At 58.4% G+C, this 57,124-nt stretch carries 52 protein-coding genes, 1 other RNA gene, 1 pseudogene and 1 riboswitch (2 of these 55 running past the window's edge); of the genes and pseudogenes, 34 read left to right on the forward strand and 20 right to left on the reverse strand.

All coding sequences use genetic code 11. The annotated features are described in order from the left end of the window. Positions 1-194, reverse strand: partial view of a hypothetical protein gene (locus OGM81_01480; GenBank protein ID UYJ43852.1) — the start only. It extends 739 nt beyond the left edge of the window; the window shows 194 of its 933 coding nt (coding positions 1-194); its start codon is at positions 192-194; its stop codon lies off the left edge, out of view. Between the two features lie 373 nt (positions 195-567). On the opposite strand from OGM81_01480, the gene OGM81_01485 reads away from it, so the two are divergent. Together OGM81_01485 and OGM81_01490 are read left to right on the forward strand one after the other, a co-directional pair. After that, the gene (locus OGM81_01485; protein ID UYJ43853.1) at positions 568-1,977 is read left to right on the forward strand and encodes an MBOAT family protein; all 1,410 of its coding nucleotides are present in this window, start codon (positions 568-570) and stop codon (positions 1,975-1,977) included. A 15-nt stretch (positions 1,978-1,992) separates the two neighbouring features. Then, positions 1,993-3,054 carry a hypothetical protein gene (locus tag OGM81_01490; protein UYJ43854.1) on the forward strand — a complete coding sequence of 354 codons (1,062 nt, stop codon included), beginning with the start codon at positions 1,993-1,995 and terminating at the stop codon, positions 3,052-3,054. A gap of 235 nt (positions 3,055-3,289) precedes the next feature. Here the strand turns inward: OGM81_01490 and OGM81_01495 are convergent, their stop codons facing one another. After that, on the reverse strand, positions 3,290-4,060 hold the full coding sequence (locus OGM81_01495; GenBank protein UYJ43855.1) for an IclR family transcriptional regulator: 771 nt from the start codon (positions 4,058-4,060) through the stop codon (positions 3,290-3,292). Positions 4,061-4,363: 303 nt separating this feature from the next. Between OGM81_01495 and eda the strand changes: the two genes are divergently transcribed. The 6 genes from eda (at position 4,364) to uppS (ending at position 9,487) form a co-directional block, all read left to right on the forward strand. After that, a complete protein-coding gene (gene eda, locus OGM81_01500) occupies positions 4,364-5,326 on the forward strand; it encodes a bifunctional 4-hydroxy-2-oxoglutarate aldolase/2-dehydro-3-deoxy-phosphogluconate aldolase (protein ID UYJ43856.1) in 963 nt (320 codons plus the stop codon). A 65-nt stretch (positions 5,327-5,391) separates the two neighbouring features. Beyond that, the gene (locus OGM81_01505; GenBank protein UYJ43857.1) at positions 5,392-6,417 is read left to right on the forward strand and encodes a sugar kinase; all 1,026 of its coding nucleotides are present in this window, start codon (positions 5,392-5,394) and stop codon (positions 6,415-6,417) included. A 151-nt stretch (positions 6,418-6,568) separates the two neighbouring features. Next, complete coding sequence (locus OGM81_01510; GenBank protein UYJ43858.1) at positions 6,569-7,552, forward strand: biotin--[acetyl-CoA-carboxylase] ligase; 984 nt, start codon at positions 6,569-6,571, stop codon at positions 7,550-7,552. A gap of 41 nt (positions 7,553-7,593) precedes the next feature. Then, positions 7,594-8,136, forward strand: coding sequence for a biotin transporter BioY (locus tag OGM81_01515; protein UYJ43859.1), 543 nt, complete (start codon positions 7,594-7,596; stop codon positions 8,134-8,136). A 124-nt stretch (positions 8,137-8,260) separates the two neighbouring features. After that, positions 8,261-8,728 carry a Holliday junction resolvase RuvX gene (ruvX, locus tag OGM81_01520; protein ID UYJ43860.1) on the forward strand — a complete coding sequence of 156 codons (468 nt, stop codon included), beginning with the start codon at positions 8,261-8,263 and terminating at the stop codon, positions 8,726-8,728. Positions 8,729-8,761: 33 nt separating this feature from the next. Next, positions 8,762-9,487, forward strand: a complete 726-nt coding sequence (uppS, locus tag OGM81_01525; GenBank protein UYJ43861.1) for a polyprenyl diphosphate synthase — start codon at positions 8,762-8,764, stop codon at positions 9,485-9,487. A 109-nt stretch (positions 9,488-9,596) separates the two neighbouring features. Here uppS and OGM81_01530 read toward each other — a convergent pair whose 3' ends face one another. Further along, complete coding sequence (locus tag OGM81_01530; protein UYJ43862.1) at positions 9,597-10,379, reverse strand: peptidylprolyl isomerase; 783 nt, start codon at positions 10,377-10,379, stop codon at positions 9,597-9,599. A gap of 136 nt (positions 10,380-10,515) precedes the next feature. Between OGM81_01530 and OGM81_01535 the strand changes: the two genes are divergently transcribed. The 3 genes from OGM81_01535 to OGM81_01545 all read left to right on the forward strand — a co-directional run bounded on the left by OGM81_01535 (position 10,516) and on the right by OGM81_01545 (position 11,755). Continuing rightward, positions 10,516-10,842 (forward strand): DUF1292 domain-containing protein, encoded by a 327-nt coding sequence (locus tag OGM81_01535; GenBank protein ID UYJ43863.1) that lies wholly within the window; start codon positions 10,516-10,518, stop codon positions 10,840-10,842. 3 nt (positions 10,843-10,845) lie between these two features. After that, positions 10,846-11,040, forward strand: a non-coding RNA gene (gene ssrS, locus OGM81_01540) — 6S RNA. A gap of 70 nt (positions 11,041-11,110) precedes the next feature. Beyond that, positions 11,111-11,755 carry a redoxin domain-containing protein gene (locus OGM81_01545; GenBank protein UYJ43864.1) on the forward strand — a complete coding sequence of 215 codons (645 nt, stop codon included), beginning with the start codon at positions 11,111-11,113 and terminating at the stop codon, positions 11,753-11,755. A gap of 58 nt (positions 11,756-11,813) precedes the next feature. Here OGM81_01545 and OGM81_01550 read toward each other — a convergent pair whose 3' ends face one another. Both OGM81_01550 and OGM81_01555 read right to left on the reverse strand, forming a co-directional pair. Continuing rightward, positions 11,814-12,563 (reverse strand): copper homeostasis protein CutC, encoded by a 750-nt coding sequence (locus OGM81_01550; protein UYJ43865.1) that lies wholly within the window; start codon positions 12,561-12,563, stop codon positions 11,814-11,816. Positions 12,564-12,684: 121 nt separating this feature from the next. Then, the gene (locus tag OGM81_01555; protein ID UYJ43866.1) at positions 12,685-12,957 is read right to left on the reverse strand and encodes a hypothetical protein; all 273 of its coding nucleotides are present in this window, start codon (positions 12,955-12,957) and stop codon (positions 12,685-12,687) included. A 251-nt stretch (positions 12,958-13,208) separates the two neighbouring features. On the opposite strand from OGM81_01555, the gene OGM81_01560 reads away from it, so the two are divergent. The 5 genes and pseudogenes from OGM81_01560 (at position 13,209) to OGM81_01580 (ending at position 18,414) form a co-directional block, all read left to right on the forward strand. Then, a complete protein-coding gene (locus OGM81_01560) occupies positions 13,209-13,838 on the forward strand; it encodes an XRE family transcriptional regulator (protein ID UYJ43867.1) in 630 nt (209 codons plus the stop codon). Between the two features lie 351 nt (positions 13,839-14,189). Then, positions 14,190-15,554 (forward strand): putative DNA modification/repair radical SAM protein, encoded by a 1,365-nt coding sequence (locus OGM81_01565; protein ID UYJ43868.1) that lies wholly within the window; start codon positions 14,190-14,192, stop codon positions 15,552-15,554. Further along, positions 15,533-16,294 carry a TIGR03915 family putative DNA repair protein gene (locus tag OGM81_01570; GenBank protein UYJ43869.1) on the forward strand — a complete coding sequence of 254 codons (762 nt, stop codon included), beginning with the start codon at positions 15,533-15,535 and terminating at the stop codon, positions 16,292-16,294. The genes OGM81_01565 and OGM81_01570 overlap by 22 nt, the downstream gene beginning before the upstream one ends. Positions 16,295-16,731: 437 nt before the next feature. Next, positions 16,732-17,925, forward strand: coding sequence for an MFS transporter (locus tag OGM81_01575; protein UYJ43870.1), 1,194 nt, complete (start codon positions 16,732-16,734; stop codon positions 17,923-17,925). A 57-nt stretch (positions 17,926-17,982) separates the two neighbouring features. Next, positions 17,983-18,414 (forward strand): annotated as a pseudogene (locus OGM81_01580) (DUF4368 domain-containing protein). A gap of 104 nt (positions 18,415-18,518) precedes the next feature. Here the strand turns inward: OGM81_01580 and OGM81_01585 are convergent. Next, complete coding sequence (locus OGM81_01585; GenBank protein UYJ43871.1) at positions 18,519-18,911, reverse strand: BlaI/MecI/CopY family transcriptional regulator; 393 nt, start codon at positions 18,909-18,911, stop codon at positions 18,519-18,521. Positions 18,912-19,250: 339 nt separating this feature from the next. Here OGM81_01585 and serC point away from each other — a divergent pair, with 339 nt between their 5' ends. Both serC and OGM81_01595 read left to right on the forward strand, forming a co-directional pair. Continuing rightward, positions 19,251-20,348: a 3-phosphoserine/phosphohydroxythreonine transaminase gene (gene serC, locus OGM81_01590; protein ID UYJ43872.1), complete on the forward strand. Its 1,098-nt coding sequence runs from the start codon at positions 19,251-19,253 to the stop codon at positions 20,346-20,348. 34 nt (positions 20,349-20,382) lie between these two features. Continuing rightward, positions 20,383-21,543, forward strand: coding sequence for a 3-phosphoglycerate dehydrogenase family protein (locus OGM81_01595; GenBank protein UYJ43873.1), 1,161 nt, complete (start codon positions 20,383-20,385; stop codon positions 21,541-21,543). A 48-nt stretch (positions 21,544-21,591) separates the two neighbouring features. Here the strand turns inward: OGM81_01595 and OGM81_01600 are convergent, their stop codons facing one another. Next, the gene (locus OGM81_01600) at positions 21,592-21,765 is read right to left on the reverse strand and encodes a hypothetical protein (GenBank protein ID UYJ43874.1); all 174 of its coding nucleotides are present in this window, start codon (positions 21,763-21,765) and stop codon (positions 21,592-21,594) included. Positions 21,766-21,955: 190 nt separating this feature from the next. On the opposite strand from OGM81_01600, the gene OGM81_01605 reads away from it, so the two are divergent. The 10 genes from OGM81_01605 to OGM81_01650 all read left to right on the forward strand — a co-directional run bounded on the left by OGM81_01605 (position 21,956) and on the right by OGM81_01650 (position 32,915). Next, the gene (locus OGM81_01605; GenBank protein UYJ43875.1) at positions 21,956-22,786 is read left to right on the forward strand and encodes a pyridoxamine kinase; all 831 of its coding nucleotides are present in this window, start codon (positions 21,956-21,958) and stop codon (positions 22,784-22,786) included. Positions 22,787-22,812: 26 nt separating this feature from the next. Then, entirely contained in the window at positions 22,813-23,322 is a 510-nt protein-coding gene (locus OGM81_01610; protein UYJ43876.1) for a tRNA (cytidine(34)-2'-O)-methyltransferase, read from the forward strand. After that, positions 23,319-24,221 (forward strand): DegV family protein, encoded by a 903-nt coding sequence (locus OGM81_01615; protein ID UYJ43877.1) that lies wholly within the window; start codon positions 23,319-23,321, stop codon positions 24,219-24,221. Before OGM81_01610 ends, OGM81_01615 begins: the two co-directional genes overlap by 4 nt. 205 nt (positions 24,222-24,426) lie before the next feature. Next, positions 24,427-24,521, forward strand: a riboswitch (PreQ1-III riboswitch). Positions 24,522-24,527: 6 nt separating this feature from the next. Continuing rightward, positions 24,528-25,052, forward strand: a complete 525-nt coding sequence (locus OGM81_01620) for a QueT transporter family protein (GenBank protein ID UYJ43878.1) — start codon at positions 24,528-24,530, stop codon at positions 25,050-25,052. A gap of 11 nt (positions 25,053-25,063) precedes the next feature. Then, positions 25,064-25,708 (forward strand): HAD family hydrolase, encoded by a 645-nt coding sequence (locus OGM81_01625; GenBank protein UYJ43879.1) that lies wholly within the window; start codon positions 25,064-25,066, stop codon positions 25,706-25,708. Between the two features lie 25 nt (positions 25,709-25,733). Further along, positions 25,734-26,639: a DMT family transporter gene (locus OGM81_01630; protein UYJ43880.1), complete on the forward strand. Its 906-nt coding sequence runs from the start codon at positions 25,734-25,736 to the stop codon at positions 26,637-26,639. A gap of 121 nt (positions 26,640-26,760) precedes the next feature. Next, entirely contained in the window at positions 26,761-29,634 is a 2,874-nt protein-coding gene (gene secA, locus OGM81_01635; GenBank protein UYJ44948.1) for a preprotein translocase subunit SecA, read from the forward strand. Between the two features lie 101 nt (positions 29,635-29,735). Continuing rightward, positions 29,736-31,475: a hypothetical protein gene (locus OGM81_01640; GenBank protein UYJ43881.1), complete on the forward strand. Its 1,740-nt coding sequence runs from the start codon at positions 29,736-29,738 to the stop codon at positions 31,473-31,475. 4 nt (positions 31,476-31,479) lie between these two features. Next, positions 31,480-31,884 (forward strand): DUF3783 domain-containing protein, encoded by a 405-nt coding sequence (locus tag OGM81_01645; GenBank protein ID UYJ43882.1) that lies wholly within the window; start codon positions 31,480-31,482, stop codon positions 31,882-31,884. Beyond that, positions 31,881-32,915: an FAD:protein FMN transferase gene (locus tag OGM81_01650; protein ID UYJ43883.1), complete on the forward strand. Its 1,035-nt coding sequence runs from the start codon at positions 31,881-31,883 to the stop codon at positions 32,913-32,915. The genes OGM81_01645 and OGM81_01650 overlap by 4 nt, the downstream gene beginning before the upstream one ends. A 197-nt stretch (positions 32,916-33,112) precedes the next feature. Here the strand turns inward: OGM81_01650 and OGM81_01655 are convergent, their stop codons facing one another. From OGM81_01655 to OGM81_01710, 12 genes are all read right to left on the reverse strand, one after another. Then, entirely contained in the window at positions 33,113-33,919 is an 807-nt protein-coding gene (locus OGM81_01655) for an ATP-binding cassette domain-containing protein (GenBank protein ID UYJ43884.1), read from the reverse strand. Beyond that, a complete protein-coding gene (locus tag OGM81_01660; protein ID UYJ43885.1) occupies positions 33,912-34,829 on the reverse strand; it encodes an ABC transporter permease in 918 nt (305 codons plus the stop codon). Before OGM81_01660 ends, OGM81_01655 begins: the two co-directional genes overlap by 8 nt. A gap of 98 nt (positions 34,830-34,927) precedes the next feature. Further along, positions 34,928-35,971, reverse strand: coding sequence for an ABC transporter substrate-binding protein (locus OGM81_01665; GenBank protein UYJ43886.1), 1,044 nt, complete (start codon positions 35,969-35,971; stop codon positions 34,928-34,930). 461 nt (positions 35,972-36,432) lie between these two features. Further along, positions 36,433-38,736 (reverse strand): LCP family protein, encoded by a 2,304-nt coding sequence (locus OGM81_01670; protein UYJ43887.1) that lies wholly within the window; start codon positions 38,734-38,736, stop codon positions 36,433-36,435. Further along, positions 38,733-40,052, reverse strand: a complete 1,320-nt coding sequence (locus OGM81_01675) for a hypothetical protein (GenBank protein UYJ43888.1) — start codon at positions 40,050-40,052, stop codon at positions 38,733-38,735. Before OGM81_01675 ends, OGM81_01670 begins: the two co-directional genes overlap by 4 nt. Positions 40,053-40,148: 96 nt before the next feature. Beyond that, a complete protein-coding gene (locus tag OGM81_01680) occupies positions 40,149-41,297 on the reverse strand; it encodes an FtsW/RodA/SpoVE family cell cycle protein (protein UYJ43889.1) in 1,149 nt (382 codons plus the stop codon). Between the two features lie 58 nt (positions 41,298-41,355). Then, entirely contained in the window at positions 41,356-42,141 is a 786-nt protein-coding gene (locus tag OGM81_01685; GenBank protein UYJ43890.1) for a Cof-type HAD-IIB family hydrolase, read from the reverse strand. Beyond that, positions 42,134-43,132: an NAD(P)-dependent glycerol-3-phosphate dehydrogenase gene (locus OGM81_01690; GenBank protein ID UYJ43891.1), complete on the reverse strand. Its 999-nt coding sequence runs from the start codon at positions 43,130-43,132 to the stop codon at positions 42,134-42,136. Before OGM81_01690 ends, OGM81_01685 begins: the two co-directional genes overlap by 8 nt. A 24-nt stretch (positions 43,133-43,156) precedes the next feature. After that, the gene (locus OGM81_01695; GenBank protein ID UYJ43892.1) at positions 43,157-43,807 is read right to left on the reverse strand and encodes a metallophosphoesterase family protein; all 651 of its coding nucleotides are present in this window, start codon (positions 43,805-43,807) and stop codon (positions 43,157-43,159) included. After that, on the reverse strand, positions 43,804-45,771 hold the full coding sequence (locus OGM81_01700; protein ID UYJ43893.1) for a BMP family ABC transporter substrate-binding protein: 1,968 nt from the start codon (positions 45,769-45,771) through the stop codon (positions 43,804-43,806). The genes OGM81_01695 and OGM81_01700 overlap by 4 nt, the downstream gene beginning before the upstream one ends. Before the next feature lie 99 nt (positions 45,772-45,870). After that, entirely contained in the window at positions 45,871-47,190 is a 1,320-nt protein-coding gene (locus OGM81_01705; GenBank protein UYJ43894.1) for a putative ABC transporter permease, read from the reverse strand. Positions 47,191-47,330: 140 nt separating this feature from the next. After that, positions 47,331-47,942, reverse strand: coding sequence for an epoxyqueuosine reductase QueH (locus OGM81_01710; protein ID UYJ43895.1), 612 nt, complete (start codon positions 47,940-47,942; stop codon positions 47,331-47,333). 545 nt (positions 47,943-48,487) lie between these two features. Between OGM81_01710 and OGM81_01715 the strand changes: the two genes are divergently transcribed. Together OGM81_01715 and OGM81_01720 are read left to right on the forward strand one after the other, a co-directional pair. Then, a complete protein-coding gene (locus OGM81_01715; protein ID UYJ43896.1) occupies positions 48,488-51,418 on the forward strand; it encodes an acyl-CoA dehydratase activase in 2,931 nt (976 codons plus the stop codon). A 7-nt stretch (positions 51,419-51,425) separates the two neighbouring features. Beyond that, positions 51,426-52,748, forward strand: a complete 1,323-nt coding sequence (locus OGM81_01720) for a 2-hydroxyacyl-CoA dehydratase (protein UYJ43897.1) — start codon at positions 51,426-51,428, stop codon at positions 52,746-52,748. A gap of 755 nt (positions 52,749-53,503) precedes the next feature. Here the strand turns inward: OGM81_01720 and OGM81_01725 are convergent. Continuing rightward, positions 53,504-54,166 (reverse strand): Crp/Fnr family transcriptional regulator, encoded by a 663-nt coding sequence (locus OGM81_01725; GenBank protein ID UYJ43898.1) that lies wholly within the window; start codon positions 54,164-54,166, stop codon positions 53,504-53,506. Between the two features lie 202 nt (positions 54,167-54,368). Between OGM81_01725 and OGM81_01730 the strand changes: the two genes are divergently transcribed. The 4 genes from OGM81_01730 to OGM81_01745 all read left to right on the forward strand — a co-directional run. Further along, the gene (locus tag OGM81_01730; GenBank protein UYJ44949.1) at positions 54,369-55,088 is read left to right on the forward strand and encodes a 4Fe-4S binding protein; all 720 of its coding nucleotides are present in this window, start codon (positions 54,369-54,371) and stop codon (positions 55,086-55,088) included. Positions 55,089-55,373: 285 nt separating this feature from the next. Continuing rightward, complete coding sequence (locus OGM81_01735; protein ID UYJ43899.1) at positions 55,374-55,604, forward strand: DUF6514 family protein; 231 nt, start codon at positions 55,374-55,376, stop codon at positions 55,602-55,604. Between the two features lie 444 nt (positions 55,605-56,048). Then, positions 56,049-56,501, forward strand: a complete 453-nt coding sequence (locus tag OGM81_01740) for a MarR family transcriptional regulator (protein UYJ43900.1) — start codon at positions 56,049-56,051, stop codon at positions 56,499-56,501. Continuing rightward, a protein-coding gene (locus OGM81_01745) for an MATE family efflux transporter (protein UYJ43901.1) crosses the window boundary here: on the forward strand, positions 56,491-57,124 show its beginning. 722 nt of this gene lie beyond the right edge of the window; 634 of the gene's 1,356 nt are visible here — the first part of the coding sequence; it begins with the start codon at positions 56,491-56,493; its stop codon lies beyond the right edge, outside the window. Before OGM81_01740 ends, OGM81_01745 begins: the two co-directional genes overlap by 11 nt.

The raw sequence follows: 57,124 nt of genomic DNA on the forward strand, positions 1-57,124 counted from the left end.
GTAAGCTGACTGCGGTACGGCTCCTGCGGCGGGGCGTTGGTGACCAGCGCTACCGTGCAGGCGGGGTTGGCCAGCTTGGCACTGCAAAGGGCCACCACGGTGCAACGGTCATACACAGCACGGCCCAGGTTAGCGGCATCGCCCTCGCGGTAGCCCTCCAGCGCCGCAAACGCGCCAAAGATCAGGTTTTGCATGGTGGCCCCTCCCGTTTTGTTAAGGCAACACCGCACAATTCCCGCCTGACGGCTTAAGCACCGCTCCGGCGGCTGCGGCACGGCATCTGCGTTGCCAAAATGCTCGATAATACACAAAGTATTATCTGCGCTTTTGGCTTAGCAGCTGCCGCACCTCGCTCGCCGTATCGGCACTTAAAATTATGCGGTATTGCCTTACATCACTATTTTATTTATTATAATCATTTCTGCCCCTTTTGTCTATGCTGTGGGCCGGGCGGCAAAAAACTTCTCCGCAAATCTTGCCGAAACTGTGCGAAACATTTATAATGAGTTGTAACACATGTAAACTTTTTGTGAATCCCCGAAAAATCCCTGAAACGGAGCAGTTTGTATGGCGTTTTCCTCGGTGCAATTTCTGTTTATCTTTCTGCCGCTGTCTCTGGCGGTATACTGGCTGCTGCCCAAGGCCCTGCGCAACGGGGCATTGGGGGCGTTCAGCCTGCTGTTCTTTGCCTGGGCAGGGCTGAAAGGCGCGGCCATCCTGCTGGCGCTGGCGGCTATCACCTGGCTGGGCGGCCTGCTGCTGGAAAAACTACCCCGCAAAAAGCCGCTGCTTATCCTTTTAATAGCAGCTCACCTGGCGGTGCTGGCGGCGTTCAAGTACGCAGGCTTTGCGGCCCGCAGCATCAATGCGCTGGTGCCGGATCTGCTGCCGGTGTTCGCCCCGGCCCTGCCGCTGGGCGTCAGCTTTTACGTTTTTACGGCCATCGGGTATCTGGCGGATGTGTCCTGCGGCAAGGTCGCCGCTGCCCGCAGTCCCTTCCGTTTTTTTGTGTTCCTCGCCTTCTTCGGCCACGGCCCCTCCGGCCCCATTGTGCGGTATGACCAGCAGCTCCCCTGCCTCGACGCTAAAGCGGCCGAACGTCAGGTCAGTCTGGACCGTTTCTGTTATGGCATCAAGCGGTTTGTGCTGGGTTTGGCCAAAAAAGCGATCATCGCCGATCAGCTGGCGCTGATCTACAGCCGGGTCACTTCGGTGCCTGCAGCCACGGTGCCTGCCCCGGCGCTGGTGCTGGGGTATCTGGCTTACATGATGCAGCTCTACTTCGACTTCTCCGGTTACAGCGATATGGCCATCGGCATCGGCAGCTTTTTCGGGCTGGAACTGCCGGAAAACTTCAACTACCCGTATCTGTCCTGCTCGGTGGGCGAATACTGGCGGCGCTGGCATATGAGCCTGTCGGGCTGGTTCCGGGACTATGTGTACATCCCGCTGGGGGGCAGCCGCTGCTCGCTGGCGAAAAACTGTCGCAACCTGCTGATCGTCTTTCTGCTCACCGGCCTGTGGCACGGCGCGGCGTGGCAGTATGTGGCTTTCGGTCTGCTCCACGGCGTGCTGCTGTGTTTGGAACGCCTGGGCCTGCGCAAATTCCTGCAGTGCATCCCGCCGTTCTTTGCCCACGCTTACACGCTGGTGGTGCTGTGGTTCACCCTCATCATTTTTGGCGCCCACGGCCTGGCCGAGGGCCTTGCCGCGTGGAAGGGCATCCTGTCCTGGCAGAGCGGTGCGCAGGGCTACACGGCCGCCGCCTTTGCCGATACCAAGCTGATAGTGCTGCTGGCGGCTTCGCTGCTGCTGTGCGGCCCCCTGCAGGCCTGCTTCCCCCGCCTGAAAAAGGCTCTGTACGCCAAAGAAGCCCCCGGCCTGCCGGGTATGGTGGGGCTGCTGGTACTGCTTTTTCTCTCGCTGATGCGGGTGACGGCGGGCACTTACAGCGCGTTTATCTATTTCCAGTTTTAAAAGGAGGTGCGGACCATGAGAAAAGCAACCAAAATCGGCTTCATCGCCGTGTTCTGCGCCGCCGTCGGGCTGACCTTTCCGGTGTTCAACATCTTTTCCAAGCAGCTCTCGATGGACAGCCACGAGAACCGTCTGATGACAGGCCTGCCCCAGGTGCTGCAAAGCCCGCTCTCCCAGCTGCCGCGTAGTTTGGACAACTTTTTTGTCGATAACTCGCCGTTCCGCTACCAGTTTGTGCTGCTGAACGCAGGCATTGACTACGCCGTTTTTGGCACGAGCCAAAGCGATCAGGTATTGCCCGGCAAGGATGGCTGGCTGTTTTACAAGGACGGCCCCACCGCTGCCCAGCCTGTGGCCAACTACCAGGGTTTGGCCGACATCAACGACAGCCCCGAGGTGCTGGCCCAGGCCAGCGCCAAGCTGCAGATTTTAAACGACCGCCTGGCCGAAAACGGCTGCACGCTGGTGCTGGACCTGACCCCCAGCAAGGACCGCATCTACCGCGAGTATATGCCCGACGGTTACCCCATCGTCAACGAGGAAAACCGCACCGACCTGCTGGTCGACTACCTGCAAAGCCACACCACCGTGCCGGTGAATTGGCCCTATCAAGAGCTGCGTCGCCAGGCCCGGCTGAACCCCGACCGGCTGTTGTACTACAAGACCGATACACACTGGAATTCCATCGGTGCGCTGTATGGGCTGGACGGCATTTTTGATGCCCTGGGCCTGCCCATTTTACAACCCGGGGATTATCCCGTGGAGCCTGCCGGGACCACCACCGGCGATATGGCCAACGTGGCCGCGCTGTACGCCAGCCTGCCGCCGGAGCAGACCTACACGGTGCCCGGCTACGCTGACCTGTTTGCCAAAGATGACCGCGTGGTGCGGGTCATCGGCGATTCCTTCAGCGAGTATTACATGCCGTATCTGGAGGCCCGCTTCGCCACCACTTGGCGAGAGCACATCGACAGCTTTGATCCGGTCGTCGTAGAACAGCCGGGGTGCGATATTTTGATTTTGGAGTTCAACGAGCGCAGCCTGGATAAGCTGCTGGCGATTTTGGACAGCATTTGAAGTAATAGAGTATAGGCAACACCGCACAATTCCCGCCTAACGGCTTAAGCACCGCTCCGGCGGCTGCGGCACGGCATCTGCGTTGCCAAAATGCTCGATAATACACAAAGTATTATCTGCGCTTTTGGCTTAGCATCTGCCGCACCTCGCTCGCCGTATCGGCACTTAGAATTATGCGGTGTTGCCTATAGGAAAGGCTCCCTCACAGAGGGAGCCTTTCCTATTACCGATAGGTTTACCCTTTCCGCCCCACGCCCAGATCAGCCAAAATATCCGTCCGGGTATCCAGTGCCAGGGCGGCTACGCGGCGGATACGCTCGGGGGTCATGTAGGGGGCCAGGCCGCTGATGGAAAACGCGCTTTCCGCACGCCCGTCCGGCCCGGGGATGGCCACGGCCACGCACCGCACACCCATCTCGTTCTCCTCATCGTCGATGGCGTAGCCGTTGGCGCGCACCTCGGCCAACTGGTCCTGCATTTCGGTCAGGTCCACCACGGTGCGGCTGGTCAGCTTCTTTAAGCTGCTGTGGTTCCACACGTCTTCCACTTCCTCGGGGGGCAGGGTGGCCAGGATAGCCTTGCCCACACCGGTGCAGTACAGCGGGCTGCGCAGGCCCACCCGGCTGGACATCCGCATAGGACCGCTTTCCGTTTTATAAATGTACACAATGTCCCGTGCATCGCGGATGACCAGATGCACGGCCTCGCCGGTGCGCTGGCTCAGCCGCTCCAGATGCGCCTTGGCCACGTCCATGATCTCCATGCTGTTGACGATACCGCTGGACAGCTCAAACATTTTTAAGGTCAGCCGGTAGCGGCCGGTCTCCGGCTCCTGCGCGGCATAGCCCAGGCTGACCAGGCTTGCCAGCAGCCGGTGCACGGTGCTTTTGGCAAGGCCGGTCTCCTGCGCCAGCCGCTGCAGGCTGGCCCCGGCCGGGTGGGATGCCAGCTGTTCGATCAGCTGGAAGATGCGCTCAACGCTTTGCACGCCGCCTTTTTCGGTCAAAGTAGGGTTCCTCCCTTGAATATTTACAATTTGTTAATAATTTGTAACCGTACAACGGAAGCACTGTTGCGTTCCGCAATATGGAACGATTATAGCAAAGTTCGGCCGGTTTTGCAAGCGCTATGCCGAATCGCGGAATTCTGGGCGAATACGACAAAAAATGTGTGCTGTAACCTGTTCATTTTGACCGATTGACGGCGCAACCGCAGCCGATTATAATTATAGTAACCGAGTGAGGTCAGGCAACTGTCTAAGGTGGTCTGCCCCGCCCCAAACTGCAACATATAGTAAAGGAGAATTGCTATGAATTCTGTTTTGCAGCGTGTTTACGAGATTGGTATTATCCCTGTTATCGCCTTCAACAGCGTGGATGAGGCCCTGCCCCTGTGCAAGGCCCTGATGGCTGGCGGCCTGCCCGCTGCGGAGGTCACCTTCCGCACCGCCTGCGCCGAAGCGTGCATCAAGAAGATCCACGAGGAACTGCCCGATATGCTGCTGGGCGCCGGCACTGTCCTGACCGTTGATCAGGCTGACCGCGCCATGGCTGCCGGTGCTTCCTTCATCGTTGCTCCCGGCTTCGACCCTGAAGTCTGCAAGCATGTCATTGATAAGGGCGGCATCATGATGCCCGGCACCGCCACCTCCGGCGAGATGCAGCAGGCCATGAACATGGGCTGCGAGGTCGTCAAGTTCTTCCCTGCCGAAGCAAACGGTGGTGTGGACAAGCTGAAGAATATCGGCGCTGCCCTGAAGACCTGCAAGTGGATGTGCACCGGCGGCGTCAACGCCAAGAACGTGAACAACTACCTGGGCTATAACCAGATCATTGCTGTCGGCGGCACCTGGATGTGCAAGAGCGACAAGATCAAGGCCGGCGCCTGGGACGAGATCACTGCCATGAGCCGCGAGGCTGTTGACGTGATGCTGGGCCTGCAGTTGGGCCACATCGGCATCAACTGCGCTGATGAGGCCGAGGCTGCCAAGACCGCTGAGACCATCGGCAGCCTGCTGAGCATGGCTGTCAAGCCCGGCAACAGCAGCATCTTTGTCGGCAAGAAGGAATTCGAGATCATGAAGAAGCCGGGCCGCGGCACCCATGGTCACATCGCTATCCTGACCAACAACGTCGATCGCGCTATCTATCACCTGGGCCAGCGCGGCGTCAAGTTTGATATGGACAGCAAGAACGTCAAGGACGGCAAGACTGTTGCCATCTACTTCGCTGACGAAGTCGCCGGCTTTGCTATCCACCTCGTTCAGAAATAATCAGTTCGGCTGATTATCTGTTATAAACCGTTCTTTATTAAAAATAACAATAAAGGAGTTCCACCATGAAAATCGTTACTCTCGGTGAAATTATGATCCGTCTGCAGCCCTACGATCATCTGCGCTTTGTGCAGACCGATACCCTGCAGTACACCTACGGCGGCGGCGAGGCCAACGTGGCTGTTTCTCTGGCCAACTACGGCGCTGACGTTGCTTTCGTCACCAAGCTGCCCGCTCATGCTATCGGCCAGGCCGGCGTGAACGCTCTGCGCCGCTACGGCGTTGACACCAGCAAGATCACCCGCGGCGGTGACCGTGTTGGCATCTACTTCAACGAGAAGGGCGCTTCTCAGCGTGGTTCCGTCTGCATCTACGACCGTGCACATTCTGCTATGGCCGATGCTACCGTCGCTGACTTCGACTTCGACAAGATCTTCGAGGGCGTTGACTGGTTCCACTTCACCGGCATCACCCCGGCCCTGGGCCCCAATGTTGTCGAGATCTGCCTGGCTGCCTGCAAGGCTGCTAAGGCTCACGGTGCCAAGATCAGCTGCGACCTGAACTACCGCGGCAAGCTGTGGACCCGTGCAGAGGCTCGTGAGGCCATGAGCAAGCTGTGCGAGTACGTTGATGTCTGCATCTCCAACGAGGAGGATGCTAAGGACGTTTTCGGCATCGAGGCCGAGGCTACCGACATCTACGCTGGCGAGATCAACCGCGAGGGCTACAAGAGCGTTGCCAAGCAGCTGGCTGACAAGTTCCACTTCGAGAAGGTTGCTATCACCCTGCGTGAGAGCCATTCCGCTTCCGACAACGGCTGGAGCGCTATGCTGTACGACGTTGCTTCCAACGAGTATGCCTTCAGCAAGAAGTACGAACTGCGCATCGTTGACCGCGTTGGCGGCGGCGACAGCTTCGGCGGCGGCCTGATCTACGCCCTGCTGAGCGGCAAGTCCACCCAGGAGGCTGTTGAGTTCGCTGTTGCTGCTTCTGCCCTGAAGCACTCCATCGAAGGCGACTTCAACATGGTCACCGTTTCTGAGGTCGAGAAGCTGGCTGGCGGCGACGGTTCCGGCCGTATCCAGCGCTGATTTTTCCCCAATATGCACTTTTGCCCTGCGGGTTTCGGCCCGCAGGGCTTTTGTTTTGTTGATTGTTAACCTGTTTTCGCATGCTGCGTTGACATTTGATCATCAACCGCGCTATACTGGGTGACAGTTGGGCTGAAAGGAGAGCTGCGCCATGGTAAAAGCGGACGTGCTGGCCGCGCTGGACGCTGCCCGGGGTAAATACATTTCCGGGCAGGAGCTGGCACAGCAGCTGGGCGTGAGCCGCACAGCTATCTGGAAAGCCGTCGCTGCCCTGCGGGCCGACGGCATCCCGGTGGCGGCGGTGACCAACCGCGGCTACATCCTCTCCCCTGCTGCCGACGTGCTCAATGCCGCCGCCGTCACGGCGCTGCTGGCCCCAGAAGCGGCCAGAGCCTTGCAGGTCGAGGTCGTCGACCGTTTGCCCGGCACGAATGCTGCTCTGCGGGCCCGCGCTGAGAATGGTGCCCCCGAAGGGCTGGTGCTGATCGCCCAGGCACAATCGGCCGGGCGCGGCCGGGGTGGGCACAGCTTCTTCTCGCCCCAGGGCGGGCTGTACCTCAGCATCCTGCTGCGGCCGGAGATCGGCCTGCGCCAGGCCGTGCGGCTGACTGCTATGGCCGCCGTGGCCGCCTGCCGCGCCGCTGAGAAGGTTTCCGGTGCGGAACTGCGCATCAAGTGGGTCAACGACCTCTGGCGGGATGGCCGCAAGGTCTGCGGCATCCTGACCGAAGCCGCGCTGGACATGGAAAGCGGCATGTTGGACTATGAGGTGCTGGGCCTGGGCTTCAACATCACGGCCCCGCCCGATGGCTGGCCTGCCGAGCTGCAGGATGTAGCCGGGGCGCTGTTCGATGATGCCCCGCCGCCGGGTGCCCGTGCGGCGCTGGCAGCCGCCTTCCTCAACGAGTTTTGGGCGCTGTACCACGGCGTGCCCAAGCCGGAGTACCTGCCGGAATACCGTGCCCGCCAGGCGCTGCTGGGCCAGACCGTGACGGTAACGCCCCGGAACGGCACCCCGCGCAAGGCTGAGGCGCTGGACATCGACGAGGACTGCCGCCTGGTCGTCCGCTTTGCGGGAGAGCACGATTTAGTGCCCCTGCGCGGCGAGGAAGTTCATTTGGGAAAGTACCTGTAAAGGTCTTTGTATAGTATCAACAAAAGAAAAGAGGAACAATTATGAAAACTGCTGAAAACCTGCGGGTGCGTCGGATGGTCCTGTGCGCCCTGTTTGCCGCCCTGACCGCCGTGTGCAGCCAGATCGCCATCCCCATGCCCTGGGGCGTGCCCATCAACCTGGCACTGTTTGCCGTGTACATGGCAGGCACCATGCTGGGGGCCTTCTGGGGCACCGTCAGCCAGCTGGTGTTTGTGGCGCTGGCTGCCATCGGTGTGCCGGTGCTGGCTGGTTTCCAGGGCGGCCCCTCTGCCATCTTTGGCAAGACCGGCGGCTATGTGCTGGGTTACATTCTGGCTGCACTCATCACCGCGTTGATCTCCAAGGCTTTGGGCCGCAAGTTCTGGTCGCTCTGCGTGGCCATGGTCGTGGGCTGTGCCGTCTGCTATGTGCTGGGCACCATCTGGTTCATGACCCTGACCGGTGCCGACCTTGCCAGCGCCCTGGGCTGGTGCGTCCTGCCCTACCTGCCCGGCGACGTCATTAAAATTGCCCTGGCTGCGATCCTGACCATCCAGCTGGACAAGCGCATGCCCAACCTGTAAGTTTCAACTTTTCGCAGCCCGTGCGGGGGGAGCTTTCATGCTCTCGGTACGGGCTGCTTTTTATTGCGTCGGCGCCCGCAATGTGGTATACTGATACCATCAACCATGAAAGGACCCAACCTGTATGAAATGGCTTGCTGTTGACTACGGCGACTCCCGCACGGGGCTGGCCGGCTGCGATGCCGGCGAGACAATCACCAGTCCCATCACCCCCCAGATCGAAGAAAAAAGCATGAATAAAGTGGCCGCCGCCGTCACCGCTGTGGCCCAGGCCCGCGGGGCCGAGGCCCTGGTCTGCGGCCTGCCCAAAAACATGGATGGTACCGAGGGCAGCCGCGCCAATAAGAGCCGCCGCTTTGCCCAGCGCCTGGCAAATACCGCGAACCTGTCGGTGGTGCTTTGGGATGAGCGCCGCACCACGGTTTCCGCCGCCGCCATCCTGGCCGATAACGATACTTTCGGTGCCAAGCGCAAGGAACGGCTGGATTCCGTTTCCGCCGCCGTCATTCTGGAAAGCTTTTTAAACTGGCGTGCCCACCACCCGGATGAGGAGCCGCCCGAGATGCTGCGTCCGCAGCCTGCCGAAGTCTGATACAAAACACACGATAGAAGGAGAAAATCCACCATGCCGCAAGATACTGCTGCCCGCTTCCCCACCCATGTCGCCATCATCGTGGACGGTAACCGCCGCTGGGCCAAACAGCGCCTGATGCCTGTCAGCCTGGGCCACAAGGCCGGGTTTGACCGCCTGCGCGAGATCACCCGCTACGCCGTGGGCGACCGAGGCGTCTTTGTGCTGTCGCTGTACGTCTTTTCCACAGAGAACTTCTCCCGCGATGCCAAAGAGGTCGGCTATCTGATGGACCTGTTTGCCAACAACTTCCGCACCATCGCCGACGAAATGAACGAGCGCGGCTGCAAGGTGCTGTTCAGCGGCCGCCGCGAGGGCCTGCAGCAGCGCGTGCTGGACGCTATGGACTACATGATGGATCTGACTAAAGACAACGACAAGGGCATCGTCAACTTCTGCCTGAACTACGGCAGCCACGCCGAGCTGACCGACGCCATGCGCGCCATTGCGGGCGAGGTTAAGGCCGGGACCCTGCAGCCCGAGGACATTAACGAAAAGACCATCGAGAGCCACCTCTACCGCGACCTGCCCCCGGTGGACCTGATGATCCGCACCAGCGGTGAGGAGCGGCTGTCCAACTTCCTGCTGTGGCAGTGCGCCTATTCCGAGTTCTACTTCACGCCGGTCCTCTTCCCTGATTTCACCAAGGAGTGCTTTGACAAAGCGCTGGAAGAGTACGCCCGCCGTGACCGCCGCATGGGCGGCAACACCAAAAAGTAAAATTCTGTATTCTGCATAAAAAATCCCCGCAAAGTCTGGCGATTCTGCTAAGGCTCTGCGGGGATTATTTGATTGCACGTTACATATAGTAGGGGTAGGCAACCGCCCATCACCCGACGCTGCTGTCGCTGGTGGCTTCGTCCCCGGCCGCGGGGCCGGGATAGGTGGTGATGGTCACCTTTTCAATGGTGATGGCCGCGTCCTCGGTGGGTTTCCAGGTATCGTTGCCGTCCTCGTCCTTGGTGGTCTCCACGCAGGCCATGGCGTCCACTACGTCCATGCCCTGGTAGACCTGGCCAAAGACCGTGTCGGTGTTATCGAGGTACGGCAGCCCGCCCACAGCCGCGTAGGCAGCCACCTGGCTGTCCGTGTAGCCGTTCTGGGCCAGCTCGGCCTGTTGGTCGCTGCTTACACTGTCCGGAAGGGCCGCGACGAAGTAAAATTGGCTGTTGCCGCCGGTGACATCACCGCCCTGGGCAAAGGCCGCGCACAGCGCCCCGGCGTAGTGCTTCAGCGAGGCGTCGGCCTCCAGCGGGTAGGGGGTGTTGCTCCAGATCGTGGAGCCGCCGGTGCCTGTGCCGGTGGCGTCGCCGCCCTGCACCGCAAAGCCGTACTGGCTGCGCCAGATGATGGTGCCGTCGTAGTAGCCGCTGCGGGCCAGCCCCACAAAATTATACACCGCCATGGGGGCTGCGTCCGGGTACAATACGGCGCGCACCTCACCCAAACTGGTGGAGAAGATGGCGATGGTGTCGCCGTCGCTGGGCGCGGCAAACTGGCGCTCCTCGCTGATGAACTGGTCGGGGCGCGTGGGGGCCTTTTTGGCGTTGCTGCCGCAGCTGCACAGCAGCACGGCGGTCAGCAGCAGGGGCAGGCAGGCGGAACGTTTCATGGCAGATCCTCCGGGGCGTTCACAAATCTAGATAAGGATATTATACCACATATTTTTTGCGCTGAACACCCTTGACGTTTGGTGAAAAAAAAGGTACACTATATACAAGAAATTTCAAGACCACAGGAGGTCACCTATGTCTGACGAACTGAGCCCCGAAATGCTCGAGGAAGCCACGCCCGACCTGCTGACGCTGGAGGATGAGGACGGCAAGGAGGTCACTTTTGAAGTGATCGACGCCACCGAAGTGAACGGCACCCGTTACCTGGCAGTGATCCCGTATCAGGAAGATCCGGAGAGCCTGCAGGAGGATGCCGAGCTGATCCTGATGCGCATTGGCACCGACGAGGAAGGCGAATATATGGACATCGTAGATGACGATGAAGAACTGCTGACTGTCGGCAAAGTCTTTGAAGAGCGCCTGAGCGCGATGTACGACATCGACGATTCCGAGTTGGAGTAAAAAACATCCCTGCACGGTTTGATTTGTTGCGGTCATTTTATGAATCCTACTAATCAAATTTAGGGAGCCCGCTGTCCCTGGCTGGATCGCAGACCTCCCGCCCTAGGCGGAAGAAGGGAGCGTGAACGTCCGGGTAGGGCACCCACCTGCCTGTACCGGTAGGTTTTGATTGGCTGCAGACGGCCGCGTGGGGTTTTGTGTTTTTCAGTCGGACAGTCCTGCTGTCCGGCTTTTTGTTTTAGATTTTTGGGGAAAGGGGGCCATCGCCGTGGGCGAGCGTATTGCGGTTGGGGACAAGCTCCCTTTCTTTGTGTACGATACCCCCTACAGTGCCCAAAACCGCTTCCGGGACCTGCTGCAGCGCAAAAGCCCGCTGGTGCTGGTGTTTATGGCCAACTTCGGCCACCCCATCACCCGCACCTTTGCCAGCCGCTACGCCAATACATACGGTTCCCTGCGGGACGGCGGATTCGCGCTGGTGGTGCGCTCCCGCGCAGACAAGCTCTCACGCAGCATTGGTCCCAATACCCTGCCCTACCCCCTGCTGTGTGATGCCGAGGGGGTGCTGTATGAGCACCTGGACATCCCCCAAAGCAGCAGTGCCCTGATGACCTACTCGCTGGAGGGCTGGCGCATCCTGCGGGAAGCCAAGCGCCAGGGCTACCAGGCCGCGAAAGGCCAGATGCAGCAGCTGCCGCTGACCCTGATTCTGGACAAGGACGGTACGGTGCTGTTCTGCCACTACGGTGCCAGCCTGACAGACGTTCCCACCGATTGTGAGGCCATGCAAAGCCTACTGGAAGAGCTGGAACTGGTGCCCGACATGCCAGAATTAGAGGATCTGGATTACGAAAATTTCCCAGAGTTGGAGGATGCCGACGAACTCGACGAGGAGTTTGACACGTTCCACTGAGTTGATAGCGCAAAACAGCAAAGAGCCGCAGCGGTGCGGCTCTTTTTTGTATATGCTTTTATTGCAGCAGCGCGGCTTTGGCGGCGCGCACAGCGTCGGCGTCCGTCTGCTGGATGTGCCACTCGTCCAGCCCTGGCAGACCCATGGGGACGCCCTCGCGGCGGAAGCGCATGCCGCTTTCCACCAGTTTTTTGCCGCTTAGATGGAAAGCCCGTGCCCCGGGCAGGGCAGCGCGCAGCTCGGTGATAACGGCGGCGCTGACGCCTGCGCCGATGAGCACCTCCGGCCCTTGCAGCTCGTTCCGCAGGGCAAGCATCTTGGCCAAGGCGGCTGTCCCCTGCCGGCAGCTGGCGGCACCGCCGCTGGTCAGGACCGTATCAATACCCAGTGTGGCGGCGTCACGATAGGTTTCCACCAAATCACAGGAAACATCAATGCAGCGGTGCAGTGTGACGGGCTTATCCCCGCAGGCATCCAGCAATTGGGCCATGGCGGGCTTGTCCAGCGCGCCATCGGGGGTCAGCGCACCGATGACGAAGCCGTCTGCCCCTGTATCCCGCAAGGTGTGGATCTGGGCGCACAGCAGGTCGATCTCGTCCTTTGTATAAAGGAAGTCACCCGCCCGGGGGCGCATCAGGCAGCGCACCGGCAGGCTGCACTCGGCCTTTATCTGACGCAGCAGTTCTGGGTAAGGGCTTAGGCCGCCCACGGCTAAGGCGCTGCAGAATTCCAGCCGGTCGGCTCCGCCGGCCTGCGCGGCGCGCGCCGAGGCCAGGCTGTCCACACAGACTTCCAGAAGTTTTTTCATGGTATCTCCTCCCTGTCTGCTGCTATTGTAACATAGGTTGTGGAAAACAACAATCCCCGCGCGCCGGGGCACACGGGGACTGCCGGTTATATGCACCCGGGTACACCGAGGGTACGCGAGATCAGGCGGCGCGGCCGCCCCGCACAACGCGGAAAACGAGCTGCTGGCGCTGGGGCGCAGGGGTGGGGGCTGCCTTGGGTCGGGCGTTGGACTGATTTTCCAGCAAGACACCGCAGGCAGCATTGAGGCCCACAAGGCCCGCAGCGGCCACGATGACCGCCGCCCAGAACGGCACCGCGCCAGACGCCACGGCGGGCACCAGAATGATAAAGAGCATGAGCACCAGGTTGGAGATGAGCTTGCTGAGCCATACTTTTACAGTGTGGAAGTTCATGATAAAGTTCCTCCTTCAGAAAAGCCGTACCGCAAATCCGGCTGTTGTGCGGTTGTAAAGGACACCGCGTTGTTCTGTGTCTCTACTATAATACTACTGACGGTTGTTGTCAAGACGCTTCAACAACTTTATTTAGAATTATTTTTCAAAAAACTCTTTACAAACACGCCTTGCAGTTGTATAATGAGGACAAATAGTAAAGGCCTGACCACAAGATAGAGGAAAATGTCGCCCGGCAAAAGGAGTACGTTATGTTTGCAGACCGCCTGAGAGATGCCCGAAAAGCTAAACGGTACAGCCAGACCGAGGTTTCGCGTATGCTTGGCGTTACCCAGCAGGCTGTTGGCAAGTGGGAGACCGGCCGTTCCACCCCGGACCCACAGACCGTGGCCCGCCTGGCTGAAATTCTGGATACAACGGCCGATGCCCTGCTGGGCCTGCAGCAGGCCCCCACGGCTGCCCCGGCTGTGGGCCGCAACGCCTTCAGCCGCTATACGGAGAGCCTTGTCCCCGTTGTGGGTACGGTGCGCGCCGGTTACGGCGCCCTTGCCTTTGAGGAGGACTACGGCAAAGAGTATGCCAGCGTTAAAGATCCCCAGAACTATTTCTACCTGGTTGTAAAGGGCGACAGCATGGAGCCGCGCATCTCGGACGGCGACCTGGCCCTTGTCCACCGCCAGAGCACGCTGGAAAACGGCGACCTGGGCGTGTTGGTCTACGGATCGGACGGCGAGGGCACGCTGAAAAAGTACATCCAGCGCGGCAACTCGGTCATCTTGCACCCCTTCAACCCTGCCTACGAGGAATTGGTCATCAAGGGCGAGGAACTTGACCACCTTTATATTGCCGGTAAAGTGGTGGAGACCAAGGCTAAGTGGTGATTCCTGCCCTCTGATTTTATTGTAGCATAGTGTGCGTCCTATAATTCGGACATCAAGGGCAAAAGTACAATTTTATAATCTATGGCAACACCGCACAATTCCCGCCTAACGGCTTAAGCACCGCTCCGGCGGCTGCGGCACGGCATCTGCGTTGCCAAAATGCTCGATAATACACAAAGTATTATCTGCGCTTTTGTCTTAGCATCTGCCGCACCTCGCTCGCCGTATCGGCACTTAGAATTATGCGGTATTGCCCTATAAAAATGCTGCCCGCGGCATCGCTGGCTGTTGTAAACAGTCAGGTTATGCGGCGGGCTGTATTTTTTATACCCTTTTTTAGGAGAAACAGCGATGGATCTTGCGGAAAAGCTGGAAATTTTGGCCGACAGCGCCAAATATGATGTGGCCTGCACCTCCAGCGGCGTGGAGCGTGCCGGAAAGCACGGCAGCCTGGGCAGCTGCGCACAGGCGGGCATCTGCCATGCCTTTACCCCGGACGGCCGCTGTGTTTCGCTGCTGAAAGTGCTGTATTCCAACGCCTGCTCCTACGATTGCAGCTACTGCGTCAACCGCCGCTCCAACGACCGCCCGCGGGCCACTTTTACCCCGCGGGAACTGGCGGAGCTGACTATTGGCTTCTACCGCCGCAACTACATCGAGGGGCTGTTCCTGTCCAGCGCGGTGCTGGGCACGCCGGACCGCACGATGGAGCTGATGATCGAAGCACTGCGCATTTTGCGGGAAGAGTTCCGCTTCAACGGCTACATCCACGCCAAGACCATCCCCGGTGCGGACCCGCTGCTGGTGCAGCGCATCGGGCTGCTGGCGGACCGCCTCTCGGTTAATATCGAGCTGCCCAGCGAGGTCAGCCTGAACCAGCTGGCCCCGGATAAAAAGAAAACGGCGATCCTGCGCCCCATGGGGCAGATCGCTGTGCAGAGCGCCCAAAGCAAGCGGGAGCTGGCGGTATACAGGAACGCGCCTGCTTTTGCACCGGCAGGGCAAAGCACCCAGATGATTATTGGTGCGACGCCGGAGACGGATCGCCACATTATGGACCTGACGGAAGGCCTATACAAAAAGTATGCGCTGAAACGTGTGTTTTACTCGGCCTACCTGCCGGTGGTGGAGGACCACCGCCTGCCCGCACTGAACTTTCAGCCGCCGCTGCTGCGGGAACACCGCCTCTACCAGGCAGATTGGCTGCTGCGGTATTATAACTTCCACGCCTCGGAACTGCTGACCGAGGAGGAACCTAACTTTGACCCCTACCTGGATCCCAAGTGCACCTGGGCGGTGCGGCACCCGGCGTTTTTTCCGGTGGAGGTCAACACCGCCAGCAAGGAGGAACTGCTGCGGGTACCGGGCATCGGCCCCAAAAGCGTACTGCGCATTTTGGCGGCACGCCGTGTGCAGAAATTGGGTATGCCGGAGCTGAAGCGCATCGGCGTGGTGCTGAAACGCGCCCAATATTTTATCACCTGCAATGGCCGCGCCCCGGCCCACGCCAACCGGGCGGAGATTGCAAACGCGCTGCTGGACCCCAAGGCGTTCAGTGTGGGGGTGCAGCAGTTGAGTCTGGATGAATTTGTGCCCAAGGCCCTGCCGGACGCGGCACCTGCCGTCCACCAGCTGACGGCCCATGGCGTGGCGGCTCCGGCTGCGGCCCGCATGGTGCGAGAGGAGGCCTTGACATGCCTTACCCGGCGCATGTGAGCGACGCCGCCTACTGCTACGACGGCAGCTATGCGGGGTTTCTCTGCTGCATTTTTGAAAGCTACACCCGGCGCGAGATACCCTCGGCGGTGCTGGGACCAGCCGAAGGGCAAATTACGCTGTTTGGAACGGAGGCCATCGCCACCGACCCGACCCACGCCAGGCGCGTGGCCAACGGCTTGACGCGGCTGGGGCCGATGGTGAGAGAGCGCGTGATGACTGGTTTCCTCTCCACCGAAGAAGAAAAGGATCTGATCTTGCTGCGGTTCGCCCGCCGTTGCTTTGACGAAGGCCCCCGCGCCGTGCAGATGTTGGGCGACCCGGATGTCCACGCGGCGTTTGTGTTGGAGCGCAATGTCAATAACGAGGTCTGCCGTTTTATCGAGTTTATCCGCTTTGAGGAAAAGGATGGCATGCTCGGTTCGGTCATCCACCCCAAAAACAACGTACTGCCGCTGCTGCGCGGGCATTTTTGCAGCCGCCTGCCGGATGAGGACTTTTTGATCTTCGACGCTGCCCACGGCACGGCGCTGCTGCGGCAAAGCGGCCATGTGCAGTACCTGGCTATGGAGCATTACGAACCCGCCCGCGATGCCGACGAGTTGAACTGGCAGGCGCTGTGGAAACGGTTCTTCCACGCCCTGACGATTGAGGAACGCCGCAACGCCAAAGCGCAGATGAACCACGCGCCCAAGCGCTTCTGGGGCGGCATGGTGGAGATGCGTGAACCCTATATATAATGCTCATGTGCTATAAAGTAGCACACAAGAATTTGACAGACAGCAGCCCAACTATTTCTAAACTCTTGCTTTTAGAAGATACCTTTGCTATAATTAGAAACAGGAGTGAACTACATGAAAAATAGAATTGTAATTGACGAATTAAAAAGACGAATCAGCTCTGTGCAAATGTATCCGATGAAGCATTGTACGGAGCTTAAACTAAAAGCATGATTGCTTTCTTTTTCATCGGGAAATAGGGAAACAAGCAAGAATAAGGGTATTGAAATTTTAATACCCTCTGTTTTGTGTACCTATTTCCTCGATGATAGAAACGAGCAGACTTTAGTTAGAGACTGTGGACAATGTTTCGCCATAGTCTCTATTTTTATATTTACTTTTAGGGGCTATGGTAGATTATCGCCATAGTCTCTATTTTTTTGAAAGGAACAATCTTTATGAATGAATACAAATGGAAAAGCCATATTGCTCGGTTTTTATCTGCGCAAACAATATCCCTGTTGGGTTCATCTATTGTTCAATATGCAATAATTTGGTATATCACATTAACAACTTCTTCCGGGAAAATGATAACCCTCTCCACTTTATGCGGATTCTTACCGCAAATATTGATTTCCCTCTTTGCAGGAGTATGGATTGATCGTTATAGCCGAAAAGGGGTTGTGATGATAACGGATTGCTTTATTGCAAGTGCTACTCTGATATTAGCTGTATTTTTTCTTACTGGACACAAGAATATCGAATTGCTTTTAGTTGTTTTAGCAATCCGGTCTGCCGGGACGGGAATACAAACTCCAGCAGTAAATGCAATTATCCCCCAAATAGTTCCACAAAAATATCTAATGCAAGTTAATGGATTTAACAGCACTTTATCATCAATTATTATGTTTGTTTCTCCAGCTATTAGCGGTGCTATTCTGTCGATAGCAACATTAGAAGCAACTTTATTTATTGATATTTTTACTGCTTTAGTTGGAGTGAGTATAACCTCAACGGTTCCAGTAAAGCCCTTAAATATCGAAGTCAGAATGACCAAATCACATTTCACAGAAATGAAGGAAGGCGCGGTCTATCTAAAGAATCATACTTTTATGAGCAGACTGCTGATTTTTCAATTACTCATTTTATTTCTAATTAGTCCATCTGCTTTTTTAACCCCGCTCATGGTAAGCAGAACATTTGGAACAGAAGTTTGGCGCTTAACCATGAGTGAAATGACATATAGTTTTGGAATGATTATTGGAGGAGCAATTATTACATCATGGGGTGGTTTTAAGAAAAAACTGAATACTACATTAGTGGCAGGTGGAGTTTATGGTATGCTGATGATAGGGTTAGGAATTTCTCCTGTATTCATAGTTTATTTAATTTTTAATGTGCTGATAGGAATTACATCTCCTTGCTATAATACTCCGATTACAGCGTCTATCCAAGAGAAAGTTGAGCAGGAAATGCAAGGGCGCATATTCAGCTTCATGCAGATTGCCAATTCTTGTGCATTACCGTTAGGCATGATATTTTTTGGACCACTCGCTGACATTATAAATATCCAATCTCTTTTAATTATTTCTGGAATTTTAGTTTTTAGTATATCAACATTCGTATATATAAGGAGAGGCTTTTATGAATAATTTTGAAGATTACAAAGTCCATATCCAGTACACATTCAATGCATTTTGTAAGGTTGTCATCAGCAGCGTTACCATACGGACACCCGGAAGCAGGATTGCTACATCTGCGGAAGCTACAAAAAGCGCACCGCCGACTGTACGGCGCACTTTATCCGAACCGACCTGTTGACCGCCGGCGTCCTCTCCAACCTACGGAAAGTTACCACCTATGCGGCGAAGCATGAAGCCCGCTTTATGAAGCTGTTAATCGAGCAGAACGAGGACGGGGGGCAAGCGCAGGAAGCCACGGAGAACGCAGAAAAGTTTATGAAGATTGTCCGTAAGAACATGAACTTTGAGGAACTCACCCCTACCCTGTTACGGGAGTTTGTAGAAAAAATCGTAGTCCATGAAACGGTAGCCCTTGACGGGAAACGCCGGGGGAAGTTACGGACACAGGAAATTGAAATCTATTATTCTTTTGTCGGCAAGGTAGACTTGCCCGAATGACCGCCCGACCTATCCGACACAACGCGCGAGTGCCGGATAGGGACGGCAAATTTTTTTACACTTCTATTACTTCTTTATCGCACATCAGCAAAGGAAGCGGGCAGCTATTCGTAGTCGTACTCCGGGTTTTCGGCCTGGTACTCCCCCAGCCAGCGCAGCAGACGCTCGGTGTCGGCGTAGGTCAGACGGCCGGTGTCGGCCAGGGCACGTACCATCCTGCGCAGGTCGCCGCCGTACAGCGTTTGCAGGTGGACACTGCTCACCGCGCCGCAATAAGTCAGGCGGCGCACCAGCGGGGTGTACAGGTTTTTGTTGCCCTGCTTTTCGGTGCGGACAAAGTGCTTTTTCTCCAGCCGAAGCAGGAAATTCAACAGCGTAGAGTCGGCCCAGCGGCACTCGGCTGGCAGGTTGGCTGCGATCTGCCGCCGCGTGGCGGCTTGCTCGCAGGCCCAAAGGGCGACCATGACCTGCTCTTCACTGCGGGATAACTGTTCCATAGTCTATATCTCCTACAAATGTAATAACTATTGCAAATATATTTTACAATTGTAGTAGATTAAAATGCAAGATGGCAAAATGACCAAATTTTCGGCAATGGATTGCATCAGATAATAGAAAACTTTTTACAAATGTAGAATATAGTGTTTCTGAATAAAATACAATTAGCCGTTTTGCAGAAACACAACCGCCTGTGCCGCCGTTTTTTCAGTATTTTGCACGCTTGCCGGGGCAGGCGGTGCGGCCTATAATAATGCCATACCGCAACGGCGCGGCAGATGATGCAGTTCGCCGCCGGCAAGCTGCATTTTTAACGTACTTACTGGAGGAAAAGGAAAATGGCTAGAGTTTACAATTTCAGCGCCGGCCCTTCGATGCTGCCGGAAGCTGTTCTGAAAACCGCACAGGCAGAACTGCTGGATTACCATGGTTCCGGCATGAGCGTGATGGAAATGAGCCACCGCAGTAAGTGGTTTGATGAGATCATCCAGAACACCGAGGCTGCCATGCGCCGGGTGCTGAACATCCCAGACAATTATAAGATCGGCTTTTTCCAGGGCGGCGCGACCCAGCAATTTGCCATGGTGCCGCTGAACTTTATGACCACCGGCACGGCGGACTACCTCGTCACCGGTAACTTCAGCAAAAAGGCAGCGGAGGAAGCAGCCAAGTTCGGCACGGCCCGCATCGCCGCCAGCAGCAAGGATAAAAACTTCACCTACATTCCTGACGTGAAGGCCATCGACTACGACCCCAACGCCAGCTACATCCACATCTGCCAGAACAACACCATCTTCGGCACCAAGTATGTGGACGTGCCCCAGGTGGATGGCATCCCCTTGGTGGCGGATATGAGCTCGATGATCTGCTCCGAGCCGGTGGACGTCAGCAAATACGGCGTCATCTACTTCGGTGTGCAGAAGAACATCGCCCCCGCCGGTATGGCCGTGGCCATCGTGCGGGAGGACCTGCTGGGTAAGAGCGCCAAGGGCCTGACCCCGGAGCAGATCCCCACCATGATGAACTACACTACCCTGCTGAAAGCCGACAGCATGTACAACACCCCGCCGTGCTGGTGCATCTACATGACCGGCCTGGTCATGCAGTATCTCGAGAACGAGATCGGCGGCCTGGAAAACATGCAGAAGATCAACGCCGCCAAAGCCAAGGTGCTGTACGATTACCTGGACGGTCAGGATTTCTACAATAACCCCGTTGAGAAGCCCTACCGCAGCATGATGAACGTGACCTTCACAAGCCCCAACGGCGACCTGGACAAGGCGTTCTGCGCCGCAGCGACCGAGGCCGGGTTCGTCAACCTGAAGGGCCACCGCCTGGTGGGCGGCATGCGTGCCTCCATCTACAACGCCATGCCGCCGGAGGGCATCGACAAGCTGGTCGACTTCATGGAGAAGTTCCGCAAGGAAAATGCTTAAGGCGTCACATTTATAAAAGTAAGAGGGGTTCTTTATGTATACCATCAAAACGCTGAACGCGATCTCGCCCGCAGGCCTGGCCAAGCTGCCGGTCAACCAGTTCGAGGTAGATAACGAGACCACCGCTCCCCAGGGCATCCTGGTGCGCAGTGCCGATATGCACGACATGCCGCTGCCGGACAGCCTGCTGGCCATCGCCCGCGCGGGTGCCGGTACCAACAACATCCCCATTGAGGAATGCACCAACGCCGGTATCGTGGTGTTCAACACCCCCGGCGCCAACGCCAACGCTGTGGCCGAGCTGGTCATCGGTGCGCTGGTTGCGGGCAGCCGCAACATGGTCGACGCCGTCCAGTGGGCCCAGGGCTTGAAAGGCAGCGAGACCATTGCCAAGGATGTGGAAAAGGGCAAGAAGCAGTTTGTCGGCCCGGAACTGCGCGGCAAAACGCTGGGCGTTATCGGCCTGGGTGCCATCGGTGCCCGTGTGGCCAACGCCGCCGTGGCACTGGGCATGGAAGTACTGGGCTATGACCCCTACATTTCTATCGACGCAGCATGGAGCCTGTCCCGCAGCGTACAGCACTGCGTGACGCTGGGCGATATGCTGCCCCGCTGCGACTACCTGACCATCCATGTTCCCTACCTGCCCACGACCCGCCACACCATCAACGCCCAGACCCTTTCGATGTGCAAGGACGGCGTGCGCGTGCTGAACTTTGCCCGCGGAGAGTTGGTGGACACTGAGGCCCTGCTGGACGCCATGAACTCCGGCAAGGTGGCGCAGTACTTCTGCGACTTCCCGGCTGAGGAACTGCTGGGCGTCAAGGGTGTGTACTGCACGCCGCACCTGGGCGCCAGTACCCCCGAAAGCGAGACCAACTGTGCCGTGATGGCCGCCGCCGAACTGAGCGACTATCTGAAGAACGGCAACATCGCCCACAGCGTCAACCTGCCGGACGTCAGCCAGCCCCGTGTGGGCGGCCGCCGCATCTGCATGATCCACAAGAACACGCCGGGTGCGATCTCGGCCATCACCAGCATCCTGACCACCGCCCGCCTGAACATCGAAAACATGGTGAACAAGAGCAAGAAGGACGTGGCCTACACCCTGCTGGATGTGACCGGCGACGTTACCCCCGACCTGACCAGCAAACTGGCCGGCATCGATGCCGCCATCCGCGTGCGCATCCTGTAAACCAAATCACTTTATGTACGGCTCCCCTGCCACGGGGAGCCTTTTGCGTTACCAGCGGGTGTGCTGGACAGCCTTGTCCAGGTCGGCCAGGGTCTTTTCCGCGCCCTTGGCCAGCTTGTGGACGGTCTTGCGCATCATGCGCTGGTCCTGGGTGGCAAGGCAGACGGCCGCCGCACCCACAGCCATGCCGACAGCAGTGCCGGCCATTGTCGAAAACTGCATAACAATGCCTCCTTTTCGGGTCCTCGTGCCTAGCATGCCCCGGGCAGGCGCGGCTATGCAGCAAAATGAGGCGGAAAAATCAGGCAAAAAAGCAGGTTCGCCCAATTCAGCCTTTTTTTATGCGGCGGTTTATGGTAGAATAGCAGTGTTGAAAAAGGAACAAACGCGAACGAACAAAAGGAATCTGACCATGTCCAATGCACCCAAAACTGTATTAGCCATCCATGACCTGCCGGGCTTTGGCCGGGCGGCGCTGTCGGTCATCGTGCCGGTGCTGTCCTGCCTGGGTGTGCAGGCGGTGGCGCTGCCCACGGCGGTGCTGTCCACCCACACGGGCGGGCTGGGCACCCCGGCTAAGCTCTCCAACCCCGGTTACGGCCCTGCGGCGCTGGCGCATTACCAGCGGCTGGGCCTGCGGTTTGACTGCATCTACTCCGGCTATTTGGCGGACCCTACCCAGGCCAAGCTGGTGGAGCAGGCCTTTGAACTGTGGCCCCGCGCCTTAAAAGTGGTGGACCCGGTGCTGGGCGACGGCGGGCGGCTGTACAAGGGGCTGGGGGCCGATATGGTCCCGGCTATGTACAACCTATGCAGCAAGGCGAACCTGATCGTACCCAACGTGACCGAGGCTGCACTGCTGCTGGGCGACCCGCTGCCCGGTGTGGGCAGCAGCGAACAGGCGGCCGAGCAGGCCGCGCGGCTGACCCGCATCGCCCCGCAGGTGGTGGTCACCGGCGTGACGGGCCTCTCCGACGGGCGGTGCATCGGCTGTGTGGGCGCGGCCCGCGGCGGGCAGGGATACTCGGTCAAGACGCCGCTGATCCCCCGCATGTACCACGGCACCGGGGATATTTTCGGCGCGGTGCTGGTGGGGCGCATTTTGCAGGGCAACGTGCCCCAGGCCGCCGTGCAGGCGGCAGCTGCGTTCGTGAGTGAGTGCATCCGCCAGACGCCCGAAGGCACCGACGAACGTCTGGGCGTGTGGCTGGAAGCCGCCCTGCCCAAACTGATGCAGCAATAAAATAATGTGAGGATGTACATAAACCTATGCCAACTTTGAACATTGTACTGGTGGAGCCGCAGATACCCCAAAACTCCGGCAATGTCGCCCGCACCTGCGCGGTGACCGGGGCACGGCTGCACCTGGTTGGGCCGATGGGCTTTACCGTGGACGACAAAAAATTGAAGCGAGCCGGGCTTGACTATTGGCACCATCTTGATATAACATATTATGAAGATCTCGCGGATTTTTTTGCCAAAAATCAGGGGCCGTTTTTCTACTTTACCTCCAAGGGGCCGCGCCGCCACGTGGACGTACAGTACCCGGACGGCGCTTACCTGGTATTTGGCCGCGAGGATGCGGGTCTGCCGGAGGAACTGCTGGCTGCCCATGAGGCCGACTGCGTGCGCATGCCGATGCGCCGCGGCGAGCGATGCCTGAACCTTTCCAACGCTGTTGCGGTAGGTGCCTACGAGGCTTTGCGGCAGTGGGATTTTGCCGACCTGGAGACCCGCGGCCAGCTGACCCGTTATGAATGGAGTGAGGACGTAAAATGAGCAAGATCGGTTTTTTGACGGATTCCTGTTCCGATATTCCGCAGGAGCTTGCGGACAAATACGGCATTGAGGTGGTGGGCTTCCCCATCAACCTGGATGGCACCGAGTATGTGGAGCGCAAGGACTTTACCAACGACCAGTTTTATGAGATGATGCGCAAGGCCCAGGGCGTGCCCACCACCGCCGCCATCACCCAGCTGCAGTGGTGCGAAATTTACGAGCGCTATGTGGACGAGGGCTACACCGACCTGGTGCACCTGAGCATCAACGCCGCCGGTTCCAGCACCTACAACAACGCCATCAAGGGCGCCGAGATGCTGGCTGAGGAGCGCCCTGACCATAAGCTGAAGATTCAGATCATCGACAGCCACACCTATTCGATGCCCTACGGCTGGTATTTCTGCGAGTGCGCCCGCAAGGTGCGCAACGGCGGCGAGCTTTCCACCTGTGTGGACGAGCTGAAGCGCAAGTTGGACTGCGTGGAGATCTGCCTGGCGGCTTACAGCCTGAAGCAGATGAAGAAGTCCGGCCGCGTCAGCGCTGCCGCTGCCGTGGTGGGCGACCTGCTGGGCATCCGTCCCATCATCAGCCTGAACGCCGGTGTCTCCAAGGTCGAGGCCAAGGTGCGCGGTGATGCCGCTGTGCCCCCGGCTATGATCAAATGGGTGGAGAGCCGCGTCGACTCGATGAAGGACACCCCCTACATGGTGGCCTACACCTCCAGCACTGCCAAGCGGGACGAGCTGGTAAAGCTGTGCAAAAAGAACTTTGGCCATGCGCCGATGATCGTCTTCCAGCTGGGTGGCGTGGTCAGCGCCAACACCGGCCCGGACGGTATTGCCATTGTATACGAGGGCAAGCCCCGCAACCTGGAGGCTTACACCCCGGAACTGCCGTAATTTTAGGGATGAGCAACAATCGCAGGCTCTCTCCCCCACTCGCTTTGCGGGACCGCTTACGCGGCCGGGCCCCTCTGTCGCTGCGCGGCATCTCCCCACACTGTGGGGCGTCACCCTCGCAGAGGGGACCTTTACGAAAGAAAATGAGATTTTTGCCGCAGCCTATTGCAAGGGGCTGCGGCTTTTGTTATAATAATCTTTTGTTGAGCAACTTAGGATTTTAGGCTCCGCCGCAGTTTTGCGGCGCAAACCGATGGCAGGCTGGCGGTCTGCTATACGGTCAAAATCTATCCGCCGGAGTATTGTATGAATCAGAAATCCATGTCCGTCAAGCGCCTTGTGCGCTGTGCTGTCATTGCAGCGCTCTACGTTGTGCTGTGCCTGGTGCTGCAGCCGTTCTCCTACGGCGCGGTGCAGGTGCGTGTGGCCGAGGCATTCTGCCTGCTGCCTGTCTTTGGCACCGAGTATATCATCGGTGTCACGCTGGGCTGCTTTCTGGCCAACCTGCTGGGCTCGACCGTGATCGACGTCATCTTTGGCACGCTGGCTACCCTGCTGGCCTGTCTGGTCACCTACAAGCTGCGCGATGCGCGCATCAAGGGGCTGGCCATTCCGGCGTCCCTGCCGCCTGTTATCTTTAATATGATCATCGTGGGCGCGTTCGAGATCACCTTCTTCTTCTCGGATAGTGCCCCCACGGCCGCCATGGCTGCGTTTAATGCGGTCACGGTCGGCATCGGCGAGGTCATCAGCTGCACGATCCTGGGCGTGGCCCTGGTCAAGCTGATCGAGACCAACGCCAGCCTGAAGAAGATCTTTACAGAAGAATAATGAGGTAACCTATGCGCCCGGAACTGATTTTGTGGGATTGGAACGGTACCCTGCTGGATGATGTGGAACTTTGCGTAGACGCGCTCAACCGTCTACTAGAAAAGCATGCCTATCCGCAGCGGTACGACCGCGATCAGTACCGGGCAATTTTTGGTTTCCCGATTGAAGAATATTACGTCCGCGCCGGGTTTGATTTCAGCCGCCACAGCTTTGCCATGCTGGCCGAGGAATATATGGACGACTACATCCCCGCCAGCGCGGCCTGCCCGCTGGCAGAGGGCGCGATAGAAGCGCTGGATGCCTTCCGCGCGGCGGGGCTGCGGCAGGTGATCTTATCGGCCAGCCCGGTGCCCACGCTGACCCGCCAGGCTGGGGAACGCCATGTGACGGGTTACTTTGACCGCCTGCTGGGTCTGGGCGACATCTACGCCAAAAGTAAGGTGGAACTGGGCCGGCGCTTTATGCAGGAGGAGGGCATCGACCCTGCCCGCGCAGTGATGATCGGGGATTCGGTACACGATTTTGAGGTGGCGCAGGCCATGGGAACGACCTGTGTGCTGCAATGCAGCGGCCACCAGAACCGGCAGACGTTGGCAGCCACCGGCGCACCGGTAGTAGAGGGCCTGCGCGAAGCCGCGCAGTTGATCTTGGGGTAAAGCATTATAGTAAGGGGAAGGTAAAATGTCTGACCGTGTAAAAGGTGCCTGCCTGACGATGGGTGGTGCGGCATGCTGGGGTGTTTCGGGCTGCATGGGACAGTACCTGTTCACCCGCGAAAACATGGACTCCACCTGGCTGGTGCCTATCCGGCTGTTTCTGGCCGGGCTGATCTTGTGCACGTTCTACTTTATCAAGGACCGCAGGATGCTGTTCGACCCGTGGAACGCGAAGAAAAATCCCCGCAACCTGCTGGATCTGCTCATTTACGGTCTGGCGGGCGTAAGCTGCTGCCAGTTCACCTACTTTTTGACCATCCAGCTTTCCAGCGCGGGCATGGGCACCATTTTGCAGGACCTCTCCCCCGTCATCATCCTGCTGGTGGTCTGCATCCAGCAGCACCGCGGGCCGCGTCTGTTTGAAATTTGCAGCATTTTGTTGGCCCTCATCGGCGTGTTTCTGCTTACCACTCACGGCAGCCTGACCGACCTGGCCATCAGCCCAGCCGCGCTGCTGTCCGGCATTGCCAGCGCCTGCTGCGTGGTCATCTACACCATGTGGCCCAAAAAGCTGCAGCAGCAGTACCCCACCCCCATGCTGCAGGGCTGGGCATTCTTGATGGGCGGCACGATGTTCGCCCTCATCTTCCGCCCCTGGACGGTGAACTACGTGCCCACCGCCATGGGCGTGTTCGGCATCTTTACCGTGGTGGTGCTGGGCAACGTGCTGGCGTTCGGCCTGTACATGTCAGGCGTGCCGCTCATCGGCCCCCAGCGGTCGAGCCTGTACAGCTTTGCCGAGCCGGTCACCGCCGCCATCATCAGCACGCTTGTGCTGGGCAGCCCCTTTACCGTGTGGGATGCCATGGGTTTTGGCTGTATTTTCCTGATGCTGGTGCTGCTGAGCCTGCCCGCCAAGGCTAAAAACTAAATATATTTGTAAATACACCCGCGCAGGTTTGACAGCAAGCCCTGTGCGGGTGTATTATAGTAGGGTATGTAAGTGCTATATAGCTGCCCTGTCCCGGGTGGCGGAAAATACAGGGGATTTTATAATGTCTTTTTTTGAAAAACTGTTTGGTTCCTTCTCGGACAAGGAACTGAAGCGCATCAACCCGCTGAAGGACAAGGTCCTGGCCCTGGAGCCGGAGATGCAGAAGCTGACCGACGAGCAGCTGCAGGCCAAGACGACCGAGTTCAAGGCGCGCCTGGAAAAAGGCGAAACGCTGGACGACCTGCTGCCCGAGGCTTTTGCCGTCTGCCGTGAGGCTGACTGGCGTGTGCTGGGCATGAAGCCCTACCCCGTGCAGATCATCGGCGGCATTGTGCTGCACCGCGCCTGCATTGCTGAGATGCAGACCGGTGAAGGCAAGACCCTGGTGGCCACCATGCCCGTTTACCTCAACGCCCTGACCGGCAAAGGCGTGCATGTTATCACCGTCAACGATTACCTGGCCCGCCGCGATAGTGAGTGGATGGGCAAAGTCTACCGCTTCCTGGGCCTGACCGTCGGCCTGGTGGTGCACGGCGTTGAGGCCAACGACCGCAAGGCCGCCTACGCTGCTGATGTCACCTACGGCACCAACAACGAGTTCGGGTTTGATTACCTGCGCGATAACATGGTCGTTTACAAGGCCAACATGGTGCAGCGCGGCCACGCCTACGCCATCGTCGACGAGGTGGACTCCATCCTCATCGACGAAGCTCGTACCCCGCTGATCATCAGCGGCAAGGGCGAGGACTCCAGCGTGATGTACAAGCGCGCCGACGACTTTGCCAAGACACTGAAGAAGAGCGTTATCGTGGAGCTGGACGACAAGGTAGCCGCTGAGGAGCAGGTCGACGGCGATTATGTCGTGGACGAAAAGCGCAAGACCGCTACTTTGACCGAATCCGGCGTGCAGAAGGCCGAAGCCTTCTTCCATGTGGAGAACCTGGCCGACGCCGACAATATGTCCCTGCGCCACTACATTGACGGCGCCATCAAAGCCCGCGGCGTTATGCACCGTGACATCGACTACATCGTCAAAGAGGGCGAGGTCATCATCGTTGATGAGTTCACCGGCCGTCTGATGTATGGCCGCCGCTTCAACGACGGCCTGCACCAGGCCATCGAGGCCAAGGAAGGCGTGACCGTTGCTGCCGAGAGCAAGACCCTGGCCACCGTCACCTTCCAGAACTACTTCCGTATGTATGACAAGCTGGCCGGTATGACCGGTACGGCTTCCACCGAGGCTGACGAGTTCAGCGAGATCTACGGCCTGAACATCGTCAGCATCCCCACCAACAAGCCCCGCGCCCGCAAGGACTTGCCGGACAGCGTGTACAAGACCGTCAACGGCAAGTACAACGCCGTCATCGAGCAGGTGGCCGAATGCCACGCCAAGGGCCAGCCCGTTCTGGTCGGCACCGTCAGTGTCGAAAAGAGCGAGGCTCTCTCCAAGCTGCTGAAGAAGAAGGGCATCGAGCATAACGTGCTGAACGCCAAGCAGCACGAGCGCGAAGCCGAGATCGTCGCCCAGGCCGGTAAGCAGGGCGCTGTGACCATCGCCACCAACATGGCCGGCCGTGGTACCGATATCATGCTGGGCGGCAACGTGTCCTACATGGCCAAGGCCGCTCTGCGCAAGGAGCTGAGCCGCGACCTGACCAAGGACCTGGCCCAGCTGAAAGACGAGTACGAGCACGCCAAGGCCCGCGCCAAGGCTGCCGGTACCGAGCTGCCCACCCCGCCGGAGGAGACCATCGATGCCCAGCTGGAGCACCTGATGACCGAGTGCGACGGCCACGCCGAGACCGAGGATGCCGCCGTACTGCATGCCCGCCAGCGCTTTGAGGAGCTGTGCGAGGAGTTTGAGCCGGAAATCAAGCGCGAAGCTGCTGCTGTGCGCGAGGCCGGCGGCCTGTTCATCATCGGTACCGAGCGCCACGAGAGCCGCCGTATCGACAACCAGCTGCGCGGCCGTGCCGGCCGTCAGGGCGACCCTGGTGTTTCCCGCTTCTTCCTCAGCCTGGAAGATGACCTGATGCGTATCTTCGGCGGTGAGCGCGTGCAGAACCTGATGGACAGCCTGGGCCTGGAAGAGGATGTGCCCATCGAGAACAAGCTCATCACCAACACCATCGAGAGCGCCCAGAAGAAGCTGGAAGCCTCCAACTTTGCCATCCGTAAACAGGTGCTGCAGTACGACGACGTCATGAACCAGCAGCGCGAGATCATCTACAAACAGCGCCAGATGGTGCTGGACGGTGAGGACATCAGCGACAAGCTGCATGAGATGATGCGCCAGTCCATCGACGACGCCTGCACCAACTACCTGAACGGTGAGACCGCCGACGATTGGGATTTCGCCGGTCTGCGCCGCCACTTCATGAACTGGCTGTGCCTGCCCAGTGACTTCAACTACACCAAGGACCAGCTGGGGGACCTGACCAAGGAGGGCATCGCCGACGAGCTGTATAAGCGCGGCATGGACATCCTGACCGCCAAGGAGAAGAAGTACGGCTCCAAGACAATGCGCGAACTGGAGCGTATCTGCCTGCTGCGCAACGTCGACTCCAAGTGGATGGATCACATCGATAACATGGATCAGCTCAAGCAGGGCATGGGCCTGCGCGGCTACGGCCAGCATGACCCCGTGGTCGAGTACCGCATTGAAGGCTTTGCCATGTTCGATGAGATGATCGCCTCCATCCGTGAGGATGCCGTGCACATGCTGCTGACCATCGAGATCCGCCAGCAGAACGCCGAGCCGAAGCGTGAGCAGATCGCCAAGCCCACCGGCGAGGGTGCCTCCACCCAGGCTGGCACCAAGGGTGCCGCCCCTGTGCGCGTGACTAAGATCGGCCGCAACGATCCCTGCCCCTGCGGCAGCGGCCTGAAGTGGAAAAAGTGCACCTGCAAAGAGTACCACCCCGACCTGTAAACTAAAAGGAAGAGAGCCAGTTAATGTCTCTCTTCTTTTTTATATCAAGCGATATGGCGGCTTTGCCAGCGCTGCGGAAAACACAATGTGAGGATACACCAATGAATGATTCTTTGAATTTTTCAAAGCGCATTAAAATCAGCGTGAGAGTTCTATTTTTTGCGGCACTGGCTGCATTTCTGTTTTGGCGTGCACGGTATGGGTATAGTTATAATGATGAACCATTTTGTATAACACTGGCGCAACGACTGTATCAGGGTGATGCACTATTTCGAGACGAATGGCATGTTTGTCAGAATTTTGGAGTGGTTCTTTTACCTATTTATACAATTTTCCGGTTGGTTGCAGGTTCAAATACAGGAATTTTACTTACATTTCGATTTCTATACTGCCTTTTATGGCTGTGCTGTATGGTGGTAGTATTTCGAACTGTACAAAGAAAAAGTGTTTTTGGTGCCTATTTTGCAGTTGTCTATCTTGGGCTGTTTAGCCCCTTAGACTATATGACACTTTCCTACACATCAATTGGACTTATGTCGATATTGATGATATTGTGTATATTCTCTACAAAAGAGAAAGAACAATTAAATTTTTTCTGGGGAGGGGTATGCGGCTTTTTTGCGGCAGTACTTTCACTGTGTAATCCTTATATGGCAATTCCGTGTGTTATCTTTTGGTTGACAGGATTTATAGGCACATTCAGTAAAAACAATCACTCTGTTATTAAGCGCAATTTCTTTTTCGGGTGCTTAGTAGGCATTAGCGTGTGGCTTATCCCTTATCTTGTGATTTTGTTTTCAAGAGAGGGACTGGGGGAATTTTTAAAAAATATTCCCGCAATTATGGATGACCCAGAGCACACGGGAAGTTCCTTGATTTTTGTAGCAAATGTCATGCGAGCATACATGTTAGGATATTCAACGCACTTATACAAATTGACATTCGTGGCGCTTCTTTTATGTATACTTAGCAAATATTTGCCCGATAAAGTTGCGAATGGATGCCGCTTTTTACTTTGGATTGTAGCATGCGTAGAATTTTTCCTTGTGCTTTTTGATGTCATACAGTACGCAACAACTGCGCATTTTAATTATCAGATTAAAGATATTCCGCTCTTGGGGCTAATAGCTTTTTTACTGTTAAAAAAGAAACCATGGAAATTATTTGGAATTTATTACGGTATGGGAATGATATACACTTTTTGCACTGTTCTAGCTTCAAACACTGGGGCAATGGCGTTGTATATGGGAATGGCAACCTGCGGTGTGGGCGGTATTATTTTTGTTTCCTTGTTAACAAATGAGTTTTTCAATATGGATTTGCAGTATCAAAAGCTTGGCATTGTCAAAAACAAAGTTGTAATTGCACTGCTTATACTTATTGCATTGGCACAATTGAGCGAAGAATTGTATATTCGCATGTATAGGACTTATTGGGATGCCCCTCTGTCAGAATTGAATGTCCAAATCGAAGATGGTCCCGCCAAAGGTTTGATTACATCTCGAGATAATGCCGATACATATAATCAGGATGTTCAGAACTTCAAAAAATTGTTTGCGGATGAATCTACAGACGGAAAGACGTTCCTTTCGTATACAAGCGCGCCTTGGTATTACCTTTACGTGGACCTTCGTTACGACACATTTTCTGCATGGACCTTTGGATACGACAATAAACTTGCTGATAGGTTGCAGAATTATTACGAGTTAAATGGGAAAAAGTATCCAGACTATATTTATGTTAAAAATTTTGATGGCGAACTATCTACAGAAATAGCAAAACTGTATCGCATAAAAAGAAATTTGAGCGGAGATTGTGCTCTGCTTTGTAAATTGGAGTAATTTTATGAAAGCACGTATCATCCAGGAGCCGCGGTGTGTGCTGCTGTGGCGGTTTGACGAGAAAAGCGCCGGGTATGACGCCCTGGCCCATGCAGCGCGGGCCTATAAGCTGAAGATCCGCTGCATCGGGGACGGCGACCTGGCCGCCAAGGTGGGCGACCTGTGCCAGGGGCTGCCCTCCCCTGCCTTTGCGCCGTTCATTAAGGTCAGCGACCGCCCCGCCATGATCGTGAGCGGCCTGCGCCACGATACCGGCGAGCTGGGGCATTTCCTCGATCTCGTCAAGGCGGGCGGGGCGGAGTTCCCGCTGCGGGGCATGGTGACCCCTACCAGCAAAAACTGGACGCTGCTGCAGCTTTTGCAAGAGCTGAACAGCGAGCACGAGACCGTGGCCGGGGGCAAAGCATGAAGCGGCTGTTGGCCCTGGGGCTGGCGGCGATCTGCCTGGCCTGTGCCCTGACCGCCTGCACGCCCCAGCAAAAGCTGTACAGCGCCAGCTGGTTTGACATGTTCGACACTGTCACGATGGTGCAGGGCTACGCCGCCAGCCAGGAAGAATGGGACACCCAGGCCGATGCCCTGCACGACGATTTGGAGCATTACCACCAACTGTTTGACATTTACCACCACTACGACGGCATGGTGAACCTGTACGACGTCAACGCCCGTGCCGGGCAGGAACCGGTGCAGGTCAGCCGGGAGTTATTCGACTTTTTGCAGCTGTGCAAGACCAGCGGTAAGACACTGGCGGGCGGTGCGGTGAACATTGCGGCGGGGGCTGTGCTTAGCCTGTGGCACGATGCCCGCGAGAGCGAGAATCCTGCCCCGCCTGCGGCAGATGCCATCTCCGAAGCCCTGCAGCACTGCAACTTGGACGACCTGCTGCTGGACTCCGGCACCCTGACTGTGGCCTTTGCCGACCCGGCCATGACGCTGGACGTGGGAGCTGCCGCCAAGGGCTACACCGCCGTGCAGGCGGGCCAGGCAGCCCGGGAGCGCGGGCTGACCCATGCCCTGCTGAACATGGGCGGCAACGTCTATACCACCGGCCCCAAGGCCGACGGCAGTGCCTGGCGCGTGGGGGTGGAAACCCCCTGGCCCGGTGAGGATGCGCCGCAGTACGTGCAGACCGTGGAGCTGACCGGCGGCGACTCGCTGATCGTCAGCGGTGATTACCAGCGGTACTTTACCTACGAGGGAAAACGCTACTCCCACCTGATTGATTTGACCACAGGCTGCCCGGCTGCCTATTACAGCAGCGTTGCGGTGTATTCCAGCCCGGATGAGGGGCTGGGGGACTTGTTCTCCACCGCCTTTTTCTGCCTGCCGCCGGAGCAGAGCCGGCAGGTGGCCGATGACAACGGCCTGGCCGTGCTGTGGCTGGGCACGGACGGCGAGGTTGCCGCCCAGACCGACAACTGGCCGGGTAAAGCAGTATAACCAATAGCAGATAAAAAACAAAGCACCGCTGTACGTGAAATTTACGTACAACGGTGCTTTTGCTATATGTGCTGAAAAGCCTCCCTCTGCGAGGGAGGTGGCCCGAAGGGCCGGAGGGAGAAACTTTGCCTTAAGCTCTCTCCCCCACCCGCTTCGCGGGGACCCTCTCCCAGAGGGGGCCTTCAAGGGGTGGTAATTTATTGTTCCGCGCTCAGCAAGATGCGGTCGTTGTCCAGTGCGTGGCCGACGTTCTCGGCAAAGCGCTGCAGCAGGCCGTCTACCGTCATGTGGGCGCGCTCCTCGTCGGCTACGTCCAGCACGATGCGGCCATGGTCCATCATCAGCGTGCGGTTGCCCAAGGTAAGGGCGTCGTGCATGTTGTGGGTGATCATCAGACAGGTGATGTGGTTCTCCGCCACAATCTTTTTGGTCAGATCCAGCACCTTTTCCGCCGTGGCGGGGTCCAAAGCGGCGGTGTGTTCGTCCAGCAGCAGCAGCTTGGGGGTGACGAGGGTCGCCATCAGCAGCGTCAGTGCCTGGCGCTGGCCGCCGGAGAGCAGGCCGACGGGCTGTTTCATGCGGTCCTCCAACCCCAGACCCAGGGCGGAGAGCTTCTCGGCAAAGAGGTCGCGATCCTTTTTGGAGATGCGGGAGAAGGACGACGTGTGCCCGGACGCCCGCAGGTAGGCCAGCGCGAGGTTTTCCTCAATGGTCATGTGGGGGGCCGTGCCGCGCAGCGGGTCCTGAAACATACGACCGATGTACTTGGAGCGGCGGTAGTCCGGCATAAACGTGATGTCCTGGCCATCCAGCGTGATGGTACCAGTATCCGAGATGAACTCGCCTGCAATGGCGTTGAACATCGTGGACTTGCCTGCGCCGTTGGAGCCGACGATGGTGGCAAAGTCGCCGTCCTTCAAATTCAGGTCGATCTTTTGCAGAGCCAGCTTTTCGTTGACGGTGCCGGGGTTAAAGGTTTTGCTGATGTTTTTCAGTTCAAGCACGGCGGGCACCTTCTTTCTCGGCTTGGGAGCGGCGGCGGCGGAACGCCGCGCGGGACCGGATGGTGGGGGCGGCGATGGCCAGCGCCACGATGACGGCGGAAATCAGCTTGAGACACTCCGACGGGACGTTGGCGCGCAGGGCCAGCGCGATGATGAAGCGGTAGATGACACTGCCTGCCACAGCCGCCGCGGCCTTGGCCCACATGCCGCCACGGCCAAACAGCGTCTCGCCAATGATGAGGGACGCCAGGCCGATGACCACCATGCCGGTGCCCAGGTTGATGTCGGCAGATTTCTGGTACTGGGCCAGTACGGCGCCGGAAAGGGACGTCATGGCGTTGGAAATGCACAGGCCAATCGTGATGGTGAACGCCGTGTTGATGGAGGAGGCACGCACCATGTCGGGGTTATCGCCGGTGGCGCGGATGGAAAGGCCCATCCGGGTGCCCAGGAACAGGATCAACAGCAGGCAGACGACCACGGTGATGACCGCGGCCACCAGCAGCTTGTACGGGAACACATCGCCAAAAAGCGCCTGCGCCATCGTAAAGATGGTCTGCGTTTTCAGCATTGGCACGTTGGAGGAAAAGCCCATAACCGCCAGGTTGACGGTGTACAGCCCCGTGTTGGTGATGATGCCGGCGAGGATCGACGGCACGCCTAGGCGGGTTTGCAAAGTGGCTGTGACAAAGCCGGAAGCCGCACCGGCGGCAATAGCCAAAAACAGACCCAGCACCGGGTGCCCGGACACCGCGGCGGTAGCCGAGACCGCGCACCCCAGGGTAAAGGTGCCGTCGGTACTCATATCGGCGATATTTAAGATACGGAAGCTGAGGAACAGCGCCATAGCCACCAGTGCGTAGATGAAGCCAAGCTCCAGCGCACTGAAGACGGTTGCAGCGGTAAACATGGGCAAAACGTCCTTCCTGATTTGATGGGGGTACTGCATAAAAAGGGAGGGCAGCTCGGCGTGGGCCTTGCCTGCACCTCCCTTTGGGGAGTTAAGATTTATTCAGCGGTGGTCTCAACTTCGACCACGGTGCCGGCCAGATCATTGAAAGCGCTGTAGTCCAGGTCCAGGGCTGCGGCGGTCTCGGTGTTGACGGTGATGATGCCGCCGTCCATGACGTGGTACTCAGGCACGGTGCCGGTCTCCAGGATGTCCAGCGCCATATCGGCGGTGTAGGTGCCCAGTTCGGTATAGTTGACGCCGCAGGTGGCGAAAGCGCCGGCGGTGACGAAGCTGTCGGCACCGGTGTAGAACGGAATGCCCGCATTGGTCAGCGTCTCAGAGACAGCAGCGGCGGCGGCCATGACCACGTTATCCGTGGGGGTAAAGACGGCGTCGACCTGGCCCACCAGGGCGTTGGCGGCGGTCATGATCTCATCGTTGGTGTTGCCGGTCTTTTCCACGTAAGCGATGCCCTTGGCGTCCAGGTAAGCCTTGGCCTCGGCAATGGGGGTGGTGGAGTTGGCCTCGGAGTTGGAGTAGAGCAGGCCGATGGTCTTGGCCTCGGGCTGGACGGCGAAGATCATGTCCATGATGGACTGGGTGTTCAGCGCGTCGGAGGTGCCGGTGACATAGTCGATGTCGGTCAGGTCAGCGGCGGCGGGGTCCGAGATGGCGGCGTAGATGACCGGGGTCTTGGTGGACTCGCAGGCGGTGGCCATGCACTGGGCGGCCAGCGTGGCGATGGGAATGACGGCATCGTAGCCATCGGAGACGACCTGGGTGCCGATCTGGTTCAGCGTGGTGGCGTCGTTCTGGCCGTTGAAATCCTTGTACTCAATGGTGATACCCTTCTCGGCGGCCTTGGCGTCCAGCTCGGCCTCGATGGCGGTGCGGATCTCATCCAGGCTGGCGTGGTCCAGCTGCTGGACGATGGCGACCTTGTAGGTGGTGGCGTCGGCGGTGGATCCCGTGGTGGAATCTGCCGCGGCGGAAGAAGCAGTGCTTTCGGCAGCAGAAGAAGCGGTAGAAGCGGAGGCACCGCAGGCGGACAGAGAAGTGAGCATAGCGGCGGCGGTCATAACAGCAATGAACTTTTTCATGGTAATTACTCCTTGTTTTGTAAATTGGTTTGTTGTTTGGCAAGATTTACAAAACAGATTGCCATCGCTCTTTCAAAGGAATGTGTTTCATCGTTCATTTCCCCTCTTGTGCTGTGTAAGGAATAAAAAAACTGCCCTTGCACAGAAATCCTCCTGTGCAAGGGCAGATAACAATTTATCTGTGGTGCCACCTTGCTTGCCGCAACTATAAACTGCGGCCACTCTGTAGGGAACCAACATTCCCCTGCCCTGTAACGGGAGCTGCCCGTCAGCGGATACTCAAGGCCTTGGCCTTTTTCCCCGTGCCCTCCGCGAACCATTATGCTGTCCCGCTTTGCGCCCCATTCCCAGCAACAGGGGCTCTCTGTGGCTGCGCTGTCAGCTTTACTTTCGCTTCATTGGTTTAAAGCATTTATACCACACTGTTCCCGTTTTGTCAACGGCTTTTTGCAAAAAACTTTTTAAGAATCTGTATCTTCTTCTGTATTTGTCGTTGTATCGTCCACTTTATCGTGCAGGATCAGCAGCTTGGCGGCCCACTCCCCTGCCGGGGTGTCGGTATTTTCCATAAAGGCGGCGCTGGCGGCAAAGGGGCTGTCCTCGCCGTCCAGGGCCAGCAGCAGGTCTTTGCCCGGCACGGCGGATTTGCCCAGCCAATCGGCAAAGCTGTCGGCGTCCCACAAAGCAGCATCGCTGGGGGCAAACGTGCCGTCATACTCCCACTCGCCGCACAGGGACACAATGGGGCAAAGCTGCTCGTCGGATTTGGCAAGCACTTCCTGCATGCGGGCGGCCAGGGTGCCGTCCACGGGCAGCAGGTCATCCACGCCGGTAAAGGCCAGGATCTTGGCGTCCGGGTAAGCTTTCAACGCCTGCTGCAGGTCGTAGGCCAGCAGACCCGCGCCCTCGTCGGCGTTGATGCTGCCCATCATGCCCTGATACAGGCGATAGACCAGTATGTATTGGTCACCGAAATAGCGCTGCATCTGGCGGGGATACTTCTGCATGGCGGTCTTGAACCAGTAGGCGGACTCGCGGGCAGTGCCGGTCTTAATGGCGCTGATGGCCTCGGTAATTTCCGGCTCCGGCGTGTTCCAAATCTGGCTGGCCAGCGTTTCAAGCGCCTGGCCAATGACGGCATCGCTTTTATCAGTGCCCATGCCTACGGCGTGCAGGCGGCCGGGATAGCTGGCGTAGACGGCCTGCCACATGGCTTTGGCATCATCGCGGTCAGCCTTGGGCAGTACGGCCAGGTAGCGGTCCAGGCTGGCGGCCGCGCCGGTCTGTAAGTAGTTGTCCAGCAGCGCACCGGCGGCGGGGCCGTAGGGGACGGCCACCACGCTGACGCCCTGGGATTGCAAAGAGGTGATGAGGTTTTGCTGCACCTCGGCCGCGCGGGTATCCTCCAGCCCGGCCAGGAACAGCCGGTAATCGGCGTTGCCAAAGTCGGAGCTGTCCAGCGGGTAACTCAGATCGACGGTGTGCAGGTTGGATTTGAGATAGTCAGCCGTGGGGTCGGACGCCTTCACAGCGGTCTCAGGTGTGGCGGTGTCGGCCAGGCCCTCGGCCTCCTGTGCGGCGGTCTCCGGCGTGGCGGCAATGACCTCCTCGGAGCTCTTATCATTGTACAAAAAGTCTTGCAGGGCGGTGGTATTTACGTACCAGTCCGGGTCGTACATCAGGCGGTCGTCCATACCGGTGCGTACGCCGTAGGTGCCCTGCAGGGGCATGGAAAGCTGCTCTACATCGCAGCCCAAAAAGCTCGGCAGCTGCACCAGCAGCGCGGCGATCTCGGTTTTGGTAAAGTTGGTCTGTACCAGGGGCAGCATGGTGTTCAGCAGGTTATCCAGATCGGTGACGCTGGCGTTCTGGATCTGATCCAGAACGGCCTGGATAACGGTGCGCTGGCGCTCGATACGGTGCCAGTCGTTGTCGATCTTGCGCAGGCGGGCGTACTGCAGGGCGGTGTAGCCGTCGAAGTGGTTGAGGCCCGGGTCCAGGTGGTTGACGATGAGCATCGAGTTGGAGGGCACTTCCCAGTTCAGGGCCTTGGCTTCCATCTCAGTGATGTCGATGTCCACGCCGCCCACGGCGTCCACGATCTGCACGAAGGAGTTGAAGTTGATGCGGACATAGTGGTCCACCTGCACGTTGAAGCAATCCTCCACGGTGTCCATGGTCAGCTTGGCACCGCCGTAGCGGAAGGTGTGGGTGATCCAGTCATACTCGCCCTCGTAGCCGTCCAGCAGGATGGGCACGCCGAGGCCGCGCTCGATGGAGACCAGGCGGATGGCGTGGTCCTTGATGTCCAGCGAGACCAGAATCAGGCTGTCGGCGCGGGCGTCCTCACTGAACTCGGTGGTGTCCTTGGTGCCGTCCAGCTGGTTCAGGTGGGTGAAGGCGTCGGCATCGTTGACGGCCTCGGTGCGCTCGTCGGTGCCGATGAGCAGGATGTTCAGCACATCGTCGTCGGCAAAGGGGCTGCCCTCGGGCATGGTCATCTCGTCGTCGCTATGTACCAGACCGGACCCGTCCAGGTCCTGATCCTCGTCCGCATCAATGGTGCCCATCGAGTCAACGCTGCCGTCGTTGTAGTGCAGCAGGTCCAGCTTGCCGTTGACGTACAGCGTTGCCAGCCCAGCCAGCGCCGCCAGCACGATGACAACGACCAGCAGGATCTTGCCCCAGAGGGGCAGCTTCTTTTTGGCGGCCGTGGCGGTCGCAGTGGTTTCGGTTGCTTCATTCTTATTTTCAGTCACGTTCATATACTTCCCTTTTGTAAGCGCCGCCGCGCAGCGCGAAGATCACATGCGTAGTAGAGAAATGCCAGCCCGGCAAAGACGGTAAGCCCCAAAGCACGCCAGGTAAACCAGCCGTGCTGGATGCTGTGGGTGCGCAGCAGCGCAAACCATGCGGGGGTCATGCAGGTGGTAAGCGCCAACGGTAAGGCACGCACCAGCGCAGTTTTGCTGCGGATGGAGAGGATGAACAGGGCAATCAGCACCGCCAGCACCGCGAGAGCGGGCCAGAAGAGATGATGGCTGTTTAACGTATCGTATAAAAAGCCAAAAATATTACGCCATGTCAATTCCATGCCGTGCCAGGTATCGGCGGTGGTGCGCACCTCGGCCTGGTGCAGGGCATCAGCCAGTACGTTATTGCCAGTGACGGCCCCGGCCAGCGCCCATTTGCCGGCCCAGCATAAAGCGTAACCGGTGCCCCAGCACAGGCTGCCGCCCACGGCCAAGGCGCACTGCGGCACGCCGCCTCGCAGGCGCTGCTGGGGTTCCAGCAGCCAGCAGGTCAGCGGCAGACCTAAGGTGATGATGGGCGTGACCAGCAGGTCGCAGAAAGCTGTCGCCGTGCCCAGCACCAGCAGCCCTAAGCACAGCACATCGCTGCGGCGGGGCTTGGCCAGCACCCAGGCGCAGCCCGCGTAGGCAATCATAAAGCAGGTGAAATACTGCACCTGATGGGGCACGAACCATACACTCACCGCCAACTGGCTGACGGCAAACCACACGGCGGCCCGCAGCCCGCAGCGGCGGCGCAGCTGCACCAGCACCACGGCCAGCAGCGCAAACAGCACGATATACTGTACAATACGAACACCCGTGTAGGGCATAAGCAGCAGCAAAGGCCGCAGCCAGATGAGATACCCGTGCCAGTACCGCGCGTAGGAGAACGGCTCCAGCGCGGGGGCATCGGTACGCTGGGCGCCGGTGGACCAATCCTTTTCTATGTACCAGGCCAGGTCGTCGGCCAGGGTCTCGAAGTTATCCACATTGTAGGCCGTGTTGGTCATCATGGCCTGCAGGGGCGGCAGCTCGTCGGCGCTGGCGGCCTCAAACAGCATCAGTGTGTCGGTGTAGTTGTCCATCTGAAAGAGCTTGAAGCCCAGATATTCCGGGTACAGCCCCTCGTTTTGGATCGTCCGGGCGGAGTCGTAGACATGCTGCCGCACCCGTTCCCCCGGCAGGGCGTAGGCAGCCAGCAGCAGCACAAACAGTATGGCCAGCGTACCGGCAAAGGCGGCCAGTGCCCGCAGGGCAAAGGGACGTTTTTGTTTTTGCGTGCTCACGGCACACCTCCCCATTAAAAAGTACCCCCCTATTATATGCTAAATAGCGACAGCTTTCAACCGGATGAATGTGAAATCCATTTGAATTTTGCCGTGCTATACGGCGTCGGTCTGGCGGGAAACCGACAGTACAATGCCCATTTCCCCCAGCAGCATCATCAGGCTGGTGCCGCCGGAGGAAAAAAATGGCAGGCTGATGCCGGTGTTGGGGATGGTGTTGGTGACGACGGCAATGTTTAAGATGGCCTGCAAGACAACCTGCACCACGAACCCCACGGCCAGGAGTGCCCCGAATTTATCCCGCGCACGGATGGCGATGGACATGCCCCGCAGCAGCAGCGCTAGAAAAAGCGCTACGGCCAGCGCCGCGCCGATAAAGCCCAGCTCCTCGCATAGAATCGAGAAGATAAAATCATTCTGCGGCTCGGGCACATAGAGGTACTTTTGGCGGCTGTTGCCCAGCCCCAGCCCGGCCAGCCCGCCGGAGGCAATGGCGTAGAGGCTTTGGATGGTCTGGTGCCCTTCCCCCAGTGGGTCGGCAAAGGGGTCGCGCCAGGAGGCCAGGCGGTCGGTGGCATAGGGCACCAGTTCCGGCAGGGCAAGCACCGCCGCCGCGATGGCCCCTGCCCCCAGGCCGCCCGCCAGCCCAAACCACTGCAGCCCGGTGCCGCCCACAAACATCAGCACTGCGCCGATGGATAAGATCAGCAGCGTACCCGAAAGGTGCGGCTCCAGCAGCATCAGCACCGTCACCACGCCTAAAATCAGCCCGAAGGGCAGCACGCCCCCGGCAAAGCTGTGCATGCGGTCGTGATTCAGCGAGATGATGTGGGAAAACACCAGCACCACGGCAAATTTGGCAATCTCACTGGGCTGCAGGGTGCCTAAGCCCGGCAGTACGATCCACCGTTTGCAGCCGTTGTACTCCGGCATAAACAGCACAACGACGAGCAAAATCAGCGACAGCCCCATAACAGGCCAGGCCAGTTTGTGCCACACATGGTAATCCACCAGGCTGGCGGCGTACATGGCCGCTGCGCCCAGCGCCGCAAACAATAGCTGCGGGCGGATGTAGGTGTAGGCGTCGCCGCGGCGATAGAGCGCCACTGCGTACCCGGCCGAGAAGAGCATAATCAGCCCATAGCTCAGCAGCGCCAGCAAAACGACGAGGAACGGTACATCCAGGCTGGGCTGTTCCCGCAGGCGGGTGCGCAGGGCGGCAGGGTCAAAGAAAGAAGCGGTCATACAAAATCCCCCCGCGTCCAGTATACGCAGGGGGAAAACAGGCTATGCAGTTTGTGGTTTACACAAGGCCGAAATGGCGCAGGGCCTTGGCGATGCCCTCCTTATCAATATCCGTCGTCACATAGTCGGCGGCGGCTTTGGCGTCGTCACAGGCATTGCCCATGGCCACGCCGATACCGGCATATTCCAGCATGGCGACGTCGTTTCCACCGTCGCCAAAGGCGATGGCTTCGTCCCGGGTCCAGCCAAAATGCTTCAGCATCTCGGCCAGGCCGTTGGGCTTGCCGCCGCCCTCGGGCAGGATATCGGCAAAATCGGGGCTCCACCGCACGGCCAGGCAGCCGGGGCAGCGGCGGAGGAACTCTTCCTCGCAGTTATCGGGCAGAAAGGCGCTGAGCTGGTAGATGGGATTTTGTGCAATGCGGGCAGCAATGTCAGCGGTCCCCTGCCCCAGCTCCTTGGCAAAGTTGGCACTGTGCTCATTGATGAGATTGAAATAGCAGTTGTCCTTCTCCACAAAGCCGATGGACAGCTTTTCTTTTTCAATATAGGGCAGCAGGGTGCGCAGGGCGGCGGGGTCGATGTACTTGCTGTAGATGACATCGCCATCCGCCATATAGCAGTACTGGCCGTTCATGGTGACATAGCCGTCCCAGTTCACCTTTTGCAAAGCGGGCAGATACGGCAGGTGCACCGGCGGACGGCCCGTGGCGATGAAAACTTTCACGCCGTTGGCCTGCAAGGCGTGCAGCGCCTGCACGGTGGAATCCGGCATTTCGTGGCTGCCGAACAGCAGCAGCGTGCCGTCGATGTCAAAAAAGGCAGCTCGGATGTGTTTATTCATGTTTCAGGTCTCTCTCCATTAGAGCCGCAAGGGCATTGCGGGCTTCGAGCTTACCACACAGGATAGCGTCCACGCTTTGCACGATGGGCATTTCCGTCTTGTACTTTTTGGCAAGGCGGCAGACGGCGGGCAGGGCGTTGATGCCCTCGACCACCTGGCCCACCTCGGACTTGGCTTCCTCGGCTGTTTTGCCGCGGCCCAGCAGCATACCGGCGTGCAGGTTGCGGCTGTGCATACTGGTGCAGGTCACGATCAAATCGCCCATGCCGGACAGGCCCGCGAAGGTTTCAGGCTTGCAGCCCATGGCCAGACCCAGCCGGGTCAGCTCGGCGTTGCCGCGGGTGATAAGGGCGGCTTTGGCGTTATCGCCGTAGCCCAGGCCCAGTGCGATGCCGACAGCCAGCGCAATGACGTTTTTGACCGCGCCGCCCAACTCGGTGCCGCGGCGGTCGGTGTTGGTGTAGACGCGGAAGCTGGGCGCGGTGAAGGCTTTCTGCACGGCCTTGGCGGCGGCTTCATCCTCGCTGGCGGCAACAATTAAAGTCGGCATATCGCGGGCCACTTCCTCGGCGTGGGTGGGGCCGGAGAGGGCCACCACGCGGGCGGTGCGCTTGGCCTTGGCAAGCTCATCCTCGATGATCTCGCTCATCGTCATCAGGGTTTTGTCCTCGACCCCCTTGGCCACGTCCACGATCAACTGGCCATCCGGGATGTACTCGGCTGCCTTTTTGGCGGTGGATCGCACAAACGGGGACGGCACCGCAAACAGCAGGATGTCGCGCCCGGTGCAGGCCTCGGCAATATCGGCGGTGTAGTGCATGGCGGAGGGCAGCTCCATACCCGGCAGGTTGGGGTGGCGGCGGGTAGTGCTGAGGGATTTCAGCTCGGCGGGGATCGCGCTCCAAACGGTTACATCGCGGCCGTTGACCGCCAGCAGACGGGCCAGTGCAATGCCCCAGGTGCCTGCGCCGAATACGGCAATTTTAGTCATGGGTGGTTCTCCTTACAAATGGTGTCAGGGTAGCTGCAGCAGGCGTGCCAGAAAGCGGTGCCCCGTGCGTTCTTTCAGCACAGGCTCGGCCTCCAGGGCGACACGCTCGTAGCAGTTGACGATGCGGGTGACCCCATACCGGTGCTCCCGTGGGATGTTGCAGCCGTAGGTCAGATGGATATGACCATGCAGCATCAGCTGGGGATGGTAGCGGTCCAGCAGCTCGTGAAAGACGGTGAAGCCGCGGTGGGGCAGGTCGTTCAAGTCGCCGTAGCCGTGCATCGGCGCGTGGGTGACAAGGATGTCAAACCCGCCGTGGCGGTCGATCTTGCCCCGCAGGCGGTTGATGCGCTTGCGCATCTCGGCCTCGGTAAACTGCCAGGCACCGGTGCGGTAGCGGCAGGACCCGCCCAGCCCCACAATGCGCAGCCCGTGGTAGACGAACAGGTTGTCATCCAGGCAGATGGCGCCCTCGGGCGGGTGATGGTCATAGTTTTCGTCATGATTGCCGTGCACGTACAAAACCGGCACGGGGGCCATGGTGGTAAGATACTCAAGATAGTGACGGTTCAGATCGCCACAGGCTATAATGAGGTCTACGCCCTCGATCTTATCGGGAGTATAGTAATCCCAAAGCGCCTTGCACTCCTCATCGGCAATGCACAGCAGCTTCATAGCGTGGCCTCCTTCTCGGCAGGCAGCTGGTCACGGTGGATACCCTGCATGCGGTACATCGGGCGGGCCTGCTCGGTCAGGTCGTCGTACTCGGGGATGGTGCCGTCCACGGCGTCGCACAGATAGTCCATGTGGACGATCTGCTCCACATCCAGCCCGTGGCGGCCGCTGTTGCGCACCGTACCGTTCTGGTCGGTGATGCGGCAGGCAAACGGGTCGATCATACCGGCGGTGACGCCTGTCCGCAGGATGCGGGCCAGATGCGCCACGTCCGAGGGAAGCTCGCGGCTGAGCAGCACGTCCATGACACCGCTGTTCATGCCCCACCAGTAGTTGACGGCGCGGCCGTCGGTGCCGGATTTATCCCGCACCCAGCCGCCGTCCAGCACGCTGTGCACCACATTCTCGTAGAACTGGCCCCAGTGCCAGAAGGGCGTAGCCAGATCTTGCAATACGCCGCCCGGACGGATAAGGAAGGTGCCGAACTCCTGCTGGGGGCGGCCCGGCACCGGTGCGTCGCGGCCCGAAACCACCGTGATGCCCTTGCGGGTAAAGACGGCCAGCGGGTCCTCCTGGTCAGGCAGGCAGGTCCAGCGCAGCTCAATGCGGGCGCGGGGGTTGACCATGCGGGCACCCAGCGCAAAGGCGTTGATGTTGGCGGGCACGCCGAAGCTGGGGTAATCCGCCACATAGCCGATGCGGTCGGTGCCGGCCATGGCCCCGGCGATGGCGCCGGTGATGAACTTGGCCTCGTATACGCGGGTGTAATAGGTGCGGATGCTGGCGTAGGGCATCTCCATGGAGCAGTTGAGGATGCGTACCGTGGGGTGCTTGACTGCCGAGCGCAGGCTGGCGCCCACCAGTTTGGGGCTGGTGGTGAATACGATGTCTGCGCCGTGGGAGATGGCGGCTTCGATCAGCAAATCGGCGTTCCGGCCGGGCACAGCGTTGAAGTAGGCAAAGGTCTCTACCTTGCCCTCAAACACACTGTCCAGCTGGGTGCGGCCAAACTCATGCTGGCTGGTCCAGGAACTGGTCTCCGGGGTGCGCTCATGGATGAAGGCAACTTTTAAGTGGGTGGGGGCTGCCGGGTGGATGGGCAAAATGCGTTCCAGCAGTTTTGTCTGGGCAGGCTCGGCCGGCTTTTCGCTGACGGTGACGGGGTCATCGTTCTGCAGGGCCAGCACGTCATCCCACAGGGCGTCGATCTTTTGCTGCAGCTCGTTGGGGCTGGCTTTGGTCAGTTCTTCCATCGAGTACAGGCGCAAAAGCAGCAGCAGTACGTCCCCCACAGTGGCGCGCAGCTTGTCGCCGCCCAGGGCGGTGTAGGCCTTCTCGACCCAGTTGTACAGGGACAGGATGGCGGCGCGGTCCTCGGCGGTCCACTTTTCCTCGGGGCCTTTGCCCATGGCCTTTTGCAGGCGGCCGTAGCTGCCGGGCTTGGTAAAGGTCAACAGATAGGTCTGGATGAGCGGATAGTAGTGCATGAACTCATAGTACAGGCGCACTTCCGGGGTATCGTTGTATTTGGGCACCACGCGGGTGACGTTGCCGGTCACGCTGCCGGCCTCGAAGTATTTCAGCACGCTGACGCGCTTGTTGCCCTCCTGCACATAGAAGCGGCCCATGTACTCAAAGCAGCGGATGGGGTCACGGATGCCCTCGTCCACGTGGGCCATGCAAAGGGCGACCCACTTGGAGCCGAACTCGCTATTTAAATCCAGCAGGGGCATAAAATTGCTGGCAAAAGCGGCGGTGCGGCCTGCCGTTTTGGTGCCGACCACCAGCTTTATCGGGATTTCGACCAGACCCAGGGGCAGCTGGTTTTCCACCTGCACATTTTGCAGGATGTCATCCAGCACCGGCAAAAACGGGGACTGCCCGTGGAGCATCTTCTCACGGTAATCTTTCTGGCCCAGCTTTTGGGCCTTGCCGTATTCTTCCAGCGCTTCATTGCGCAGCATGGGCAGTTCCTCCTTCAAATTTTCGTGCGGCTATCAGTATAGCACACTTCGGGAAAAGATACAAACTCAAAAAAGCCTCTATCCGGCAGGGAGAGCGTTTCAGGCAAGGCTCTCTCCCCCGCTTTCTACATGCACGGCTTTGGGGTAGACCTTGGCCATGCGGGCGTCGTCGAAATGCTCGTCGAGGCAGGCGGCCAGGCTGGTGGCGGCGGCTTCGCCGCGGACACGCTCGTTATAGCGCACCAGCGCGGCGGAGCTGACGGCGATGTTGGCGGCCATGAAAACGCACAGCCCCCAGGTCAGCACGGTGCCGAACCGCTTGGGGAGGGACTCGATCATGTGGGAGATGGGCGGGTACAACACCTTGAACCAGGCAATGGCGGCAAAGCCCCAGAAGAAGCAGTACAGCAGGTTGATGCGCCCGCCCAGGTTGAACGGGATGGCGCTGTAATCCCAGAACACCGTGCCGAACACGACCTCGGTAAACACGCTGCACAAATACTCATACGCGCCGCCCAGCAGGGTGCCCGCCACAAACAGCCAGCTGGCGGGGCGGTCCTTGTAGCGGTAGAGCAGCTGGGTCACGGCGGCAATGGCCAGGCCCCACACGATGGAAAACGGCCCCCACACCACGCTGGAACGGCTCATCCAGTAACCGGCGGTGATGCGGCAGAAGATCGTCTCGGTAATATCGCCTAAAAACGCACCGATGAAGAAAAGCAGGATGATCTTATACGGGCTGCATCCTTCGGCAAAGGTGGTGCTTTTGGCCCGGCGCTGGCGCCGGAAGGTCAGGGCCGGGTGAGCCTTGTTCATGCGCTGCTCGACCCAGCCCAGAAGCGCCATGCCGGTGTTGACGGTAAAGTTGGCCAGGCGGTTCTCGATCTCCGCCCCGGCGGCCCAGCGGTAACGCAGGCCCAGCATGGCCAAAAGGGTGCCCACGGCGTCGATGGCAAAGATGACCAGCGCCGCCCACAGGATAATGGCGATCAGCCGGTGGGGCAGTAAGCCATAAAGGGCAAGCAGCAGAGGGTTGCCCCATTTCACCGCCACAACGCCCAACACGCCCCACAGGGCCGAGGCCCCCAGGCAGACGTAGCCGTCCAGGTTAAACGGCATATCGCTGTAGTCCCACCAGCGGGTGTGGCTGGTGCGCTCCAGGATGTGGCCGGCCACCCACTCGATGACGGTGGCGTACACGGCGCTGAAGACGGCCAAAAAGAACCAGCTGTCATTGCTGAGGTCCCGCAGAGCAAAGCTGATGAGGTGGGCGCCGATGCCGTACAAAATGCACAGCGGCCCACTGAGGACGCCGCGGTCCTGATACCTGCGCCTGGTCACGGCGGTGTAAAGGACCTCCCCTACCCAGCCGAGGAAGGAGTAGGCAAAAAACAAAAACAGAAAAGAATAAAATGTCATACAAAACTCCTGGTTCTCCGGCGTCCCGGGCAGGCTGAACCGCCCAGAAAATGCGGGGTGTGAAATTGTAAACCGACTTGCCACACAGACGAGACGATCCCCCCGTCAGCTTCGCTGACAGCCCCTTTATACAAGGGGGCTTACACGCCCCGCTCCTGCTTGCTGAAGACGCAGCCGCAGTAGTCCTGGCGGTAGAGGCCGTACTCGGCACTTAATTGCAGACTGCGCTTGTAGCCGTCCTTTTTGCGGAACTCGCTGGGCAGAAAGCACACGTTGTATTTCTCGCCCAATTCCTGCCCCAGGGCATTGATGCGGATGGGGTCTTTCATGGGCGAGATGGACAGTGTGGTACAGAACCACTCGAACCCATGGGCGGCGGCGTACCGGGCGGTCTGCTCCAGCCGCAGGCGGTAGCAGACGGTGCAGCGCCCGCCTTTCTCCGGCTCCTGCTCTAAGCCCTTGACGGCGGTGTAGAACTCGTCGGGTTCATAGGGCAGCTCGATGACCGGGTAACGATAGCCCGCCTGCTCCACAAAGCGCTCCAGCTCGGCCTCGCGGCGGTGATACTCGGCGGGCGGGTAGATGTTGGGGTTATAATATAAAATCGAAAGCCGGAAATGCTCGGTCAGCCGTTCCAGCGTGGCGCTGGAGCAGGGCGCGCAGCAGGCATGCAGCAGCAGCGTGGGTTTGGTATCCCCCAGCCGGCGCAGGACCTTTTCCATTTCCAGTTGATAATTGATGCGATTGGCCATGATGCGGCACCTCTTTGCCTGGATTTTGATGCTGTCATTATTGTACCACATTTTTTGGGTTTCGTATATCCGTAAAATTGCTGCACGGTTGGAAAGCGCCTCCCTCGCAGAGGGGGCGTCAAAGTCGCAGCCACGTAAATGCCCCCGCACCCGTTACAATCTTATCACACAATTTTTCATATTTCTTCAAATTCAGTTCATTTTCTTTTCACATTCGCCGGGTATACTGTAAATGTTCTCAGGAAGGGAGCAGGGACCCGGAACGAGAACGTGACCCCAAGTTTTTTCATCCATACTCCTCTTTTCTTTTGACACCAGGGCGGTGCAGGAATCTTTCTGCGCCGCTTTGGTGTTTTTTGGTACAATTTGCCGGTTTTTGGTACAACGCTTGCAATTTGACAGGATATACATTATTATAGAAACCTTGCCAATCGTGGCGAAAAATCGTATAATAACTTAATATGGTACTGCTGGGTACAGCGCTTTGCTGCCCGGCGGCCCATTCCCTTTTCCCCACAGGTTACACCGCAGGAGGTCAAATCCGTATGAGAGTTGGTCTGGACATTGGTTCCACCACGATTAAGTGTGTTGTGCTGAACGACGCCGGAGAGATCGTATTTTCTACATACGAGCGGCATTTCAGCCATATTTTGGAAAAAGGCAGGGCGCTGCTGGAAAAAGTAGCCGCCGAATATCTGCCCGATGGCAAAGCCTACCTGGCGATCTCCGGCTCGGCCGGTATGGGCCTGGCGGACAGCTGCAAGGTCCCCTTTGTGCAGGAGGTCTTTGCGACCCGCGTGGCCGCCAACCGTCTGGTGCCCGGCACCGACTGCATCATTGAGCTGGGCGGCGAGGATGCCAAGATCCTGTTCCTGACGAATGGTACCGAGGTCCGCATGAACGGCAGCTGCGCCGGCGGCACGGGTGCTTTCATCGACCAGATGGCCACCCTGCTGAAGATGGGCGCGGACGAGATGGACCGGGCGGCCCAGCAGGCTACCCGCACCTACACCATCGCCAGCCGCTGCGGCGTGTTTGCCAAAAGCGACATCCAGCCGTTGATCAACCAGGGCGCACAGGCCGGTGACATCGCAGCGTCCATCTATCAGGCAGTGGTCAACCAGACCATCGCGGGCCTGGCCCAGGGCCGCCCCATCCAGGGCAACATCCTGTACCTGGGCGGGCCGCTGACCTTCTCCAAAACGCTGCGCCGGAGCTTTGACAAGACCCTGGGCGTTACCGGCACCCTGCCGGAGAACAGCCTGCTCTTTGTGGCCATGGGCGCGGCCTTCTACGCCGATGAGGTGCTGAACCTGCACGAGGTTGCCCAGCGGTTGGACAATTACAGCGCCACGGCCACCTACGTGAGCCTGCCGCCGCTGTTTGCTGATAAGCAGGAGTACGAGGAGTTCCACGCCCGCCACATGAAGGCCTCCGTCCCCTGCCTGCCCTTCGGCGCGGATTGCGGGCCGGTGCATATCGGCATCGACTCCGGCTCCACCACCATCAAGCTGGTGGTCATCGACCAAAACGCCAACATCCTGTTTGAGAGCTACCGCCCCAACCTGGGCAACCCCATCCCGCTGGTCAAGGAAACGCTGCTGAAGCTGTACCAGGACCATCCCGGCCTGCAGGTGGCCAGCGTGACCACCACCGGCTACGGCGAGGAACTGGTCAAAAACGCCTTCCACTGTGACCGCGGCCTTGTTGAGACCGTGGCCCACTTTACCGCGGCCAAGCACTTTTTGCCGGACGTGGACTTCATCATCGACATCGGCGGCCAGGATATGAAGTGCTTTAAAATCGAGGATGGCGCTATCAGCAACATCTTCCTGAACGAGGCCTGCTCCTCCGGCTGCGGCAGCTTCTTGCAGACCTTCGCCCAGGCTTTGGGCTACGATGTGAAAGAATTCGCCGCCCTGGGCCTGTTTGCCGACAAGCCCGTCGACCTGGGCAGCCGCTGTACCGTGTTCATGAACTCCTCGGTCAAGCAGGCACAGAAGGACGGTGCATCGATAGAAAATATCAGCGCTGGTCTGTCCATCTCAGTGGTCAAGAACGCGCTGTACAAGGTCATCCGCGCTTCCAGCCCCGAGGAGCTGGGCCGCAACATCGTCGTGCAGGGCGGTACTTTCTATAATGAGGCCGTCCTCCGCGCCTTTGAAAAAGAGATGGGCGTCAACGTCATCCGCCCTGACATTGCCGGCCTGATGGGTGCTTACGGCGCTGCGCTGTACGGCAAGGCCCGCGCGGGCGAGAACGCCCACAGCACTGTGCTGACCGAGGAAGAACTGCGCAGTTTCAGCCAGAAAGTCAACACCGTGCAGTGCGGCGGCTGCGGCAACCATTGCCAGCTGACCGTGAACGTTTTTGCCGATGGCAAGCGCTTTATCTCCGGCAACCGCTGCGATAAGCCGGTGACCGGCAAGGCCAACAACGAGGATCTGGACCTCTACGCCTACAAGCTCAAGCTCATCGAGGAGTACCGCAATGCCCCGGCCCCGGCTTCCCCGCGCGGCAATATCGGCATCCCGCTGTGCCTGAATATGTACGAGCTGCTGCCCTTCTGGCATACGCTGTTCACCAGGCTGGGCTTTAAGGTCACGGTCAGCCCCTTCTCCAACCGCAAGCTGTACCAGAGCGGCCAGGCTACCATCCCCAGCGACACGGCCTGCTTCCCCGCCAAGCTGAGCCACGGCCATATCAGGTGGCTGTGCGAGCAGGGCGTCGATGCGGTGTTCTACCCCTGCATGAGCTACAATCTGGACGAACACCTGGGCGACAACCACTATAATTGCCCGGTGGTCGCCTACTACCCCGAGGTGCTGGAGGGCAACTGCCCCGAGCTGACCAGGACCCGGCTGATCTACGATTACTTCAACCTGGAGCGCCGCAAGGACTTTTACGGCAAGTTTACCCAGGCGCTGGACAAGTACTTCCCCGGCCTGAACAAAAAGGATGTGCATGCCGCCATCGATGCCGCCTATGACGAGTACCACCGCCACATGCAGCAGCTGCGGGACAAGGGCGCGGAAATCATCGCCACCGCCCGCAAGGAGGGCCGCCACATTATCGTGCTGGCGGGCCGCCCCTACCATGTGGACCCGGAGATCAACCACGGCATCAACCAGCTCATCATCCGCCAGGGCGCGGCCGTTGTGTCCGAGGATTCGGTCAGCTGCTACGAGCAGAAGTTCCAGACCTCGGTGCTGAACCAGTGGACCTACCACAGCCGCCTGTACGCTGCCGCCAAGTACTGCACAGAGCAGCCCGATATGGACCTGGTGCAGCTGGTGTCCTTCGGCTGCGGTCTGGACGCCGTTACCACCGATGAGACCCGCGAGATCCTGCAGGCGGGCGGCAAGCTGTACACCCAGTTGAAAATTGACGAAATCACCAACCTGGGCGCGGTGAATATCCGCCTGCGCAGCCTGTTTGCCGCACTGGAAGAACGCAAAGAAGACCACAAAGATTGAGGCAAGTATGGAATACATGACTCCGAACTTTACCAAGGACATGGTAAAGACCCATAAGATCCTTATCCCCAACATGGCCGTGACCCAGTTCCGCCTGATGCAGGCCGCCCTGGCCAGCGAGGGGTACCAGACCGAGGTGTTGGGCAACTGCGGCAGCGAGGTGGCGCAGCTGGGCCTGAAGTACGTCCACAACGACACCTGCTACCCTGCCCTGCTGGTCATCGGCCAGTTTTTGGACGCGCTGAACAGCGGCAAGTATGACCTGGAGCATACCGCCCTGCTTATCACCCAGACGGGCGGCGGCTGCCGTGCCTCCAACTACATCAAGCTGCTGCGCAAAGCGCTGGTCAAGGCTGGGTACGGCAATATCCCCGTAGCATCGCTGAACTTCTCCGGCCTGGAAAAAGGCAGCGGCCTGCCGCTGACCCTGCCGCTGCTGCGCAAGGTCATTGCCAGCATCTTTTACGGTGACATGCTGGTGGCACTGCGCAGCCAGACCTACCCCTACGAGGACCGCAGGGGTGACGCCGACGCCATGACCGAAAAGTGGATCTCTACGATCCAGGGCTGGATTCGGGGCGACAAGAACTACTCCGCCCACGATATGAAGAAGCGGTTCTATGACATTGCCGCCGACTACGCCACCATTCCCATTACCCGCGTGCCGAAAGTCAAGGTCGGCGTGGTGGGCGAAATTTACGTCAAGTACTCGCCCCTGGGCAACAACGACCTGGAAAAGTTCCTGGAAAGCCAGGATTGCGAGGTCAACCTGCCCGGCCTGATGGGCTTTGTGGAGTACTGCGTGGCCAACTACCGGCTGGACATCGACCTGTACGGCGGCAACAAGCTGGTGGCCGGCGGTGCCGACAAGTTCCTGGGCTGGCTGGACAGCATCGGCTGCGCCAGCTACGACGCCATGCGCAAGTACGGCTTCTACGCGCCGGGGTCGTTCCGCGAGCTGATGAAGAAACCGGAAGGCATCATCTCGCTGGGGGCGAAGATGGGCGAAGGCTGGCTGCTGACCGCCGAGATGATCGAGCTGGTCGAGGGCGGCTATGGCAATATCGTCTGCGCCCAGCCCTTCGGCTGTCTGCCCAACCACATCGTGGGCAAGGGCATGATCAATAAGATCCGCGCCCTGCACCCGGACGCCAACATCACGCCGGTGGACTACGACCCCAGCGCCACCCGCGTGAACCAGGAGAACCGCATCAAGCTGATGCTGGCGGTCGCCCGCGAAAAGCTGGACACGCCCATCGCTCCCATCCGCCCGCTGACCGCCGAAGAACTGGCTGGCGGCGCGCCCCAGGTGGCAACCACGGTGCAGTAAAACGGCAACCACTTTTGCAGGGGCGACCATTGGTCGCCCGCAAACCGTGCGGTAACGCAAACGTCCAGGGGCGAGCATTGCTCGCCCCTGCATAGCAGATAAAAACAGGCTCCCCACGAGAAATGGGGAGCCTTTGCTTTTATTGCGTCTCAATCTGTCTCAACTTGTCTCAAAACCTACACGGGTAGAGATTTGAGAAATGAGACATATTGATTTAATACGTTGATACGATATTTATTATAAATAGATATGTCTCAAAATTTCAAAGTTGAGACAGGTGAGAAAGTGAAATAATGAAATATTGAGAAAATGGTTCGTTTAAACTATCTATTATTTCACTTACGCCTCACACGTCTTATTCTATAACCAATAAAAACACGTGGTATCGACTTATTCTCAAAATCTCAAAATTTCACTCTATTGGCTATCCAGCTTTTGAAATTTCGCTTTTGAGAAAATGGGATGCGTACAGGAAGTGGTATTCAAGTTATCAAGATAAGGGTATATCTTGATAACTTGAATACCACTTCCCGGCCCTAAAGGGGAGTACACGTTTTGTAGGGGCGCTTGCAGGGCTGCACGGTGGGCGGACGCACAATATGCGCCCTTACCGTAAGATGAAAATTATGCTGTATTCTATCTAGGGGCAACATGTCTCAGGTAAAATAAAGTGAGACATATTAACTACATAGATACGTATAATTCTCATGTCTCATTTCTCACTCTACCCGGCAACAGGAAATGATACATATCCCTTACAGCCCTTCCGCCTTTTTCAGGCAGACGCGGCGGCGGTCGATGGTCAGCAGGCCGTCGCGCTGCATGGCGGAAAGCGTGCTGGACAGCGCACTGCGGTCGACGCCCAGGTGGTCGGCCAGCTGCTGGCGGTCAAAGGGCAGCTCAAACTCCAGGCTGCCCTTCTGCACGGCCAGCGTGGAAAAGTAGGCCGTCACCCGCTCCCGGATGGTCTTGGGTGCAGTGTACAGGCTGCGGCGGGCCAGATTCAAATTTTTGCCCGCCAAAATGTGCAAAAGGTTTTGCATAATCTGCCAGCGCCATGGTTCGCACCCGGGGGCCATCAGCTTGCCGGGGTCCAAAAACAGTGCCTCGCCCCGCTCCGCCGCCACCACGCTGACCAGCATCGGCTGGTCGGGCAGAAAGGCGTAAGTCTCGGCAAAAAGCTCGCCCTCGGCGGCGCGGCCCAGCAGCGTGCGGTTGCCCCACAGGTCGAGATGCTCGATAAGCACCCGGCCTGCCAGCACCACGCCCATCGGCGCACCGCGCTGCCCGGCCTCCAACAGGGTCTCCCCCTTGGCAAAGGGGCGGCAAAGGGCATCCAGCGCGGCCAGCGCCGCGGGGATGTCCCCGGCTGTAAGCCCCGCAAACAGCGGCAGGGCAAGATAAGCGGAATTTTCCATAGTTTGGCACTCCTGCGTTGTCATAACAACAGACGAAGACGAGATGATGTAGTATACTGGTAGCAATGTGGAACACTTTGCGGGCCGATGGATGGAATGGCCCCCTCTGAGAGGGAGGCTTTTCTCGCCCCTATTCTCGCCCCTATATGTTCTTACCTATATTTTATAACAAACTCAGGAGCAAAATGCAAGGAGAACCATGATGAAACGAAGAATTGTTGAAATTGATGAGGCCAAGTGCAACGGCTGCGGTGCCTGCGCCAACGCCTGCCATGAGGGCGCCATTGCCATGGTCAACGGCAAAGCCCATCTGATGCGGGACGATTACTGCGACGGCTTTGGCGACTGCCTGCCCCACTGCCCCACCGGGGCCATCACTTTTGTGGAGCGCGAGGCCGTGCCCTACAACGAGGCCGCCGTACAGGCTGCCAAGCAGCATAAAGCGGCCCACGCCTGCCCCGGCAGTGCGCCCCGCACCTTCGGCGGCTGCCCCGGCAGTATGGCCAAGGCCCTGCACCCCGATGCCGAAACCGCCGCTGCTACGCCGGAAACGGCCCCCAGCCAGCTGCGCCAGTGGCCGGTGCAGATCAAACTGGTGCCCACCAACGCCCCCTACTTTGACGGTGCCAAGCTGCTGATCGCCGCCGATTGCACGGCCTACGCCTACGCGGCTTTCCACCAGAAGTTCATCCGCGGGCACATTACGCTGGTGGGCTGCCCCAAGCTGGACGATGTGGATTACAGCGAAAAGCTGACCCGCATCATCCGCGACAACGACATCAAAGAAGTGACCGTTGTGCGGATGGAAGTGCCCTGCTGCGGCGGCCTGGAAAACGCCGCCAAGCGCGCCCTGCAGGCCAGCGGCAAGTTCCTGCCCTGGCAGGTGGTGACCATCTCCACCGATGGCCGTATTCTGGACTGAGCCTGCCGCTTAACAGGACAAAATCATTGCGATAAAATAAGAATACCGCGCCGTGAGATCGTATCGCGGCGCGGTTTTTTGCGGGAACTTTTACCCGGGGAGAGGCAAAAAAGGCATAAATATTGCTTTCTATCGTGAAATCCTGTCACAGCGTGTCGAAGGCGGGACAGTAAGCGCTTACGCCGCATAAACGGGTGAGAAAGCTGTAATAAAACGGATGTTATACTTCCCACCATAACCGATGCGGTTTAAGAACGATGCGGCACACGGGAGGGAGGCGATAGGATGTACCGCTATATCTCTGTATCGGAAGAACTGTCCTCTCCTTATCTGGGGCGGTATCGTTCTTTCGGCATTGCGGCGCAGAGAGAAGCGGCCGGGCACTGGCAGGTGGTGTGCAAGGTCTCGGATGTCTCTACCGACCCTGTTTTTGTGGAGAATCTGGCGGCGCGATGTACTGCTGGCCAGCTGGAGCCGGTCCACCTGATGGATATTATAGAGGATGCGCTGATTTGAGAGTGCAGGCAGCCCGTACCTTACCGATTTGGTAAGGCCCTCCGGGCTCTTTATATGTTTTCTCTGTTTTATCCGGGCGTAAGGGTACACTTTCCCTGCACATTTTGATGTGAATTCAATAAAAATCAAACAATACGCGTAATAGCGTCAATCACGCGGTTAAGTTTGATAACTCTCTCAAGGCCAACTGGACGGCCCGGCTTATCAACACCGTTACACAGGGCGCGCTGTTTATTGCCATGCTGCTGTGAGCACTGCCTTTTTTGGGAAAAGCTGCTATTTACATAGCTTACCGGTTGTCAGAGAATTCTGACAACCGGTTTTTCTATGGAGAAATACTATTTTGCACAGAGACTGAAAAATATATGCAAAATAGTTGACATTTACGGGATTTCTGATATAATTGCTTATGGTAATTATCAAAAGCAATAAAAAGGAGAAACCATGACAATCCAAAACATAAAGGATCTGCTGGATGCCTGCTATCAGGGTAAGCGCGTGCGGGAGTTGCTGCCGCCGCTGCCGCGAGGGGTGCGGCCCTCTTACGTTCAGTATCTGGACGTCATCGAAACGCTGGAAAGTCACGGTGTCCGTGTGAAGGTATCGGACATCAGCGATACGCTCCATCTGCCCCGGCCGGGTGTTACTCGCACCGTCAAGGAGATGGAGGATAAGGGCTATCTGCGAAAAATTGCATCGGAAGAGGATGGCCGCGTGACCTACCTTGCCATTACAGACAGCGGCAAGCGGCTTTCCCAGATCCACAATGCACAGTTTTTTGCACAACTTGCGCCGCTGCTGGCCGATATTTCGGATGAGGATGCGGCCTGCACCGTTCGTACCATTCAAAAGCTTTACGATGTTATGTCAGAAAGGAGCGACTCCCTTGAACGCTGATAAGACTGATTTTACACAAGGCAGTATCCTGAAAAAGCTGTCTCTTTTTATGCTTCCTGTTTTAGGCGCTCTGATTCTGCAGGCAGCCTACGGCGCGGTGGACCTGCTGGTTGTCGGACGTTTCGGCTCCACCGCCGGTCTTTCGGCGGTTTCCACCGGCAGCCAGCTGCTCAACCTTGTCACCTTTGTGGTCACCCAGCTGGCGATGGGCGTTACGGTGCTGATTGCCCGTTACATCGGTGAAAAGAAGCCGGAGCAGATTGGTGCTGTGCTGGGCGGCGCGGCGGTGGTGTTTGCCATTTTATCCGCAGCAATCTTTGTGCTGCTGGTAGGCTTTGCCCGGCCGATTTCCGCGCTGATGCAGGCCCCGGCGGAGGCCCTGACCCTGACCACCAGCTATGTGCGTATCTGCGGTGCGGGCATTTTCTTTATTGTGGCGTATAACCTGATGTCCGCTATCTTCCGCGGTCTGGGTGACAGCCGCTCCCCGCTGTTGTTTGTGCTGGTAGCCTGCCTGGTCAATGTGGCGGGCGACCTGCTGCTGGTGGCCGGGCTGAAAATGGATGCCGCCGGTGCAGCCATTGCTACTGTGGCCGCACAGGCGGTCAGTGTGGTGTTGGCAG

It is taken from the genome of Oscillospiraceae bacterium, from assembly GCA_025758045.1.
Classification (GTDB): Bacteria; Bacillota; Clostridia; order Oscillospirales; family Ruminococcaceae; genus Gemmiger.

What these genes read in the sequence shown, in the direction of transcription:
- OGM81_01485 (UYJ43853.1), top strand. Translation starts at nt 568, where the DNA reads ATGGCGTTTTCCTCGGTGCAATTTCTGTTTATCTTTCTGCCGCTGTCT.
- OGM81_01490 (UYJ43854.1), top strand. Translation starts at nt 1,993, where the DNA reads ATGAGAAAAGCAACCAAAATCGGCTTCATCGCCGTGTTCTGCGCCGCC.
- eda (UYJ43856.1), top strand. Translation starts at nt 4,364, where the DNA reads ATGAATTCTGTTTTGCAGCGTGTTTACGAGATTGGTATTATCCCTGTT.
- OGM81_01505 (UYJ43857.1), top strand. Translation starts at nt 5,392, where the DNA reads ATGAAAATCGTTACTCTCGGTGAAATTATGATCCGTCTGCAGCCCTAC.
- OGM81_01510 (UYJ43858.1), top strand. Translation starts at nt 6,569, where the DNA reads ATGGTAAAAGCGGACGTGCTGGCCGCGCTGGACGCTGCCCGGGGTAAA.
- OGM81_01515 (UYJ43859.1), top strand. Translation starts at nt 7,594, where the DNA reads ATGAAAACTGCTGAAAACCTGCGGGTGCGTCGGATGGTCCTGTGCGCC.
- ruvX (UYJ43860.1), top strand. Translation starts at nt 8,261, where the DNA reads ATGAAATGGCTTGCTGTTGACTACGGCGACTCCCGCACGGGGCTGGCC.
- uppS (UYJ43861.1), top strand. Translation starts at nt 8,762, where the DNA reads ATGCCGCAAGATACTGCTGCCCGCTTCCCCACCCATGTCGCCATCATC.
- OGM81_01530 (UYJ43862.1), bottom strand. Translation starts at nt 10,379, where the DNA reads ATGAAACGTTCCGCCTGCCTGCCCCTGCTGCTGACCGCCGTGCTGCTG.
- OGM81_01535 (UYJ43863.1), top strand. Translation starts at nt 10,516, where the DNA reads ATGTCTGACGAACTGAGCCCCGAAATGCTCGAGGAAGCCACGCCCGAC.
- OGM81_01550 (UYJ43865.1), bottom strand. Translation starts at nt 12,563, where the DNA reads ATGAAAAAACTTCTGGAAGTCTGTGTGGACAGCCTGGCCTCGGCGCGC.
- OGM81_01555 (UYJ43866.1), bottom strand. Translation starts at nt 12,957, where the DNA reads ATGAACTTCCACACTGTAAAAGTATGGCTCAGCAAGCTCATCTCCAAC.
- OGM81_01560 (UYJ43867.1), top strand. Translation starts at nt 13,209, where the DNA reads ATGTTTGCAGACCGCCTGAGAGATGCCCGAAAAGCTAAACGGTACAGC.
- OGM81_01565 (UYJ43868.1), top strand. Translation starts at nt 14,190, where the DNA reads ATGGATCTTGCGGAAAAGCTGGAAATTTTGGCCGACAGCGCCAAATAT.
- OGM81_01570 (UYJ43869.1), top strand. Translation starts at nt 15,533, where the DNA reads ATGCCTTACCCGGCGCATGTGAGCGACGCCGCCTACTGCTACGACGGC.
- OGM81_01575 (UYJ43870.1), top strand. Translation starts at nt 16,732, where the DNA reads ATGAATGAATACAAATGGAAAAGCCATATTGCTCGGTTTTTATCTGCG.
- OGM81_01585 (UYJ43871.1), bottom strand. Translation starts at nt 18,911, where the DNA reads ATGGAACAGTTATCCCGCAGTGAAGAGCAGGTCATGGTCGCCCTTTGG.
- serC (UYJ43872.1), top strand. Translation starts at nt 19,251, where the DNA reads ATGGCTAGAGTTTACAATTTCAGCGCCGGCCCTTCGATGCTGCCGGAA.
- OGM81_01595 (UYJ43873.1), top strand. Translation starts at nt 20,383, where the DNA reads ATGTATACCATCAAAACGCTGAACGCGATCTCGCCCGCAGGCCTGGCC.
- OGM81_01600 (UYJ43874.1), bottom strand. Translation starts at nt 21,765, where the DNA reads ATGCAGTTTTCGACAATGGCCGGCACTGCTGTCGGCATGGCTGTGGGT.
- OGM81_01605 (UYJ43875.1), top strand. Translation starts at nt 21,956, where the DNA reads ATGTCCAATGCACCCAAAACTGTATTAGCCATCCATGACCTGCCGGGC.
- OGM81_01610 (UYJ43876.1), top strand. Translation starts at nt 22,813, where the DNA reads ATGCCAACTTTGAACATTGTACTGGTGGAGCCGCAGATACCCCAAAAC.
- OGM81_01615 (UYJ43877.1), top strand. Translation starts at nt 23,319, where the DNA reads ATGAGCAAGATCGGTTTTTTGACGGATTCCTGTTCCGATATTCCGCAG.
- OGM81_01620 (UYJ43878.1), top strand. Translation starts at nt 24,528, where the DNA reads ATGAATCAGAAATCCATGTCCGTCAAGCGCCTTGTGCGCTGTGCTGTC.
- OGM81_01625 (UYJ43879.1), top strand. Translation starts at nt 25,064, where the DNA reads ATGCGCCCGGAACTGATTTTGTGGGATTGGAACGGTACCCTGCTGGAT.
- OGM81_01630 (UYJ43880.1), top strand. Translation starts at nt 25,734, where the DNA reads ATGTCTGACCGTGTAAAAGGTGCCTGCCTGACGATGGGTGGTGCGGCA.
- OGM81_01640 (UYJ43881.1), top strand. Translation starts at nt 29,736, where the DNA reads ATGAATGATTCTTTGAATTTTTCAAAGCGCATTAAAATCAGCGTGAGA.
- OGM81_01645 (UYJ43882.1), top strand. Translation starts at nt 31,480, where the DNA reads ATGAAAGCACGTATCATCCAGGAGCCGCGGTGTGTGCTGCTGTGGCGG.
- OGM81_01650 (UYJ43883.1), top strand. Translation starts at nt 31,881, where the DNA reads ATGAAGCGGCTGTTGGCCCTGGGGCTGGCGGCGATCTGCCTGGCCTGT.
- OGM81_01660 (UYJ43885.1), bottom strand. Translation starts at nt 34,829, where the DNA reads ATGTTTACCGCTGCAACCGTCTTCAGTGCGCTGGAGCTTGGCTTCATC.
- OGM81_01665 (UYJ43886.1), bottom strand. Translation starts at nt 35,971, where the DNA reads ATGAAAAAGTTCATTGCTGTTATGACCGCCGCCGCTATGCTCACTTCT.
- OGM81_01670 (UYJ43887.1), bottom strand. Translation starts at nt 38,736, where the DNA reads ATGAACGTGACTGAAAATAAGAATGAAGCAACCGAAACCACTGCGACC.
- OGM81_01680 (UYJ43889.1), bottom strand. Translation starts at nt 41,297, where the DNA reads ATGACCGCTTCTTTCTTTGACCCTGCCGCCCTGCGCACCCGCCTGCGG.
- OGM81_01685 (UYJ43890.1), bottom strand. Translation starts at nt 42,141, where the DNA reads ATGAATAAACACATCCGAGCTGCCTTTTTTGACATCGACGGCACGCTG.
- OGM81_01690 (UYJ43891.1), bottom strand. Translation starts at nt 43,132, where the DNA reads ATGACTAAAATTGCCGTATTCGGCGCAGGCACCTGGGGCATTGCACTG.
- OGM81_01695 (UYJ43892.1), bottom strand. Translation starts at nt 43,807, where the DNA reads ATGAAGCTGCTGTGCATTGCCGATGAGGAGTGCAAGGCGCTTTGGGAT.
- OGM81_01700 (UYJ43893.1), bottom strand. Translation starts at nt 45,771, where the DNA reads ATGCTGCGCAATGAAGCGCTGGAAGAATACGGCAAGGCCCAAAAGCTG.
- OGM81_01705 (UYJ43894.1), bottom strand. Translation starts at nt 47,190, where the DNA reads ATGACATTTTATTCTTTTCTGTTTTTGTTTTTTGCCTACTCCTTCCTC.
- OGM81_01710 (UYJ43895.1), bottom strand. Translation starts at nt 47,942, where the DNA reads ATGGCCAATCGCATCAATTATCAACTGGAAATGGAAAAGGTCCTGCGC.
- OGM81_01715 (UYJ43896.1), top strand. Translation starts at nt 48,488, where the DNA reads ATGAGAGTTGGTCTGGACATTGGTTCCACCACGATTAAGTGTGTTGTG.
- OGM81_01720 (UYJ43897.1), top strand. Translation starts at nt 51,426, where the DNA reads ATGGAATACATGACTCCGAACTTTACCAAGGACATGGTAAAGACCCAT.
- OGM81_01725 (UYJ43898.1), bottom strand. Translation starts at nt 54,166, where the DNA reads ATGGAAAATTCCGCTTATCTTGCCCTGCCGCTGTTTGCGGGGCTTACA.
- OGM81_01730 (UYJ44949.1), top strand. Translation starts at nt 54,369, where the DNA reads ATGAAACGAAGAATTGTTGAAATTGATGAGGCCAAGTGCAACGGCTGC.
- OGM81_01735 (UYJ43899.1), top strand. Translation starts at nt 55,374, where the DNA reads ATGTACCGCTATATCTCTGTATCGGAAGAACTGTCCTCTCCTTATCTG.
- OGM81_01740 (UYJ43900.1), top strand. Translation starts at nt 56,049, where the DNA reads ATGACAATCCAAAACATAAAGGATCTGCTGGATGCCTGCTATCAGGGT.